Origin of the sequence: Sphingomonas gellani (genome assembly GCF_900110035.1) — a bacterium.
Taxonomy (GTDB): domain Bacteria; phylum Pseudomonadota; class Alphaproteobacteria; order Sphingomonadales; family Sphingomonadaceae; genus Sphingomonas; species Sphingomonas gellani.
In genome coordinates this window covers 392,323-441,712 of the sequence record NZ_FOCF01000003.1, presented here as the reverse complement: position 1 = coordinate 441,712, position 49,390 = coordinate 392,323, and the positions used below count along the sequence as shown (strand labels likewise).

General features: G+C 69.0%; 30 protein-coding genes and 1 pseudogene. 19 read left to right on the top strand and 12 right to left on the bottom strand.

All coding sequences use genetic code 11. The features are described from left to right. Positions 1–20 precede the first annotated feature (20 nt). The 8 genes from BMX37_RS08830 to BMX37_RS08795 all read left to right on the top strand — a co-directional run bounded on the left by BMX37_RS08830 (position 21) and on the right by BMX37_RS08795 (position 12,282). Positions 21–992, top strand: coding sequence for a glycosylasparaginase (locus BMX37_RS08830; RefSeq protein WP_093665345.1), 972 nt, complete (start codon positions 21–23; stop codon positions 990–992). A 1-nt stretch (position 993) separates the two neighbouring features. Further along, the gene (locus BMX37_RS08825; protein WP_244501468.1) at positions 994–1,785 is read left to right on the top strand and encodes a copper homeostasis protein CutC; all 792 of its coding nucleotides are present in this window, start codon (positions 994–996) and stop codon (positions 1,783–1,785) included. A gap of 232 nt (positions 1,786–2,017) precedes the next feature. Beyond that, entirely contained in the window at positions 2,018–3,190 is a 1,173-nt protein-coding gene (gene nagA / locus BMX37_RS08820) for an N-acetylglucosamine-6-phosphate deacetylase (RefSeq protein ID WP_093665343.1), read from the top strand. 38 nt (positions 3,191–3,228) lie between these two features. Further along, on the top strand, positions 3,229–5,736 hold the full coding sequence (gene ptsP / locus BMX37_RS08815; RefSeq protein WP_093665342.1) for a phosphoenolpyruvate--protein phosphotransferase: 2,508 nt from the start codon (positions 3,229–3,231) through the stop codon (positions 5,734–5,736). Then, complete coding sequence (gene nagE, locus BMX37_RS08810) at positions 5,733–7,469, top strand: N-acetylglucosamine-specific PTS transporter subunit IIBC (RefSeq protein ID WP_093665341.1); 1,737 nt, start codon at positions 5,733–5,735, stop codon at positions 7,467–7,469. The genes ptsP and nagE overlap by 4 nt, the downstream gene beginning before the upstream one ends. An 85-nt stretch (positions 7,470–7,554) precedes the next feature. Continuing rightward, positions 7,555–10,158, top strand: a complete 2,604-nt coding sequence (locus BMX37_RS08805; protein WP_093665340.1) for a beta-mannosidase — start codon at positions 7,555–7,557, stop codon at positions 10,156–10,158. A gap of 113 nt (positions 10,159–10,271) precedes the next feature. Beyond that, a complete protein-coding gene (locus BMX37_RS08800) occupies positions 10,272–10,946 on the top strand; it encodes a response regulator transcription factor (RefSeq protein WP_093665339.1) in 675 nt (224 codons plus the stop codon). Position 10,947: 1 nt separating this feature from the next. Beyond that, positions 10,948–12,282, top strand: coding sequence for a sensor histidine kinase (locus BMX37_RS08795; protein WP_093665338.1), 1,335 nt, complete (start codon positions 10,948–10,950; stop codon positions 12,280–12,282). Between the two features lie 39 nt (positions 12,283–12,321). On the opposite strand, the gene BMX37_RS08790 is transcribed toward BMX37_RS08795, so the two are convergent. From BMX37_RS08790 to BMX37_RS08780, 3 genes are all read right to left on the bottom strand, one after another. Beyond that, positions 12,322–14,847: a TonB-dependent receptor gene (locus tag BMX37_RS08790; RefSeq protein WP_093665337.1), complete on the bottom strand. Its 2,526-nt coding sequence runs from the start codon at positions 14,845–14,847 to the stop codon at positions 12,322–12,324. Between the two features lie 154 nt (positions 14,848–15,001). Further along, positions 15,002–17,104, bottom strand: a complete 2,103-nt coding sequence (pbpC, locus tag BMX37_RS08785; RefSeq protein ID WP_170841879.1) for a penicillin-binding protein 1C — start codon at positions 17,102–17,104, stop codon at positions 15,002–15,004. Next, positions 17,101–22,833, bottom strand: coding sequence for an alpha-2-macroglobulin family protein (locus BMX37_RS08780; protein ID WP_093665335.1), 5,733 nt, complete (start codon positions 22,831–22,833; stop codon positions 17,101–17,103). Before BMX37_RS08780 ends, pbpC begins: the two co-directional genes overlap by 4 nt. 200 nt (positions 22,834–23,033) lie before the next feature. On the opposite strand from BMX37_RS08780, the gene BMX37_RS08775 reads away from it, so the two are divergent. The 6 genes and pseudogenes from BMX37_RS08775 to BMX37_RS08750 all read left to right on the top strand — a co-directional run bounded on the left by BMX37_RS08775 (position 23,034) and on the right by BMX37_RS08750 (position 30,532). Beyond that, positions 23,034–24,365, top strand: a complete 1,332-nt coding sequence (locus BMX37_RS08775) for a sugar MFS transporter (RefSeq protein ID WP_425288447.1) — start codon at positions 23,034–23,036, stop codon at positions 24,363–24,365. A gap of 32 nt (positions 24,366–24,397) precedes the next feature. Further along, positions 24,398–25,981 carry an aldehyde dehydrogenase (NADP(+)) gene (locus BMX37_RS08770; protein ID WP_093665334.1) on the top strand — a complete coding sequence of 528 codons (1,584 nt, stop codon included), beginning with the start codon at positions 24,398–24,400 and terminating at the stop codon, positions 25,979–25,981. A gap of 11 nt (positions 25,982–25,992) precedes the next feature. Then, positions 25,993–26,970 carry an AraD1 family protein gene (araD1, locus tag BMX37_RS08765; RefSeq protein WP_093665333.1) on the top strand — a complete coding sequence of 326 codons (978 nt, stop codon included), beginning with the start codon at positions 25,993–25,995 and terminating at the stop codon, positions 26,968–26,970. Between the two features lie 343 nt (positions 26,971–27,313). After that, a complete protein-coding gene (locus tag BMX37_RS08760; protein ID WP_093665332.1) occupies positions 27,314–28,351 on the top strand; it encodes an arabinan endo-1,5-alpha-L-arabinosidase in 1,038 nt (345 codons plus the stop codon). A gap of 11 nt (positions 28,352–28,362) precedes the next feature. Further along, positions 28,363–29,391: pseudogene (locus tag BMX37_RS08755) on the top strand (glycoside hydrolase family 43 protein); the annotation flags it as partial. A gap of 103 nt (positions 29,392–29,494) precedes the next feature. Beyond that, on the top strand, positions 29,495–30,532 hold the full coding sequence (locus tag BMX37_RS08750; protein ID WP_093665330.1) for a glycoside hydrolase family 43 protein: 1,038 nt from the start codon (positions 29,495–29,497) through the stop codon (positions 30,530–30,532). 45 nt (positions 30,533–30,577) lie between these two features. Here BMX37_RS08750 and BMX37_RS08745 read toward each other — a convergent pair whose 3' ends face one another. Together BMX37_RS08745 and BMX37_RS08740 are read right to left on the bottom strand one after the other, a co-directional pair. Next, positions 30,578–31,756 (bottom strand): glycoside hydrolase 5 family protein, encoded by a 1,179-nt coding sequence (locus BMX37_RS08745; RefSeq protein WP_093665329.1) that lies wholly within the window; start codon positions 31,754–31,756, stop codon positions 30,578–30,580. 17 nt (positions 31,757–31,773) lie between these two features. Next, entirely contained in the window at positions 31,774–32,910 is a 1,137-nt protein-coding gene (locus BMX37_RS08740; RefSeq protein WP_093665403.1) for an aldose epimerase family protein, read from the bottom strand. Positions 32,911–33,225: 315 nt separating this feature from the next. Between BMX37_RS08740 and BMX37_RS08735 the strand changes: the two genes are divergently transcribed. Together BMX37_RS08735 and BMX37_RS08730 are read left to right on the top strand one after the other, a co-directional pair. Then, complete coding sequence (locus BMX37_RS08735) at positions 33,226–36,117, top strand: TonB-dependent receptor (RefSeq protein WP_170841901.1); 2,892 nt, start codon at positions 33,226–33,228, stop codon at positions 36,115–36,117. A 118-nt stretch (positions 36,118–36,235) separates the two neighbouring features. Beyond that, the gene (locus BMX37_RS08730) at positions 36,236–37,279 is read left to right on the top strand and encodes a family 43 glycosylhydrolase (protein ID WP_093665327.1); all 1,044 of its coding nucleotides are present in this window, start codon (positions 36,236–36,238) and stop codon (positions 37,277–37,279) included. 63 nt (positions 37,280–37,342) lie between these two features. Here the strand turns inward: BMX37_RS08730 and BMX37_RS08725 are convergent, their stop codons facing one another. From BMX37_RS08725 to BMX37_RS08695, 7 genes are all read right to left on the bottom strand, one after another. Then, positions 37,343–38,026, bottom strand: a complete 684-nt coding sequence (locus tag BMX37_RS08725) for a response regulator transcription factor (RefSeq protein ID WP_093665326.1) — start codon at positions 38,024–38,026, stop codon at positions 37,343–37,345. Positions 38,027–38,028: 2 nt separating this feature from the next. Continuing rightward, on the bottom strand, positions 38,029–40,716 hold the full coding sequence (locus BMX37_RS08720; RefSeq protein ID WP_093665325.1) for a sensor histidine kinase: 2,688 nt from the start codon (positions 40,714–40,716) through the stop codon (positions 38,029–38,031). Then, positions 40,716–41,330 (bottom strand): potassium-transporting ATPase subunit KdpC, encoded by a 615-nt coding sequence (gene kdpC, locus BMX37_RS08715; RefSeq protein ID WP_093665324.1) that lies wholly within the window; start codon positions 41,328–41,330, stop codon positions 40,716–40,718. Before kdpC ends, BMX37_RS08720 begins: the two co-directional genes overlap by 1 nt. A 13-nt stretch (positions 41,331–41,343) precedes the next feature. Then, positions 41,344–43,374: a potassium-transporting ATPase subunit KdpB gene (gene kdpB / locus BMX37_RS08710; protein ID WP_093665323.1), complete on the bottom strand. Its 2,031-nt coding sequence runs from the start codon at positions 43,372–43,374 to the stop codon at positions 41,344–41,346. A 13-nt stretch (positions 43,375–43,387) separates the two neighbouring features. Continuing rightward, on the bottom strand, positions 43,388–45,091 hold the full coding sequence (gene kdpA, locus BMX37_RS08705; RefSeq protein ID WP_093665322.1) for a potassium-transporting ATPase subunit KdpA: 1,704 nt from the start codon (positions 45,089–45,091) through the stop codon (positions 43,388–43,390). Between the two features lie 13 nt (positions 45,092–45,104). Next, the gene (gene kdpF, locus BMX37_RS08700) at positions 45,105–45,194 is read right to left on the bottom strand and encodes a K(+)-transporting ATPase subunit F (protein ID WP_022685962.1); all 90 of its coding nucleotides are present in this window, start codon (positions 45,192–45,194) and stop codon (positions 45,105–45,107) included. Between the two features lie 110 nt (positions 45,195–45,304). Continuing rightward, the gene (locus tag BMX37_RS08695) at positions 45,305–46,189 is read right to left on the bottom strand and encodes a TorF family putative porin (RefSeq protein ID WP_093665321.1); all 885 of its coding nucleotides are present in this window, start codon (positions 46,187–46,189) and stop codon (positions 45,305–45,307) included. 210 nt (positions 46,190–46,399) lie between these two features. On the opposite strand from BMX37_RS08695, the gene BMX37_RS08690 reads away from it, so the two are divergent. From BMX37_RS08690 to BMX37_RS08680, 3 genes are all read left to right on the top strand, one after another. Next, positions 46,400–47,017, top strand: coding sequence for an OB-fold-containig protein (locus BMX37_RS08690; RefSeq protein ID WP_093665320.1), 618 nt, complete (start codon positions 46,400–46,402; stop codon positions 47,015–47,017). Positions 47,018–47,055: 38 nt separating this feature from the next. Further along, positions 47,056–48,810 (top strand): flotillin family protein, encoded by a 1,755-nt coding sequence (locus BMX37_RS08685; RefSeq protein WP_244501467.1) that lies wholly within the window; start codon positions 47,056–47,058, stop codon positions 48,808–48,810. 204 nt (positions 48,811–49,014) lie between these two features. Continuing rightward, the gene (locus BMX37_RS08680; protein ID WP_093665319.1) at positions 49,015–49,344 is read left to right on the top strand and encodes a hypothetical protein; all 330 of its coding nucleotides are present in this window, start codon (positions 49,015–49,017) and stop codon (positions 49,342–49,344) included. The last annotated feature ends 46 nt before the right edge of the window (positions 49,345–49,390 follow it).

Sequence of the window (49,390 nt, the reverse complement as noted above, 5' to 3'; positions counted from 1 at the left end):
GACGTTCTCTGCTCTCCGCCATGGGCCTGTTGGCCGCGACGCCTGCCGCCGCGTTGCAACGGCGCAAGCGCGCTGCGGGGCCTGGCGCGACGGTCCTGTCGACTTGGGATTTCGGCGCGGCGGCCAATGCGGCGGCGTTTGCGCGGCTGAGCGCGGGCGGTTCCCTGCTCGACGCGGTGGAGGCCGGCGGCATGGTGCCGGAGGCGGATCCCGCCAATCACTCGGTCGGCTATTCCGGCTATCCCGACCGCGACGGGCATGTGACGCTCGACGCGGTCATCATGGACGATACCGGTCAGGTGGGCGCAGTCGCGGCGCTGGAAGACACGGTGCATGCGGTCTCCGTCGCGCGGCGGGTGATGGAAAAGACGCCGCACACCATGCTGGTGGGAGACGGCGCGACCCGCTTCGCCCGCGACCAGGGCTTTCCACAGCGCGCGCTGCTCACCCCGGAGGCGGAAAAGGCGTGGCGCGACTGGCTGCGCACCGCGAACTACCGGCCGGAGGCGAATGTCGAGAACCGCGTGTCGCGAACGCCTGGCGGCGCGCTGGACCATGACACGATCGGCATCCTGGCGCGCGACGCGGCCGGGCGGCTCGCGGGCGCCTGCACGACCTCCGGCATGGCGTTCAAGATGCGCGGCCGGGTCGGCGATTCGCCACAGGTCGGCTGCGGCCTGTTCGTGGAGCGCGGTGTGGGTGCCGCGACCTCCACCGGCCTGGGCGAAGAGGTGACGCGCGTGGCCGGCACCGCACGCGTGGTCGCCTCCATGCGCGCCGGCCTGTCCCCGCAGGCCGCCTGCGAAGAGGTGGTGCGGCACATCGCCTCCCTGCGCGGCGACGCGATCCGGGGGGTTCAGGTCGGCTTCCTGGCGCTTGGCCCGCAAGGGGAAGTGGGCGCGTTCTGCCTGTTGCCGGGCTTCACCTATGCTGCGACAGACGCCGCCGGCCGCACGGTCGTCCACAAGGCCGGATCGCTGTTCCGGGCCTGAGGTGACACCGACGCCAGCAAAGCCCCCGCGCCGCCTGTTGGAGGTGTGCGTCGATTCGGTCGCGGGGCTCGTCGCGGCCACGCAGGGCGGCGCCGACCGGATCGAGCTGTGCGCCGCGCTGGGCATCGGCGGCCTGACCCCGCCGGAGTCGCTGATCCGCGCCGCCGCGGCGGGGACCCTGCCCGTCCACCTGCTCTGCCGCCCCCGCGAAGGGGACTTCATCGCCTCCACCGCCGAACGGGCGCTGGTCGCCGACGACATCCGCCTCGCGGCCGAGGCGGGTCTGGCCGGCGTGGTGATCGGCGCGAGCGAAGCCGACCGGCGGCTCGATATCGCCACCTTGTCGGCCTGGATCGCGCACGCCCGCGCATTGGGCGCTGGGAGGGGACGGCCGCTGTCGCTGACGCTGCACCGCGCCTTTGACCTGGTGCCCGATCTGTCGGAGGCGCTGGAGCAGGCAGCTGCGCTGGGTTTCGACCGCATCCTGACCTCGGGCGGGGTACCGCGCGCGACGGAGGGACTCGCGAATCTGGCCACCCTGCACCGGCGCGCTGCCGGCCGCATCGTCATCCTGGCCGGCAGCGGCGTCGATGCCGCGACGCTGCCAGCGATCCTGAGCACCGGCGTGCGAGAGGTCCACGCGTCCTGTCGCACCGCCGTCACCATCGACGCGCATGATGCGGAGCGGCGCTTCGGCTTTGTCGGCGCGACACGTGCGGTCACGGATCGCGCGAAAGTGGCCACGCTTGTCACGGGATTGCGCATCGCGCAAACCGATGATACCAATCTATGACGAATAACTTTCGCGGAATGGCAAAAAGCAACGTGCCCGCCTTACCATTTGTTCGATCATCCAACCCGGCGGAGCAGGGTAATGCCGCGCAACGCCCCATCGCACCATGGGCTTACACCAGCGGACATGACCAAATGCGGGCAAAGCCGACCATTGCCGGCGTTTCGATTCCTACACTCCCCTCCCCCGTACCCGATGCGCCGCACTGCTCCGACGCCTTCATGAAAGCCGTATGACCATTCACGCGTTCGCCAACGGGCACATCGTTACTCCCGGCGGCGTCCTGCCGGCCGCATCATTGGATGTGGAGGGCGGGATCATCGTCGCGCTGGACCCGCAGATCCGTGGCGACGCTATCGACCTCGATGGCGGCTGGATCATGCCCGGCTTCGTCGATGTGCAGGTCAATGGCGGCGGCGGCGTGCTGTTCAACGATGCGCCGGACGTGGACGGAATAGCGGCGATCGGTGCCGCGCATCGCCGTTACGGCACCACCGCCTTTCTGCCGACGCTGATCAGCGAGACGCCCGCCATCATCGGCCGCGCGCTGGACGCGGTGGATGATGCCATTGCGGCCGGGGTACCGGGCGTCGTCGGCATCCATGTCGAGGGGCCGTGCATCAACCCGGCGCGCAAGGGCATCCACGATCCCCGCCGCTTTCGCCCGCTCGACGATGCGCTGTTGGACCTGCTTACCAGGCCCCGACGCGGCAAGGTGATGGTGACGCTGGCGCCGGAGATCGTGCCGTCGGACCGCATCGCCGCGCTGGTCGCGGCCGGCGTGATCGTCAGCCTGGGCCATAGCGACGCGACCCTGGACGAGGCGCAGGCCGGGTTCGCCGCGGGCGCGAGCGGGGTGACGCACCTGTTCAACGCCATGTCGCCGCTGCTGCACCGCGCACCGGGACTGGTCGGCGCTGCGCTGGACAATCAGGCCGTATGGTGCGGCATCATCGCCGACGGGTTCCATGTCGATCCCGCGGTACTGCGCGTGGCGCTCCGCAGCCGTCCGCACGATCGCCTCATGCTGATATCCGACGCGATGCCGTCGGTCGGTGCGGCGGAAAAGGACTTCCTGCTGGGCGACGTGCCGATCCATGTCGAGGGTGGCCGCTGCCTGGGGCCGGACGGCACGCTGGCGGGATGCGACATCGACATGGCGGCGGCGCTGCGCGGCGCGGTGTCGATGATGCAGTTGTCGCCACAGGACGCGTCCACCATGGCATCGGCCAACCCAGCCGCGCTTCTGGGTCTGTTGGCGGAGCGTGGTGCACTGGCGGCCAGCTTGAGGGCGGACTGGGTGCAGCTGTCCGCCGACCTGCAACCGGTCGCAACGACCGTCGGCGGGGACCGCGCCGAGCCAGAGCCGTTCTTCGCGCCGGCGCCAGCGGCCCACGTCGCCTGACGTCCCGCGCCGTGCCCGCCCATCCGCAGGATCATCGCATGGCCACCATCACCCTCGCTGCCCCGCTGGACGGGTGGATCACACCGCTGTCGGACGTACCCGACCCGGTGTTCGCGGAACGGATGCTGGGCGACGGCATCGCCGTCGATCCTGTCGGCGACCTGTTGTGCGCCCCCTGCGCGGGCACGGTGCTGAGCGTCCAATCCACCGGACACGCCCTGACCATGACGGCGGAAGGCGGGGCGCAGTTGCTGATCCATCTCGGGCTGGACACGGTGGCGCTGGGCGGGCGCGGCTTCACGGTGCTGGTGCGCGGCGGCGACACGGTGGCGGCGGGCACGCCGTTGATCCGTTTCGACCTGGACCTGCTGGTACGGGAGGCGCGGGCGATGGTGACGCCGATCCTGCTGGTCGGTGACGGCTGGCAGGTCCGCGACCGGGCCGCGCCGGGGCCGATCGCCTCCGGCGCGCCGTTGATGACCCTGGCGCGCGTCGATCCCGCCGCACCGCCACCCAGCGGGACGGACGGCGCGCTGTTCGAACGGACGCTGGTCGTCGCCCTGCCCCACGGCATCCATGCCCGCCCCGCCGCGCGGATAGCCACCCTGGCGCGGCAGCAGCCGGCCGCGGTGACGATCGCCCGGAACGGGGAGCATGCGGATGCGGTCAGCCCGACCGGCCTCATGGCGCTGACCATCGGCCGGGGGGACACGGTGACGCTGTCCGCTCGCGGGGCCGGTGCCGAGCAGTCGGTCGGCGCGCTGATCGCCCTGATCGAGAGCGGCATGAACGAAGCGGAGGCCGCAGCCGCGCAGCCGCCGGTCGTGCAGGCGCCATCGGCAGCGGACAGGCCAGCGGGGGCGCTGACCGGGGTCACGGCGGTACCCGGTCTGGCAGTCGGCATCGCCCATCGGCTGCGCACCGCCGATCTCGACGTGCCGGAACACGGCGTCGGCATCGCGCAGGAGGAGGCGGCGTTCGAGGCGGCGCGGCAGGCGCTGTCCGGCGATCTGACGCTGCGGGAACGCGCGGCGACCGGACCCGCGCGCGCGATCATGGAGGCGCACCGCGCGCTGCTCGACGACCCTGCGCTGCTCGATGCGGTCCGCGCCGGCATCGTGCGCGGCGAGAGTGCCGGCCATGCCCTGCGCGGCGCGATCCGCCCACTGGCCGGCCGGCTGCGCGCCGGCGGCGATGCCCGGCTGGCCGAGCGTGCCGACGACATGCTGGATCTGGAACGGCAGCTGATCGCACGGCTATTCGGCAACACGACCGTCCCATCCAGCTATCCGCCCGGCACCATCCTGCTGGCCGACGACCTGCTGCCGTCCGACCTGATGGCGATCGATGCGAAGGCGCTCGCCGGGCTGGTGGTGGAACGTGGCGGGCCGACGTCACATGTCGCCGTGCTGGCCGCGTCCCTCGGCCTGCCGACGCTGGTCGCAGTGGGGGCGGCGCTGGGTGGCGTGGATGAGGGCAGCCGCGTCGTGCTGGATGCCGGCGCCGGATGGGTACTGGCCGACCCAGACGCGGACCTGCTCGACACCGCGCGCGGACGGGTGGCGGACGAGGCACGGCGGGGGGCGGACATGCTGGCCCGCGCGGGAGAGCGCTGCGTCACCGCGGACGGCACGCGTATCGAGGTGTTCGCCAATCTGGGCTCCGCCGACGATGCGGCGCCTGCGGTGGCGCGCGGCGCGGAAGGATGCGGCCTGCTGCGCACCGAATTCCTGTTCCTCGACCGCGACACGATGCCGACCGTCGCGGAACAGGCGGCGGAGTATCAACGCATCGCCGAGGGGTTGGAGGGGCGACCGCTGATCGTCCGCCTGCTCGATATCGGCGGCGACAAGCCGGCATCGTACCTGCCGATCCTTGCCGAGGAGAACCCGGCGCTGGGCCTGCGCGGCATCCGGGTGAGCCTGGCGTATCCGGCGGTGCTGGAGGACCAGATCCGCGCGATCCTGTCGGTACGCCCGATCGGTCAGTGCCGCATCATGCTGCCGATGGTCGCGGGGCTGGACGAGGTCCGCGCCGTGCGCGCGGTGCTCGACCGGCTGCGCGCGGAATTGTCGATCACCGACCCCGTCGCGCTGGGCATCATGGTCGAAACGCCCGCCGCCGCGGTCACCGCCGACCTGTTCGCGGCTGAGGTCGACTTCCTGTCGATCGGCACCAACGACCTGACCCAATATGTGCTGGCCATGGATCGCGGCAATCCGGCCGTGGCGGGGGGCGTCGATGGCCTGCATCCGGCGGTGTTGCGCCTGATCGGCACGACCTGCGACGGTGGGGCGCGACAGGGGCGCTGGACCGGCGTGTGCGGCGGGCTGGCATCCGATCCGCTGGCGGTGCCGATCCTGATCGGCCTGGGCGTCACCGAATTGTCCGCCGCGCCCGCGGTGGTGCCGGAGATCAAGGCACTGGTGTCCACCCTGTCGATGGCCGCCTGTCGCGATCACGCGACGGCGGCGCTGCGTTGCGATTCCGCCGCCGGCGTCAGAACCCTGGCGCGACGCTTCGCCAAGGAAGGAGCTAAGGCATGAAGGCGATCCTTGGCGCGTTGCAGCCGCTTGGCCGGGCACTGATGCTGCCCATCGCGGTGCTGCCCATCGCGGGCCTGCTGCTGCGGCTGGGCCAGCCGGACCTGCTCAACATCGCCTTTGTCAGCGCGGCGGGGGAAGCGATCTTTTCGCACTTGGGCCTGTTGTTCGCGGTCGGGGTCGCGACCGGTTTCGCCCGCGACGGCAACGGCGCGGCGGCGATGGGGGGCATGGTCTGCTACCTGGTGTCCGGCAACGGCGCACAGGCGCTGATCGACGCGCCGGCATCCGCGCTGAGCGGCGTTCCGGATACGCTGTCCGCGACCGTATCGGCGGCGTGGAAGGCGGCGGCGATCGCGAAGCTGGACGTGCCCGTCGGTATCCTGTCGGGCCTGGCCGGCGGGCTGCTCTACAATCGGTTCAGCGCGGTCAAGCTGCCCGACTACCTCGCCTTTTTCGGCGGACGGCGCAGCGTGCCGATCCTGGCGGGGTTCACCGGCCTGCTGTTCGCGCTGGTGCTGGGCGAGAGCTATGGCGCGATCAGCGGCGGCATGGACGCGCTGTCCGGCGGCGTGGTCGCCGCGGGCGGCTGGGGCTTGTTCGCGTTCGGGCTGCTCAACCGGCTGCTGCTGGTGACCGGGCTCCACCACATCCTGAACAACGTCGCCTATTTCGTGGTCGGCGACTATCATGGAAAGACGGGCGACCTGACCCGTTTCTTCGCGGGCGATCCCAGCGCGGGCGGCTTCATGAGCGGGTTCTTCCCCGTCATGATGTTCGGCCTGCCCGCCGCATGCCTGGCCATGTACCACGAAACCGCGCCGGACCGACGCAAGGCGGTCGGCGGACTGCTGCTCAGCCTCGCGCTGACCTCGTTCCTGACCGGCGTGACGGAACCGATCGAGTTCAGCTTCATGTTCCTGGCGCCAGCGCTGTACGCGATCCACGCGGTGCTGACCGGCTTGGCGGAGGCGGTGATGAACGCGCTGGGCGTGCGGCTCGGCTACGGCTTTTCCGCCGGATTGTTCGACTATGTCCTGAACTTCGGCAAGGCGACGCGGCCGCTGTTGCTGCTGCCGGTGGGGCTGGTCTGGTTCGCGCTGTACTATGGCCTGTTCCGCTTCTTCATCCGCCGCTTCGACCTGCCGACACCGGGGCGTGAAGCGGTGCCGGCGGCCGAGGTTCCGGCGCAGGGATCGGACGCCGGGGGCCGCGGCGGCGCCTTTGCGCGCGCGCTGGGCGGATCGGCGAACCTGCAATCGGTCGACGCGTGCACGACCCGGCTGCGGCTGGTGGTGCGCGATCAGGCGGCGGTGGACGAGGCGGCGCTGAAGGCGCTGGGCGCGCGCGGGCTGATCCGCCCGTCCGACACCGCGTTGCAGGTGGTGCTGGGACCGATGGCCGACATGGTGGCCGACGAGATCCGCGCGGTGGTGGCAGCCGGCGGCGATGTCGCCCAACCGCTCGCGCAGGCGGCGGCAGCGGAGCCGGAATTGCCGCTGGAGCTGACACCTTCGCTGACGGCCGCGCTCGGCGGGATGGACAATGTCCTGGCCGGGTCGCGCCACCACGGTCGCTTGCGGGTGCATCTGAAAAACGCGGACTGGGCGGATGAGGGAGCGTTGAGCGACCTCGGCATCCGCGCGCTCGCGCATCCCGCCAATGGCGTGCTGCACCTGCTGGCGGACGACACCACGCTGGCGACATTGGCTGGCCGCGCGGCGCTGCCCGCCTGACCGGCGGCGGGACACGCCGGTGCACGGTTCACCCGGCGTGCGATCCGTTTTACACCATGCGACCGGGACGGCCGGGGGAGAGGCGATGATGCGGAAATTGGTGACCATCTGGTCCATGGCGATGCCGGCGTTGATGGCGGGCAGTGCTATGGCCGCGCCGCGCACGGTCACCCCGCTGGACGACGGGTGGCAGGCGCGGATCGCGCCGACCGACGCGGGCGCGCTGGCCGAACACCGGCGCGAGGGGCGCTGGTTCACCGCGCGCGTGCCGGGCAGCGTGCAACAGGACCTGATCGCTGCGCACCGGGTCGCCGACCCCTTCGTGCGCACCAACGAGGCGGCGATCCAATGGGTCGGGCGCACCGACTGGCAGTACCGCCGCACGTTGCGGGTCACGCCGGCAATGCTGGCGCGCGATCATCTGGACCTGGTGTTCGACGGGCTCGACACCTTTGCCACCGTCGCGATCAACGGCCGCGAGGTGCTGAAGGCCGACAATGCGCACCGCCGCTGGCGGGTGGCGGCCAAGCCGTTCCTGCATGGCGGCGAGAACAGCGTCACCATCACCTTCGCCGCGCCGATCCGCACCCTTCAGCCCGCCGTGCTGGCGGAGGCGCACTCGCTGCCCGGCGAATATGACTCCGCGTTCGGCGACGAGCCCAAGGGGCGGCAAACGTCCCCCTATATCCGCAAGCCCAAATATCATTACGGATGGGACTGGGGACCGCGCATCCTGAATGTCGGCCCGTGGCGCCCGATCCGGCTGGAGGCGTGGGACGACGCGCGGATCGACACGTTCCGGATCGATCAGGACGCGTTGAGCGATGCGGAGGCGCGGCTGTCCGCCCGGTTCGAGGTCGTGGCGGACCATGCCGGACCCGCGACGCTGCGCGTGGCGGTGACCGGCCCGGACGGCAGGCGGGTGGAAGCCGAAGGGCGCGCGACCCTCGTCCCCGGCCTGAACCACGTCACCGTGCCGTTGACGGTGCCGAACCCGCAGCGTTGGCAGCCGGTCGGGTACGGCGGGCAAGCCTTGTACCGGGCCAGCGCCACGCTGGACCGGAACGGCGCGACGACCGACACGGCGGAACGGCGCATCGGCCTGCGCCAGGTGGAGCTGATCCGCGGGAATGGGGCGTTCGGGTTCCGCGTCAACGGCGTGCCGATCTTTGCCAAGGGCGCGAACCTGATCCCGTTCGACAGCTTTCCCGCGCGGGTGACGCCGGGCGACATGCGCCGGGTGCTGCAGGGCGCGCGCGACGCCAACATGAACACCCTGCGCGTATGGGGCGGCGGCTATTATCTCGACGACGGCTTTTACGACATGGCCGACGAGATGGGCCTGATGATCTGGCAGGACTTCATGTTCGGTGGATCGGTACCCCCTGCCCAGGCCGCCTTTCGGGAGAATGTGCGGATCGAGGCGGAGGAGCAGGTCCAGCGCCTGAACAACCATCCCTCCATCGTCGGCTGGACCGGGGGCAACGAGGTCCTGTCGGGCTGGCAGGACTGGGGCGACCGCCAGGCGTTCAAGAAGGCGATCGGCGCCGACGAACAGGAACGGATCGCGACCGGCATGGCGGTGCTGTTCGGCCAGGTGCTGCGCGACGCGGTGCTGACCCGGTCGCCGGGCACCCCCTATTGGGCGGGATCGCCCTCGAATGACTATGACGGGCCGGCCGACAGGGACGCCGCGGGCGACCGCCATTTCTGGGAAGTCTGGTCGGGGTCGAAACCGGTCGAGACCTATCTCGACAGCTGCCCGCGCTTCATGTCCGAATACGGGTTCCAGGGCGCACCGGGGCTGGCGACCATCCGCGACTTCGCCGGTCCGGGTCCGTTGTCGCCCGACAGCCCGGTGATGAAGGCGCACCAGAAGTTCCTGGCGGGCGAGGGCAATGAGCGCCTGTTGTTCTACATGCGCGCGCGGCTGGGCGAGCCGAAGGATTTCGGCGACTTCGTGTACCTGAGCCAGGTGAATCAGGCACAGGCGATCCGGATGGCCGCGTTGCATCACCGGGCCTGTCGCCCGGTCACGATGGGGTCGCTGTTCTGGCAGATCAACGATGTGTGGCCGGCGATCTCCTGGGCCAGCATCGACCATGACGGGCGGTGGAAGCTGCTCCAGTACGAGGCCCGCCGCTTCTTCGCGCCCCAGGCGATCGTCGCCGAACATCGCGGCGGCGCGACGCGGGTCGTGCTGGTATCGGATGCGACGCAGCCGGTGCCGGCGCGCTGGTCGATCCGCTCGTTCGCGATGGACGGCACGGCGTTGAAGCAGGAGGGGGGCAGCGTCACGCTGGCGCCGCTGTCCGCCACGCCAGCGGCGACACTGACAGACGACGCCCTGTTCGCCGGCTCCGACCCCGCCGCCAGCTATGCCGTGGCGGAGCTGGTCGTCGGCGATACGGTCGCCAGCCGGACGATCGTCGAACGCGGTGTGCCCAAGGACATGCGCTATCCCGACCCGGGCCTGAGCGCGACATGGGCGGGCAATCGGGTAACGGTGACGGCCGCGCGCCTGGCGCGCGCGGTGATGCTCGATTTCGGCGCAACGGCCGCCGATCCGTCGGACAATGGCTTCGACCTGCTGCCGGGCGAAAGCCGCACGGTGACGGTCACCGCCCAGGCGTCCCCCGCCGCATTGGCCCGCGCGCTGACCTTGCGTTCGCTGGGATCGCCGCGATGATCTGAGCGGGCGGCGGCAAAGCGACGACCGGGCGCGCGTCCGGGCTTGCAGCCGCCCGCACCGCCCGGCATCGGTGCGATCACACCGGTTGCCGCGCGAGGACGCTGTTTGCCATGGACCTGCTTCTTGTCGAGGATGACGAGCCGACCGCCCAAACACTGGCGGAGGAACTGCGCGCCCTGGATCACCGCGTGGTGGTCGCGGAGGATGGCGCAGCCGCGCTGGTGGCAGTGGAGCGCGACAGTTTCGACGCGGTGATCCTGGACCGCATGCTGCCGCGCATGGATGGCGCAACGGTGGTCCGCCGGCTGCGCGAGCGTGGCCGGAGCCTGCCGGTGCTGATGCTGTCGGCGCTGGGCCGGTGGGACCAAAAGGTCGACGGGCTCGACGCCGGCGCCGACGATTATGTGACCAAGCCGACCCCGGCGGCGGAGATCGATGCCCGGCTGAAGGCGCTGATCCGCGCACGCGGCTGGACCAGCACGGAGGCGGAGACGATCCGTGCCGGCGACATCGTGATCAGCCCGACCCAGCACCGCGCCTGGCGCGACGGCGTGGCGCTGGACCTCGCGCGGCTGGAATTCCGGCTGTTGCTCGAACTGGCGCGGCAGGCGGGCGGATACCTGACGCGCGCGATGCTGATCGAGCGGGTCTGGGGCTATGACTTCGAACCGACGGCCAACATCGTCGACGCGCAGGTGCTCAGCCTGCGTCGCAAGCTGACCGGCAACGGGGGCGACGATCCGATCGTCACCAAACGGGGTGTCGGATACATGCTGCAGGCGTGACATGCAGTCGCTACGCACGCTGACGGTCGCGTTCCTGGCGTTGTTCGCGCTGGCTACCGGGCTGACCGGCTATGCGACCTACACCACCGCGCGGCGCACCATAGCGATGCTGGTCGACCGGCGCATCGCCGCTGTCGCGGACACGGTGCTGGAGGATGTCGCGCCCGGCGACCGCGCCACGATCCTGGCCCGTATCGACACCCTGTCGCGGCGTCGTGACACCGGCGACATCGGGTTCGAGCTGATCGATCCGCGCGGCACGTGGCTGGGCGGAAACGTCGCACTGCCGCGGCGCCCGCCGGTCGGCCTGTCCACCCTGCACGGCACCGACCGCATCGCCGGCTTGTCAACAGGGCGCGCGCTGGTGCGGGACGCGGGCCACGGCCTGAGGCTGGCGGTGATCGCGGAAACCGAGCCGGTCGAGGGATACGGACCGGTGCGTTTGCGCAACGCAGTGATCGGCTTCGGCGCGATCGCGCTGGTGGTGCTGGGCGGAACGGTGATGTTCGGCCTGCTGATCCGGCGGCGCATCGGCGACATGCGCTCGACGGCGGAGGCGATCGTCGACGGCGACCTTTCGCGCCGCGTGCCGGTTCCCGCGGGCGGCGGCGCATTCGCGGCGCAGGCGGTGGCGTTCAACCATATGCTTGACCGCATCGTCGCGCTGATGACCAGCCTGCGCCATGTCAGCGCCGATGTCGCGCACGACATGCGCACGCCGCTGGCCCGGTTGCGTGCGAAGCTGGAGCGGCTGGCGAACGACGCGACGAGCACCGAACAGGCGGCGGCGCTGGAGGATGCGATCGCGCAATGCGACGCACTGCTGGCGATGTTCGGCGCCGTGCTGCGCATCACGGAGGTGGAAAGCGGCAGCCGCCACGCCGCCTTCGCCACGATCGACATCGTCTCCCTGGCCGCCGATGTGGTCGACAGCCTGTCGCCGCTGGCGACCAAGGCAGGCCAGTACATCGCCATGGATGCGCCGCCGGCTCTGACGGTGACGGGCGATGCCGGATTGCTCGGCCAGGCGCTGATGAACCTGGCGGAAAACGCGCTCAACCACACGCCGGCGGGCGCTCGCGTACGAGTGTCGATCCATGCTACGGGCGAGCGCGCGACGGTGTGCGTCGAGGATGACGGGCTCGGAATCGCACCGGCCGACCGGGCACTGGCACTGCGCCGGTTCGGGCGACTGGATGCCAGCCGGCACCGGCCCGGCCATGGGCTGGGATTGCCGCTGGCCGATGCGATCGCACGGCTGCACGGCGGCGCGCTGGTGCTGGACGATGCGCGGCCGGGCCTGCGCGCATGCTTCACCCTGCCGGTCGCAAATTAGGCGAGGTCAATCCGGGCGATCGACCCCGCCCATGACCGATCACATCCGGATCGACCCTTCCACGCCGAATGTGCGCGGTGCGTTGAAGTTGCCGTAATCGCCCAGGATGTTGTTTATGCTGCTCGCGCCGCTGGTGGTCAGCGCGCCCAGGCTGTTGGACGGATCGCGGCGATAGACGTGCGCCTCGTTGAACAGGTTGCGTGCCCACAGGCTGATCGTCAGCATGCGTCCATCGTTCAGGTCGATATCGGCCAGGGCGACACGCCCGTTGACGATGAACGAGCTGTCGTTCTTGGTCGCATATTGGTCGAACGTCTGCGTCGCCTGCGCATAATTGCCGTCCAGGTGGAAGCGCAGCGAGGCGCCCGCGACCGGCAGGCTGTAGTCGATTGATCCGCTCGCCGCGTTGCGCGGGGTATAGACGATGAAGACGTTCTGCTGGACGTTGGTGAACGGGTTCAGAACGGGCGGAATGCGCGTGTAGGTGTATGCGTACGACCCGGTCAGCGTCAGGCCCTGTACCGGATTGACGGTCAGGTCCGCTTCCACGCCCCTGATCCGCGTCGTGCCCGGCGCGTTGATCGTCTCCAGCGTGTTGCGCGTCGTGCCGTTGCCGAGCGGCGCGACGTTGGAGAAGTCGACCTGGCTGTTCTTGCGGTCCATGATGTAGCCGGCCAGGTTCAGCCGGACGCGGTGATCCAGGAACTCGGTCTTCGCACCCACCTCGTAGGAATTCACCGTTTCCGGCCCGAACGAGCGATAGCTGATCGACCGCGAGCTGGCACCGCCGGCGCGGTAGCCGGAGGCGTATTTGGCGTACAGGTGCACGTCGGCGCTGGCGTCGAACGCGACGGTCGCCATCGGGTCGAACCGGTCGTTCTTTTCGGAGAAGGTGCACAGCGGCGCCGGGTTCTGGGCCACCGGGCAGCGCGACGGCGCGTTGTTGACGATGAACAGCGTGCCGCTCTTGTCGTCATGCGTATAGCGCCCGCCCGCCGTCAGGTGCAGCGCGTCGAACCCGTCGGGCGTGAAGGTCAGCTGGCCGTAGGCCGCGTAGCTTTTCGACTTGGCACGGCTGGCGCGGTCGATGGAGCGGAAGCCGGGCTGCGAGCCGAAGCCGTTGGAGCCGCGCAGCGGATCGACGATGGTATAGGCCGTCCCGTTCGCGTTCCACTGGTTGGACGAGGGCGTCGCCGCATCGTCGTTCGCGGTTTCGGTGAAATAATACAGGCCGGCCGCGTAATCGATCTGCGGCAGGCTGCCGACCGCCTGGAATTCCTGGCTGAACTGATGCTGGTACAGGTCGGCGAGGCTGTAGCGGCTGAACAGGCCGTTCGGCGCATAAACGGGGACGCGGTGGGCGCCGCCGGAATTGTCCCACTGGGTGGAGCTGACGGTGCGGTATGCGGTGATCGAGCGCAGCTCGATCCAGTCGGCCGGATTGTACGTCAGGTGCAGCGAGGTACCGTGCGTCTTGTCGATGCTGGGGTTCTGCGGCACGCCGATGTCGGCGGTCTTCATGCGGTCGTCGCCATTGACCTGCACGATTCCGGGCAGCGGCTTCACCGTGCCGGTGAAGCTGGTCGGGCTGGTGCCCGGCAGGACGCAGCCCGCGGACGCGGACGCGGCACCCGCAACACAGCCGTTCGGGTTGTAGTTCAACAGCTGGCTGTAGAAGGGCGAGTTGGCGTCATAGCCGAAGTCGAAGGCGTAATCGGCCTTGAAGTCGTCACGCGGTGCCCAGCGCACGGCCACGCGGCCGCCGCGCCGGTCGAAGTAATTCCACCCCTTTTGCCCGGCCAGCGGGTTCTTGGTGGTCGGATCCTGATATTGCACGACGCCGTCGAACTTCAGGCTGATGTTGTTCACTTCGGGCAGGTCGATGTGCAGGTCGGCGTTGTAGCCGCCATAGTTCGCCACGCCGGCGGTCGCGCGCAGGTCGAACTTGCCCGACGGCGCCTTGGTGACGATGCTCAGCGCGCCGCCTTCGGTGTTGCGGCCGAACAGCGTGCCCTGCGGCCCCTTCAGCACCTCGATCCGGTCGACGTCGAACAAGGCGGCGTTCAGGCCGTGCTGGCGGCCCAGATAGACGCCGTCGATATAGATGCCGACGCCCTGTTCGCGGGCCGGCTGGTTCGCGTCCAGCGGCACGATGCCGCGGATGCCGACGGTCAGCGCGGTCTGGCGCGCCTCGAACGTCGCGACGCGCAGCGAGGGCACCGCGCCGTCGGCCAGGTCGAGCAGGCTCTGAACGTGACGCTCGCGGATGGTTTCCGCGCCCAGCACGTTGATCGCGATCGGCGTCTTTTGCAGGTTAGTTTCGCGACGGGTCGCGGTCACGACCACGTCGTTCAACCCGCTTTCCGCCTGCGCCTGCTGATCGGCCGTGGGATCCTTGGGATCGCTCGCAGCGGCGGGGTCGGCGGTCGTCGCGGCGGCATTGACGGCGGGCGCGTTTGCAGCGGCGGGCGATCCATTCGCGGGAGCGGCGGCGGCAACCCCCGGCGCGATCAGCACGGCCGCGCCGGCAAGCAGCCGCAGTCTGGCGCGCGAAAGTCGAAGCATGGTGTGTGTTCCCCTTAACGGACCTCTTGGTCGCAAGGGCGGCGCTACGGATGTTCGGCGGCGGAGCGGTGACTCTTTGGTGACGGCATGCGCAACCGCGTCTTCATTCTGTCATCATTTTCATGGGGCGAGGCACCGGTGACAGGGCCGTCGGTCACCGGATCGTGAAGCGTGCCTGATCCACCAAGCGGCCGGCGACATCCACCAGGCGCAATCGGTGCACGCCGGGCGCCGGCATCACCTGTGGCCGGGCCGTTGCAGGCCCCAGGTCGCGGTCGTCGAGCAGCAGGCGATACGCCTCGACGCTGCCGGTGACCGCGACGGCGAAGCGCTGGCGATCCGGCGGGATATCCGGGTCGATGGCATAGACGGTGCCGGCGACCGGGTTGACGATGCGGGGACGGCGCGACTCGCCGGGGGCGGCGGCGATCAGCGCCTGGCCGGTGCCGCGCAGGAAATATTCGCGGCGCGGTTGTTCCAGATGGTCGGCAAAGGCGATGCGCCGCACCTCCACGCCCAGCGGGGGCGGCGGGGCATGGCCGCCACCGCGTGCCGCCAGCGCCAGCATCAGGTCGCGCCACACGGGCGCCGCGCCGCTGGTGCCGGACACCGCCCGCATCGGATCGCCCTCCAGATTGCCGACCCATACCGCCACGGTGAAACGGTCGGAGAAGCCGACGCACCAATTGTCTCGCATCGCCTTGGACGTGCCGGTCTTCACCGCCGCCCAGAACGGCAGGCGCAGCGCGGAGTCGAGGCCGAAGGTCGCGGCGCGCGCATTGGGGTCCGCCAGCATGTCGGCCACGATCCACGCGGCGGCCGGCGTCGTCACCGCACGGGGCGGCGCAACTTGCGCATCCGGAGTCAGGCGCACGGGCGACCAGCGCCCGCCGTTCGCCAGACTGCGATACGCGTCCGCCTGTTCGAGCAGCGTCACCTCCGCCGATCCCAATGCCAGGGAGAAGCCGTAATATTGCCCGTCCTCGACCAGCCCGCGATAGCCGGTGTCCCACAACCGGTCGCGGAACGGGTCCACCCCCACCAGCAGCAGCGTGCGCACCGCCGGCACGTTCAACGACCCGGCCAGGGCCGTGCGCGCGGACACCGGCCCCTTGAACCCGTGGTCGTAATTCTGCGGCACGTACAGGCCCGACGCCGTGTCGAGTTGCACCGGCGAATCGTCCAGGATCGACGCCGCGGTCAGGTAGCCGCGCTCGATCGCCTGGGCATACAGGAACGGCTTCAGCGTCGATCCCGCCTGTCGATAGCTGTTCGCCCCGTCCACGGCCGGAGCCGTCGACGCGCCGCCGATCCCGCCGACATAGGCGAGCACGTCACCGCTGGCATTGTCGACCACCACCACGGCGCCATCGCGCGCTCGGCTGCCGCCCAGCCCCTGCAACTGGCGGCGCAGCGCCGCGATCGCCATGCGCTGAATGCCGGCGTCCAACGTCGTGGTGACGCGCATCCCGGCACGCGTCAGCAACCGGTCCGACAGATGCGGAGCCAAGCCGGGGTCCAGCGCCAGACTGCGCGCAGGCCCCAGCATCGACGCGGCCTGTGCCTGGAACGCGGCACAGCTCGCCGCATGGGCGATGCGGCAGGCGCGCGAGGCCAGCCGTGCCGCGCTCGCCTGCGGATCGGGCAACAGCGCCGCGAGCAGCACGGCGTCGTCATGCGCCAGCGCCGCCGGCGTCTTGCCGAAGAACGCCATCGCCGCCGCGCCGATCCCCTGCGCCTCGCCACGAAAGGGCGCGAGGTTCAGATACGCCTCCAGGATCTGGTCCTTGCTCCACCGCGCCTCCAGCGCACGCGCGGCACGCAGCTGGCGCGCCTTGTCCAGCCAGCCGCGTGCACCCGGCCGCGCGAGGTCGGGCGACAGGAAGCCGGCCACCTGCATGGAAAGCGTGCTGGCCCCGCGCGTGCGCTGTCCCGACAGCCTGCGTTCGATCGATCCGGCCAGCGCCAGCCAATCGACACCACCGTGATCGGCGAAACGGTGATCCTCCGCCGCGACCACCGTGCGGGGCACGACCGGCGCAATCCGGTCCAGCGACACCCAGCCCAGCCGACGGGTCGCGAAATCGACCCGCGTGCTGTCGATGAGCACCCCGTGGCGATCGTACAGCCACGCCTCCGACGGGCGGAAAGCGCTGCGCGCCTGCGCATAGCCGGGCAGCGCGGGCGGATAGGTCAGATAATCGATCGCCACCAGCAGCAGGACGATCCCTGCCACCGCGGCCAGGCGCAGCCTCACCGCACGCCCACCACGACCGGCTGGTTGGGCACGGCGGCGCGGATGCTGGGCGAATACATCGCCTCCACCCGGCTGGGCGGCAGGCCGAAGCGGCCGGCGCCGTTCAGGCGCAGCGTGTACGACACGACGAAGCGGCCCCGCGGCACCCAGGCGAAATAGCCGCGCCACGCATCGCGGCCACGCTCCACATAAGAGGGCTGCACACCCTCCCCATCGCCCCCGGCCTGGAGCATCGCCGATTGTCCGCCCAGATCGCCGACGATCGTCGCGCCGGCGGGGACCGGATCGCTGACCACGACCCAGTTCCGCTCCGCACTGGCGTCCACGGCGATCGTCACGCGCACCACGTCGCCGCGCGTCAGCCGGCCGGGGTTGCGCGCCTGCACCACCGACACCTGTCGCGTCATGCGATATCCCGCCGCCAGCGGCCTGCTCAGCGGTACGGCGGCGGATACCGACACGCTGGCCCATGGCCCCGCACCGCCCGCCTGCGACAGGTTCAGCGGCGCAGGGCTCGCGGCCAGCGGAAAGGACAGGGTGCGCGCCTCACCCGCCAACGGCCAGCCCCGCGCCACCTGACGCCCGCCATAGGACAGGGTCGTCGTGCCGGTCACCGCCTCCGCCGGATACAGGGTCGCGAACCGGCGCGCGGCCAGCGTGCCCCAGGCATTGGCAGTGGTCGTGTCCCAATGCCCGCGCATCTGGCGAAGCGACGCGCCGACCATCATGCGCGGGCCATCCTCCTGCCAGCCGGGGCGGCCCAGCGTGGCCAGCGTCGCCTTGATCGCCGCCTCGTCGCCCGACGACATCAGCCACCACGCCGCCGACGACTGGTCCGACAGGTCGAGACGCGTCCCTTCATAGACCAGCCGGGTCCTCAGCACGCGCTCTCCCTCCGCGCGCAGTGCGGCGCCGTTGGCCAGGCCGGGTATGCGGTCGATCGCGGCCAGATAATCGGCCAGCGTTCCGCTCGGCATGTCCGCCGGCGGCATGCCGATCTGTCCCAGCATCGCCGGGGTCGCCGCGCCGGCACGGGCCAGCGCCGCCAGCGCCGCGACCCGCTGCAACCGCACGTCGCCATATTCTTCGCGGCGCAACCTGCCGTCGAGGACGGCCTTCATCGCCTCGACCATCCGGGTCCGGGCAGCATCCGGGATCGCCAGCCCCGCCTCTCCCGTGATCGACAGGACATAAGCGGTCAGCGCCTCCGACCCGTTCAGCGAGTCACCGGGGAAATAGCGCAACAGCCCGTCCGGCGCCTGATAGGTCGGGATCTCCCCCGCCAGCCGCGTCCAGCCCGCCGCGTCGCCCAGCACGATGATGCGCGACAGGCGCTGCTCGAAACAATTGTAGGGGTATGCGCTCATATACTCGCGCACGCCCTTCAGCGGCGGCGCCAGGCTGTCGTCCAGGCGGATGTCGACGCTGCCCCGTCCCGCGATCGCACCGGCGGGCGGGGTGATCGGGATCATCGTGCCGGCATTGACCCGCGCCAGCGTCGCCGCCCAGACCTCCACCGGGATCGCCGGCACCACGTCCTGGGTCACCGTCACCTGATCGGTCGCGCGGCCGTCCGTGGACCGTGCCCGCACCTGCCAGCGCAGGGTGTCGACACCGGCGGGGGCGGTGAGGTTCCAGGCCAGCGGCGCCGCGCCCCCGGCCGGGATCGTCACGGTCAGCGGCCGGCCGGTCGCGACGCGGGGGAACACGTCGACGTTCGCGGTGACGGTCATCGGCCGGTCCGACCCGTTGCGCAGCGTGAAGCCAGCAGCATAGACGTCGCCGGTACGCACCAGCGGCGGCAAACCGGCATAGATCGACAGGTCCTGCGCGGTGCGGATGTCCGCGCTACCCGTGCCGAACAGTTGCGCACCATCGGTCGCGATCGCCACCAGCTTGAACGCGGACAAGGCGTCCGACAACGGCACCGCCACGCGCGCCTGTCCCTGCGCATCCAGCGCCACACGCCCGCGCCACAACAACACCGGCTGGAAATTCTCTCGGTTCAGGCCCGACGCGTCACCGCCGCCGCCGCCCGCCTCCACCGCCTTGCGCCCGTAATGCCGCTTGCCGACGACCTGCATCTGCGCGGTCGAGGTCAAGACCGACAGGGCTCGTTCTCCCATCTCCGCGGTCAGCACATCCCAGCTGTCGTTGGGTGCCAGTTGCAGCAGCGCTTGGTCCACCGCGACGAACGCCACGTCGGCGGTACGCGCGGGCCGGCCCTGCGGCGTGCGGACGCGCACGGAGACTTGGGCGGTGTCACGTGGCGCATAGCGTTCGCGATCCGCCTTCACATCCACCTGCAGCCGGTGCGCCTCCCACCCGACCTTCACCTTGGCGATGCCGATGCGATAGGCGGGCTTGGCCAGATCGACCAGCGCGGTCGGCTCGGGCGCCTCGTCCGGGGTGCTCGACAGGCCCAATGTGCGGGCGATGCCGTGCAGCCAGCTCCAGAAGCCACTGGTGGTGCGTCCGCGCACCGCCATCACCGACACGAAGACATCGGGCGCATAGGCGCCGTCCATCGGCACCGACACCACCGGGTCGCGGCCCGACAGATGCGTGACGAAGCTGGACAGAATGCCCTCCCGCTCCACGGTCACCAGCGCGGTGGCCTCGCGGAACGGCATCCGCACCTGGAAACGGGCAGTGTCGCCCGACTTGTACGCCTGTTGCTCGGGCACCAGGTCCATGCGGTCGCCATTGTCGCCGCCGAACCACCAGTCGTCATCGCCCGCCAGCCACACGCTGCGCGTCGCGCGCGATACATGGCCGTCGCCATCGACGGTCGTGGCCACGGCATAGACCTCCCCCGACACGCCCGGATCGACCTGGCACTGGGCCAGGCCCTGCGCGTCGGTGGCGGCGGTGCAATCCGCGTCGATCTTCGTCGTGCGCATCTGGTTGTCGTAGGCGTAGAAACCGCCGATCAGCCGCCGCCGTGCGGTCAGCACCTCGCGGCTGTACAGCGCCAGCGACACCTTTTGCCCCTTGATCGGCTTGCCCGCCGTGTCCAGCGCGACGAACCGCATGCGCAGGTCGTGCTGCTTCATCAGCCAGCCATCGGTCCTGATGCCCAGCTGCACCGCGGAGGCAAAGATCGGGATCGTCCGCGACGCGGTCAGCACCTCGCCGTTCGCATCCTGATAATCCATCTCCACCTGCATGTCGGCATTGCCGTCCAGCCCCTGCGGCACGGTGATGGTCTGGCGCGCGGTGCCGTCGCCGTTGAGGCGCGCGGGCAGGGTCTGGGTCGGTGGCAGCTCGGTCTTGTCCTCCTCGCCGTCGCCGTCCAGCGGCTTCACCCCCTCGCTGACCGCGCGTCCGCCAAAGGTGTAGCCGTCATACCCCTCCGGCGTCGCGCCGTGCGCGAACCAGCCGACGCGCAGGTCCACGGGCAGGTTGGACGCGCCTCCGCCCGACAGATAGCCGACGAACAGGTCGAGCGGCAGCGTCGCGGGACGGATCGCCGCCCCCTTCGGCCCGGTCACCGTCGCGCGCATCGTGGGCAGCTTGTATTCGTCCACCTTGAACGACTGCCCCACCTCGAACGAGCGCCCTTCCGCGACGATCGACAGGTCGTAATCACCCATTGGGGCACCCTGCGGTGCGGTCCAGGCCGTCTCACCCAGCCCGTTGGCGTCGATCGACAGCGGCAGCTCGAACACCGTGTCCGACCCGCGATGCGACAGCCTCAGCGTGCCGGACACGCCGGGCGCCAGCGCGAAGCCGTTGCCGATCGGCTGCCGCAAGATGTGCTTCATGTGGATCGTCTCGCCCTGGCGGACCAGCGCGCGGTCGAACACGGTGTGCACCGTCTCCCCCCGCGCCGAATAACCATAAGGCAGGTCGAAGTCGTAGGGGCGGATCCCCTCCCCCCAATCGGTCAGGGTGAAGCTGAAATCGTCGCCGCGCCGGGCGGACACCATCAGCGGGTGCGATCCGCCATCGCTCTCGCATCCGCCATAGGTTTCCGGTTCGGGCAAGCCGGCGGGCACGTTCAGCCCGCCGCTGCGATCCGTGACCCCGCGCGCCAGCAGCCTGCCCGAACAGCTGTCGGTCACGCGAACCTCCGCATTGGCGGCGGGTTTTCCGTCCGACAGCTGCGTCACCCAGACCAGGCTGCGCTCCCGCCCCCATTTGAAATGGACGGCCATGTCGGTGACCAGCGCGGCCGTCGCGACATAGCGCGACACGTCCCGGCCGAGCAGCGCGCGGCCCAGCACCGGGCTGGCCAGTTCGACGACGTAGAAACCGGGCTTGGCCAGCGGAATGCCGACCACCTCGAAATCCTTGCCCTTGCCCGGCAGCGCGACGTTCAGCGCGGACCCGGCACCGGCGGCAAGGACCGGCGCCTCGCCGGTATGGTTGATGCGGATCGTGTCCTTGCCGCGCTCGATCTCCTCGACCTTTGTCTCGCCGGCGCTGGCCACGGTGCGCAGCCACTTCGCGACCTCCCCATCGCCGCCATCGACGCGCATGGTCTGGCCGTTCACGCCCAACTGCCGGCCCTGCAAGGCGGGCTCCACGTTGCGGACCGTGACGGGCAGCACGCCGCCCTGCTTCGCTTCCAGGATGCCGAACCCGGCGGCGAACTTGACCAAAGGCGGTGCCACGTCGAAGCGGATATCGAGGGGGAAGCGCTCCGCGTTGGCAAGTGGGCGGCCGCTTTCGTCCTTGATCCCCGCGGGCAGCACCAGCCGTGCCGCCGTGCCGACCGGCAGCGGGCTCTTGAACAGGATGTCCGCGATCGTCGCCCGCTTCTTGTCGTCGTCGTCGAACTTGGGGGCGATCGACGTCCCGTCCTCCGTCTCGATGCGGATCGCGGCCGCCTGGCTCATCGGCACGGGCGCGGTGAAGCGGACATAGGCCGCCTCCACCGGGCTGCACCCCGCCTGTGGGTTGACGCGCGAACATTCGAAACGCGCGGTGAAGGGCTTGCGCACGGTGTAGTCGAAACGCTGGTCGGCGCCCGCCACCTTGCCGCCCGCCCCGGCGATCCCCGCGCCCCAGACCAGCGCCATGTCGCGGCCCGGCGGCAGCGGGCGGCGGCATTTCAGCGCGGTCACGCCCGCCAGCATGCGACGCCGGTCGCCTTCGGCGGCGGAAATGGTGGTCGGCAACCCCGCCGTTTCCAGGAAGTTGCTGACCTCCCAGCGTTTATCGCCCATCTCACCGAGCAGTTTCGCCGGCAGGTCGGGTGCCAGCACGTCCACCGCGATCCGCTCTCCGATCCCGTCCACCGCGCAATAGGCGTTCGCCGCGATCGAGGCGGGCGTCGCCGGCATGTTCGACGCGACAAGGAAGACCTGATCCTCCTCCACCTCGCCACCGCCGGGCATTACGGCGCGCGCGACCGGGCCGCCGGCGTCGACCTTGAAACTCTGCTGCCCGCCCAGCGCATAGCCGCTGACGCTCTTCAGCCCCTCGCGGGTCTTCATCTCGCACGCGGTGCCGCCGGGCAGCGGCGTCGCGAATTCCCAGACATAGGTCTGCTGGTCGACCCAGCGTCCCTCGCCGGCGACCGGGCATTCGACGCTGAGCGGTCCTTGCGCGCGCGGATCGCCCAGCGCGACCATCGGCTGGCTGAACCGGATCGTGAAGCGTTCGATCGCGCCCCCGCCGATGCCGGGCGATGCGAACAGGACCTGAGGGCTGTTGTCGCCCGAAGCGGCCAGCGGCGCCATCGCCAGTGCCACCAGCGCCAGTCGAACCAGAAGCTTCATGCACGGACCCCCTTGGCCCCGAAGGCTAGCCCCGTGCCCGAACAAGTCCAGAGGGTGCCTCGATGATCCCGGTGGCGGCAATGCGCCGCACCCGCCTTTCACAAAAGGCGCGGGCGGTGGGCGCGCGGCGTTGACGCCCCGCCAGCTTCGGCTAAGTCTTACAAATCGGAACAGAACGACATTCAAAGGGGAGGACCGGCATGCCGGCAGTACCGACCGCGGCCGACATGACGCCCGCGCCACGGCCGCAAGGGGGAACAGGATACCGATCGGCGCTGCAACTGCTCGCCAGCCTGTTTTTCATGTGGGGCTTCATCACCGTCATCAACGGCACGCTGCTGCCCCACCTGCGCAGCGTGTTCGAGCTGAGCTATTTCCAGGCCGCGCTGATCGAGAGCGTCTGGTTCATCGCGTATTTCTTCGCCTCCATCCCCTCGGCCAAGCTGATCGAGCGGATCGGCTATCAACGGTCGCTCGTCACCGGCCTGCTGATCATGGCGGCGGGCGCGCTGGGCATGACGCTGGCCGCCAGCATACCGTCGTACGGCGTCACGCTGGCCATGCTGTTCGTGATCGCCAGCGGTATCACGCTGCTCCAGGTCGCGGCCAATCCCTATGTAGCGGTCGTCGGCCCGCCGGAGACCGCCTCGTCGCGGCTCAACCTGGTACAGGCGATGAACTCGGCCGGCACGATGCTCGCCCCCCTGTTCGGCGCCTATCTGATCCTTGGCCGGTCGAAGGGCGGCACGGCCGGCAACGACGTGGTGCTGACCCCGGCGGAGCGGCTGGCGGACGCGCATTCGGTGGTGCTGCCCTATCTGCTGGTCGCGGGCGTGCTGGTCGTGCTGGCGGTGGTGATCGCGCGTTTTCCGCTGCCCGCCATGGGCCAGGCGACCAGCCGCGTCGCCAAGGAGGAACGCCGCAACCATTCGCTGTGGCGGCACCGCAACCTGGTGTTCGGCATCCCCGCGATCTTCATCTACCTGATCGCGGAGATCGGCGTCGGCAATCTGTTCGTGAACTTCATCAGCCGCCCCGACATCGGCAACATGACCACGGAGGCCGCCGGCCGCTATCTGACCCTGTTGTGGGGCGGCATGATGGTCGGCCGCTTCGTCGGGTCCGCGCTGATGCAGCGGGTGCGTGCGGAAACCGTGCTGGCCGCGTTCTCGATCGGTGCGTTCGTGGTCATGACGATCACCGTGTTCGCGCACGGCCCGGTCGCGATGTGGTCGCTGATCCTGGTCGGCCTGTTCCACTCGATCATGTTCCCGACAATCTTCACACTGGGCATCCGCGGCCTGGGTCCGTTGACCGAAGAAGGCTCGGGGCTGCTCATCATGGCGATCGCGGGCGGTGCCCTGGTCGCGGTGCAGGGCAAGCTGGCCGACGCGTACGGCCTGCAGACGTCGTTCCTGCTGACCGCGGCGTGCGAACTCTACGTCTTGTTCTACGCGCTGTGGGGGGCCAAACCGGTCGTGACAGGCGGTGAGCCGGTGACACCGGAACGGACCACCGACGTTTTCTCCTGACGCACAGCGCATATTTTCCAAGGACCATCATCATGTCATCGATCACCGGCGCGATCCTCGTGGGCGCGGAAGAGCGCCAAGGCAGCGGCAACGGCTTCGAGGCGGTCGACCCGTCATCGGGCAAGGCGCTGAGCCCGCGTTTCGCAGAGGCGGACGCGCACGACGTGGCCGATGCCTGCGCGCTCGCCGCCGCGGCCTTTCCCGCATTCCGCGACCTGCCGCCGGAGGATCGCGCGGCGTTCCTGGAGCGGATCGCGGATGCGATCGCGGCGACCGGCGAAGAGCTGATCGATCGCGCGATGAGCGAGACGGGCCTGCCGCGTGCGCGGCTGGAAGGTGAGCGCGGCCGCACCGTGGGTCAGCTGCGCCTGTTCGCCATCGTGGTGCGTGAAGGCGGCTGGATGGACGTGACCATCGACCCCGCGATGCCGGACCGCCAGCCCCTGCCCCGCCCCGACCTGCGCCGCGTCAACATGGGCGTCGGCCCGGTCGCGGTATTCGGCGCGTCCAACTTCCCCTTGGCCTTTTCCGTCGCGGGCGGTGACACCGCGTCCGCGCTGGCCGCCGGTTGCCCGGTGGTGGTGAAGGGGCATCCGGCGCATCCCGGCACGGGCGAGATCGTCGCGCGCATCATCCGCCAGGCGGTGGCGGACAGCGGGTTGCCGGCGGGCGTCTTCTCCTACCTGCCCGGCACGACGAACGCGCTGGGCGGCGCGCTGGTGGCCGATCCGCGCATCAAGTCGGTCGGGTTCACCGGATCGCGCGGCGGCGGGCTGGCGCTGGTCAAGATCGCCAATGCCCGGCCGGAGCCGATCCCCGTCTTCGCTGAAATGTCTAGCATCAACCCCGTGATCCTGTTCCCCGCCGCCGCGCAGGCACGTGGCGCAGCACTGGGAACCGCCTTTGTCGCGTCGCTGACGCAGGGGGCGGGGCAGTTCTGCACCAATCCCGGACTGGTCATCGCGCTGGCGAACAGCGACCTCGCCGCGTTCGAGGGTGCGGCGGTCGAAGCGCTGGCGAAGGCGCCGAACCAGCACATGCTGACTCCCGGCATCCACAACGCCTTCCAGACCGGCGTCACCGCGCTGGAGGGACATGCGGCGGTCGAAACGCTGGCCAAGGGTCCGGTGGGCGACGGCATCAACCAGGCCAGCGGGGCCATCTTCACCGCCGACGCCGATGCCTTCGCGGCGGACGCGGCGCTCAGCCATGAGGTGTTCGGTTCGTCCTCCATCATCGTGCGCGCGCCGGACATTGACGCGGTCGCATCGCTGGTAAGCGGGCTGGAGGGCCAGCTGACCGCTACCTTGTTGTTCGACGAGGAGGACGAGCCGCTGGTCGCTCCGCTGATCCCGTTACTCGCCGAAAAGGCGGGGCGCATCCTGGCGAACGGCTGGCCGACCGGCGTCGAGGTCAGCCATGCCATGGTGCATGGCGGCCCGTTCCCCGCGACCAGCGACACGCGCACGACCTCGGTCGGCACACTCGCCATCCAGCGGTTCCTGCGCCCGGTCTGCTACCAGAACCTGCCCGACCGGCTGCTGCCGACGGCGCTGCGCAACGACAATCCGTGCAAGGTCGCCCGTCGCGTCGACGGCACCATGCAGCTCGCCTGAGGACCGATCGCATGACCTCCTACCAATCCCTGGTCCAATTCCGCGCGGTCGACGGCACGCGCGGGGTGGCGGTGCTGCGCGACGGACAGGCGACCGTGATCGCGGGCGCCACGTCGACCCTGGCGCTCGCCCAGCGCGCGCTGGCGGAGGGCACCACGCTGGCCGCGCTCGCGGGTCAAGGTGGCGACACGGTGGACCTGACGGCCGTCGAACTGCTCGCGCCGATCGATCATGAGGACCCGGCGCACCTGCTGCTCACCGGCACCGGCCTGACCCATCTCGGCTCCGCCGAAGGGCGCGACAAGATGCACCGCGCGATGAGCGACGCCGCCCAGCAGACCGATTCCATGAAGATGTTCCTGATGGGCGTGGAGGGCGGCAAGCCGGAGAGCGGCGCCGGCGTCCAGCCGGAATGGTTCTACAAGGGCGACGGCGCATCGCTGGTCGCGCCGGGCGCCCCGATCCCCTCCCCCGCCTTCGCCCTGGACGCCGGTGAGGAGCCGGAGATCGCGGGCATCTACCTGATCGACCAGGACGGTGCGCCGGTGCGCCTGGGCTACGCGCTGGCCAACGAGTTCTCGGACCATGTGACGGAGCGGGGCAATTACCTGTGGCTCGCCCATTCCAAGCTGCGGCCCGCCGCGCTCGGCCCCGAACTGCTGCTCGGTGACCTGCCGCCCCATGTCGAGGGGACCAGCCGCATCGTGCGCGACGGCGAGACGATCTGGGAAAAGCCGTTCGTGTCGGGAGAGGCGAACATGTCGCATAGCGTCGCCAACCTGGAACATCATCACTTCAAATATGCCGCGTTCCGCCGGCCGGGCGACGTCCACGTCCACTTCTTCGGCACCGCCACCCTGTCGTTCAGCGACGATGTGCGCACGCAGCAAGGGGATGTGTTCGAGATTGCGGCGGCCCCGTTCACGCTGCCGGTGAGCAATCCGATCGGTGCCGAGCAGGCGACCGACGTGACCGTGCGGACGCTTTGATCCGACACGCTCATGGGGCTTGAGGCGGGTCTGCGACAGCGCGTCGGAACGCCGGATGGCGGCAGGTGCTGGCCTGCCCCCGTCCGGCTCGAGGTCCTCAGGTCCGCGGAGGCTTGCGCCGTCTCTGTGTCGTCCCCCGGCTCGGATGAGGTGGGGGGACGTGAGAAGGCATCAGTTCCACCAGGATGCCGGTTGGCCGGCCATGCGCCTTTTCCATCCGGGTCGCGGCGTACGCCGCCGCGCACGCACCCGACACTGGCATTCTCCCTTGGCATACACTCTTGCGGAACCTCGTCGTGACCACCTGCCGACCACCCCGCGCCGCCATGTCGGCGAGGCCGCGATGAAGCGAGTAGCCCTCCTGATCGCGATGGCGCTGTCGGTGGCGGCCGGCCCGCCGCCGCCCCAGCAGGAACCGACGCCAGCATCGCTGAACGCGCGGCTGACCGGCGACATCCGCCCGGTCCACGACCCCGTCATCATCCGCGAAGGCGGCACGTACCACGTCTTCTCGACCGGCATCGGCACGGGCGGTCAGGCCATCCTGTCGGCGCGCGTCTCCAACGATCTGGTGCATTGGCAGAGGGGCACCGCACCCTTTGAGCGGCTGCCGGACTGGGCCACCCGCCTCATCCCAGGCGCCACCAACATGTGGGCGCCGGACATCAGTTTCGTGGCCGGCCGATACCGGCTTTATTATGCCGTCTCCACCTTCGGCTCGAACCGATCGGCGGTCGGGCTGGCGACCAGCCCGACGCTTGATCCGGCGGCACCGGGCTATGGCTGGCGCGACGAGGGGCTGGTGGTCACCTCCGCGCCCGGCGACGACTATAACGCGATCGATCCCGCCTTCTTCGCCGATGCACAGGGTCGCCACTGGCTGGCGCTCGGCAGCTTCTGGACGGGGCTGAAGCTGTTCGCGCTCGATCCGGCAACGGGAAAGCTGCTGCATCCGGGCGAAAAGCCGCGCGCGCTCGCATCGCGGCCGGTGCCGGCCGGCGCGCCTTCCATCGTGGAGGCGCCATTCCTCTTCGCGCATGGCGGCTGGTACTGGCTGCTCGCGTCCTATGATTATTGCTGCAAGGGCGTGAACAGCACCTATTACACCGTGATCGGCCGGTCGAAGAGCATCGAGGGGCCGTATCGGGGACGGGACGGCAGCTCCATGCTGGCGGGCGGCGGCACGATCCTGCTGCGCGCCGACCTGCAGGAGAAGCAGCGGTTTCGCGGTCCGGGTCATCCCGGCCATGTCCGCGACACCGACGGCACCGATTACGTCGTCTATCACGCCTATGACCGGGACACCAACGGCGCCCCGACGCTGCGCATCGTGCCGCTGCGTTGGGGAACGGACGGCTGGCCGACCGCCGAGGGGCAATAAGGGAGGAAGCCATGGGCGATCCATCACGCCGTCTGTTTCTGGCCGGGGCCGCCGCGCTGGGCGTGTCGCCGGCCATCGCGCGGCGTGTGCCCGCGCCCCGCATCATCAACCCGCTGGTGCGTCAACGCGCCGATGCGCAGGTGTTCCGGCACAGCGACGGCTGGTACTACATGACCGGCTCCGTCCCCGAGTACGACCGGCTGGTGCTGCGCCGCTCGCGCACGCTGGCCGGCCTGTCGAGCGCCACGGAAAAGGTGTTGTGGCGCCACCTGCCGAGTGGGCCGATGTCGGGGTTCATCTGGGCGCCCGAGCTGCACCTGATCGACGGGCGCTGGATCATGTACTTCGCGGCGGGCCCAAGCGGTGGTGGCGAGGATGTGTTCCGCATCCGCACCTATGCGATCCGGTGCGACGGGCCGGACCCGATGACGGGGCCGTGGTCGGTGCTCGGCCAGCTGCAGACGCCGTGGGACAGCTTCACGCTTGATTCGACCAGCTTCGTTCACCGCGGCACCCGCTATCTCAGCTGGGCGCAGCGGGAACCGGGAATCGACACCAACTCGAACCTGTACCTGGCGCCGCTCGCCACGCCGCTGACGCTGGCCGCCAAGCCGGCGCGCCTGTCGGTGCCGACGCTGGAATGGGAAACGCGCGGGTTCAAGGTGAACGAGGCGCCCGCGCTGCTCGCCCGGCATGGCCGGCTGTTCCTGACCTATTCGGCCAGCGCCACCGATGCGCGGTACTGCCTGGGCATGCTCACCGCGCGGGCGGATGCCGACATCATGGACCCGGCGGCGTGGAGCAAGTCGCCGGTGCCGGTCATGACGACCTCGCGCGAGCACAAGATCTTCGGGCCCGGCCACAACAGCTTCACCACGGATGAACAGGGCCGCGACATGCTGGTCTTTCACGCCCGCGACTATGAACAGATCCAGGGCGACCCGCTGTTCGATCCCAACCGCCACACGCGCGTTCAGCCGATCCGCTACACGCCCGCCGGGGTGCCGGTGTTCAACCCGCCCGTCGCCAACGGTCCGCTCGCCTGACGGCACGGCGGATCAGCCTGCCGCGATAGGCGGCACGGGTGTGCGGGATGCCAGCGCTCCCGACCCGCCCACCGCATCCCACCGAAAGGCATCGTTCATGCGAAACACCCTCGCGCTCATGTCGCTCACGGCCGCCTTTGTCGCCGCACCGATCTCGAACGCCGCCCATGCGCCGCAGAAGCACGACAGCGCGCGACCGACGCTCACCAATCCGATCCTGCCGTCCGGCCCCGACCCGTTCATCCTGACGCATGACGGCTGGTTCTATTTCACCGCGACGCGCGGCGACCGCCTCGCCATCCGCCGTACCCGCGACCTGGGCAAACTGGCCGAGGCCGAGGAGGTGGTGGTCTGGCGACCGGCGGCGACGGGGGATCACGCCATCTCCATCTGGGCGCCGGAACTGCACCGCTTCGACGGCAAGTGGTTCATGTACTTCACGGCCGCCGCCGCCGGGCATGACGACGACGCCCATCGCGGCGTGTTCGTGCTGGAGAATGACGCCGCCGACCCGTTGACCGGGCGCTGGGTGGACCGGGGCCGGGTCGACACGGCACTGCCGGGGATCGACGGCACGGTGTTCGAGGCGCGGGGGCGGCGGTGGTTCGCCTATTCGGCCTATGACGGTCCCGACAGCGTGCTGATGATCGCGCCGCTCGCCAACCCCTGGACGCTTGCCACACCCGCCGTCACCATCGCCCGTCCCGATCAGCCATGGGAGCGACAGGGTGGCCGCCAGATCCTGGAAGGGCCGGAGTTCCTGGCGGGGCCGAAGGGCGACCTGTTCCTCGCCTATTCGGCCAGCGCGTGCTGGTCGGACGATTATGCGCTGGGCCTGTTGCGGCTGAGGCCGGGCGCGGACTCGATGATCCCGGCGAACTGGACCAAGGCGCCGCGGCCTGTGCTGGCAAAGGTGCCGGGGAACGACGTCTACGCGCCCGGCCACAACGCGTTCTTCACCGCCAACGGGGGTCGTGAAACCTGGATCGCCTATCACGCCAATCAGGGTGCGGGGGTGGGTTGCGGGGCAAAGCGCTCCCCCCGCGTGCAGCGGATGCGCTGGGCAAGCGACGGAACGCCTATCTTTCCGGTCCCGGCGCGAGCGGGCCAGCGAGTGGAGGCACCTCTACCCTGAAACAGGAACGTCCCCGTTTGCGCGACGGCAAACGGGGGACGCGGGTCAGCGGCGGCGGGATCGCCTTGCCGGCTCCGGCATCGTCGCCGTCGCCGTCGCCGTTGCGGGCACCACGCCCTTCGGCGCGGCGGCCAGCCGGCGGATCAGGTCGGTTTCCGATGCCCGGTACGGCGTGCCGTCGTTGCGAAACACCTCATGGAACCAGATGGTCGGCTCGCTCAGCACATAGGGCTTCTGCCAGCTGTCCCAGGGCAGGCGCGTCTGGGTCCGGCCATCGACAAAGCCCCAGTTCATCATGCCGACATCGTAGCGCTTCCCGATCGGCAGCGACCCGTCGAACGTCGAACCGTTGCCGCGCGCCATATATTCGGTGCAGATCACCGGCCGATTATAGGGCAGCAGCTGACGGATGCGCCGCTCAAAGGTCTCCGGCCAGTTGTAATCGTGGAACGTCACCACGTCCGACTGGGCCAGCTGCAGCTTTTCCATCGGCGACGACTTCCCACCCGGCGTCCAGTCGTCGCCCAGCCAAACGCCCGATGTCAGCGGCTGACCGGGATCGGCATCGCGTGCCCAGTCGAACACCTGCGCCAGCATTGCGCGGACCAGCGGCTCCTTGCCTTCCTGTCCCTTGTACTGGTCGGCGCCGTTGTCCGGCTCGTTCCACAGGTCCCATCCCAGGATGCGATCGTCATCCTTGAACGCCCCGATCACGCCCTGCACATAAGCCTTGTACTTCGGCCAGCCGGCACGGTCGCGCAGGCCCGCCATGCCGGGCGACTGCACCCAACCGGAATTGTGGACGCCCGGGATTGGTGGATGCTGCGGCCCCAGCTTCGGGTTCGGGTCCCAGCAGCTGTCGAACAACACGAACAGCGGCTTGATGCCATGGCGCTGCGCGATGGTCAGGAACTCGGCGATGCGACGCTTGAACCCCTCCGGGTCCTGCGTCCACAATTGGTCGTGCAGGAACACGCGCATGGTGTTCATGCCTATGCCCTGCGCCAGGCCCAGTTCGTAATCGATCCGCTTGGGGTCCCATGTCTCCGCCTGCCACATCTCCAGCTGGTTGATGGCGGTGGCGGGCGCATAGTTGGAGCCGACCAGCCAGGGCTGGCGCGCATACCAGGCATTGGCCTGCGCCTCGGTCCAGCGCGCGCGTGCGTCGGCGCTCCCCGCCGTGAGCGCGATGAACGCCGCGGCGGTTGCGAAAATCAGCTTCATTCTTTCCTCCCGGTTCGTCAGCGCTTCTCGACGAAGAGCCTGTAGGTCATCGTGTTGCGATAGGTCTGGCCCGGTGCCAGCCGCACCGATGGAAAGCTGGGCTGGTTCGGCGCATCGGGGAACAGCTGCGGCTCCATCACGATGGCGTCACCCATGCGATAGATCTGCCCCTTCTTCCCCTTAATGGTGCCATCGAAGAAGTTGCCCGAGTAGAATTGCAGACCCGGCTGGTTCGACCACAGCTCGAACCCGCGACCCGACACCGGCTCCACGACGCGGGCCATCAGGTGCTGGTCGGACGTGACGCGATCGCCGATCACCCAGTTATGATCGTACCCACGGCCATACAGGATCTGCGGATCGCGCGCATCGCGCACCCGGTCGCCGATCACCGTGGGATTGCGGAAATCGAACACGGTGCCCGCCACGCTGGCATGCTGTCCCAACGGGATCGAGGTCGCGTCGGTGGGGGTGTAACGCTCCGCCGGGATGGTCAGCACATGGCCCATCGCACCGCACGGGTTCCCGACGCCGGCCAGGTTCCAATATGCGTGGTTCGACAGGTTCACGACCGTCGGCCGGTCCGTGGTCGCCCGGTAATCAATGATCAGCCGGTTCTGCTCATCCAGCGAATAGGTCGCATAGGTAGTCAGCGTACCGGGATAGCCCATGTCGCCATCCGGGCTGACATAGCGCAGGGTGACGGAGGCGGTCGGCCCGCTCTTCACCTGCGTCACTTCCCACAACACCTTGTCGAACCCCTTGGTGCCGCCGTGCAACGAGTTGGGGCCATTGTTGACCGGGGTCGAATAGGTCTTGCCGTCCAGGGTGAAGCGCCCCTTCGCGATGCGGTTCGCGACACGGCCCACGGTGGCGCCGAAGAATTCCGGCTTGGTCAGATATCCGTCGATCGAGTCGTAGCCGATCTGCACATCGTCGCTCTTGCCGTCGCGGTCGGGCATGGTCAGCGCCTGCAACGACGCACCCAGCGCGATGATCGTGGTCGACACGCCCTTGCCGTTGCTCAGCGTCACGGCGGCGACAGGGCGGCCGTCCGGCATCGCGCCAAAGGTGGAGCGCTTCGCATCGGCGGCCAGCGCCGGGCTGGCGACGACCGATGACAGCAGGCAGGCCGCGATCAGGTTCCGCATCATTCTCTCTCCTCGTCGCCCGCGGGTGCGGGCCTGTTCTTGTGTCCGGACGGCAACCCGCGCCGCTCGCCCCTTGATCTCATCGCCGCGCCACGGGCCCGGCAGCGCTACCATGCCCGCCAGCGCGACCATTGCAACGCCCCCTTGCGACCGGACCGGAAAGTCCCCTCGCGTCGCGTCGTACCCTTGATCCTACAATCGCCGTAAATCCACAATCATTTATATCATACAAATCACTTGCCGTGCTCCGCGGCCAGACGTATCAGCACGTCAGGCTGACCGATGAGATCAGCGGAAATTTCGTTTGGGGAGAGGGAAATGAGCTGGAAATCGCTGCTGTGCGTGTCGGTTTCGTCGATCGTGGGACTGGCCGGCATTGTGCCGATGACCGCAAGCGCGCAGACGGCACCAGCTACCGCACCTGATCCCGCCACCGCGCAGGAAGCGCCGAAGCCGGACGCCCCCAGCGATCAGAGCGCGAACCCCGCGGCGGTTGACGCCTCTTCCCAGGACAGCACCCCGACCGACAGCGGCGACGTCGTCGTCACCGGCCTGCGCCGCAGCCTGGCCTCGGCACAGAATATCAAGCGGCTGTCCGACGGGATCGTCGACGCCGTCGTTGCCGAGGATATCGGCAAGCTGCCCGACACCTTCGCCTCCTCGGCCTTGCAGCGCGTGGCCGGCGTCAACGTGACGCGCGGCGGCGGCGAGTCGGCGGGCGTCACGGTGCGCGGCCTGCCCGACCTGACCACCACTTATAACGGGCGCCAGATCTTCACCGCAGAGGGTCGCTACGTCCAGATCCAGGACTTCCCCGCCGGCACCGTGCAGGCGCTGGAGGTGTACAAGTCGGGCCTCGCCAACCAGATCGAGGGCGGCATCGCGGGCGAAGTCAACGTGCGCGGACGCCGCCCGTTCGACTTCCAGGGCTTCGAGCTATCGGGTTCGCTGAACGGCGTGCTGTCGCAACAGTCCGAAAAGATCGTGCCCAACGGCAACCTGCTCATCAGCGACCGCTGGAACACCGGCATCGGCGAAATGGGCCTGCTGGTGAACGCCAGCTATGTCGGCATCAACTTCCTCGATTCATCCCGCGAACAGTCGGTGGTGATCGCCAGCACCAACGTTCAGAATAGCGACGGCACCGTTTCGAACCGCGCGCCGGGTCAGCCGGCCGGGCTGCGCTTCCCCGACGCGCAGGGCAATTTCCTCGGCTATGGCGCCCGCTATCGCCCGTCCGCGAACGCGGCATTCCAGTGGAAGCCGACGCCGGAGCTGGAGATCTACGCGGACGGTCTGTACCAGGGCTTCCGGTCAAAGGATTACAATCGCTGGATGTTCATGCCGATCTTCGGCGACATCACGCTGACCAACGTCACGACCTTCCCCGGCAGCAACCAGATTTCCAGCGCGACGGTCAGCGGTTCGGTGCGTCCGGATGGCTATACCGGCTCGTTCAACGGCAAGACCGACACCTATCAGGGCGGCGGCGGCGTGAACTGGAAGAAGGACCGCCTGGAGATATCGGCGGACGTCGCCTACACGAACAGCAAATACACCGCCAATCTGGTCAACGTCGACTATGCGGCCGCGAGTTCTCCGGTGCGCAACGTCAATTTCGACGCGTCCAAGAATGGCGGCCCGAGCCAGGAATTCGTCAACTTCAGCCTGGGTGATCCCGCCAACTTCATCGCGCGCGGATTGTACCAGGAACTGCTGGAGGTCAGCGGCAAGGATTGGCAGGCACGCACCGACCTGTCCTACGATCTCGATATGGGCTTTCTGAAGCGGTTGCAGGTCGGCCTGCGCTACAACGACCGCGACGCGGCCCGCGATTTCGGAAACCTGTACAACAACTTCTTCTCACGCCGACCGGATGTGACCTTCGAGTCGCTCGGCATCCCGCTGAGCTCCTTGCCGGGCTCTGACGTCCGCGTGACCCTGCCCGGCTTCACGTTCGACGACGCACAGCCGAACATCGCCTATGCGGCGATGACCCGCGACAGCATCCGCGACAACCTTCCGGCGCTGCGGTCCTTCTTCAAGGTGCCGGCCGGCACGGTTCCGTTCGATCAGTCTCAGCGATTTCGTGCAAACGAGAAGTCCTACGCCGTCTATGGTCAGCTGAAATATGGCTTCGACCTTGGGAACATCACGGTTGATGGGCTCGCAGGTTTGCGTGCAGTCAAGACCAAGACCGTCATCAACGGCGTCTCGCGCCAGCAGATCGGCACCGATGCGGCCGAGAACCCCATCTACACCTTCTCGCCGGACAAGGCTGGCAACGAGTATACGGACTATCTGCCCAACGCTAGCGCGCGGGTGGCATTCACCGACAAGCTGCAGATGCGGCTCGCCTATACCAAGACGCGGACGCGGCCGAACTTCATCGACCTTCGCCCGAACCTCACGGTCGGCACGCCGCCAACGTTTACTGAGGGCAACCCTTGCCTGGATCCCACCAGCACGACCTACAATAGCCGTAACTGCGCCCGCGGCGGCTCACAGGGAAACCCGAACCTGAAGCCGCTGACGTCGAACAACTACGACCTCAGCATGGAGTATTATTTCTCGAAAACGGGCTTCTTCTCCGCTGCCGTGTTCCGTCACGACGTGAAGGGTTTCCTGTCGACGGTGAACACCGTGTACCGCGATCCGACCTATGGCCTGGTCGCCATCGATCGGCCGGTCAATCTCGGCAACACGCGCCTGCAAGGTGCCGAGATGCAGTTCACCAGTTTCCTCGATTTCGACGGATTGCCGGAATGGGTGAAGGGCTTCGGCGTCCAGGCGAACGGCACCTTCATCGATGCCAAGGGCGACCTTCAGGACAATTTCGCGCAGTCGTACAACAACGAGCAACAGCGCTTTCCCGGCGTGTCCAGGTGGTCGTACAACCTGGTGGGCCTGTACGAGAGGCCGCAATTCTCGGGACGTCTGGCCTATAACTACCGGTCGAAGTTCGTGTCCTATTACTCGTTCGAGACGTTCGACCCGATCGCGCACCCGACCATGGAACAGGGGCGTGGCCAGCTGGACGGATCGCTGTCGGTGACGCCGGTGCCGAACATCACGCTGGCGTTCGACGTGGCGAACATCCTGGGCAATCCGATCAAGCGCGACCGTGCGTACAACACCGGCGACGTCTATCGCCGCCAGGTGTTCTATATCGAGCGCAGCTACTCGCTCGGCGTGCGGTTCCGCTTCTGACCCTCGGGCAGGGCGGCGTCAGGCTCCGGGCAATCGGCGCCGCCCTTCATCCCGACAGTGCCGGGCCGATGCGTGGCATCGGTCCGGTGTTCTCTCCCGCCAGCCAGCAGGTACCGGCATGAAGCGCCATCTGATCACATTCTGTGCGGCGATCGCTGCCGCGACCGGCATCGGCCTCGGCAGCGGCGTGCTGGCCCGCAATCCGCAGTTCCAGGGCGCCGATCCCCATGCGATGTTCGTCAATGGCGAGTTGTGGGTTTTTCCGACCGGCGGCCCGGGCGGCAGCTGGGCGGCGGATCGTTTCGGCGCGTTCTCGTCCCGCGACCTGAAGACCTGGAAAAGCCGGGGTGAACTGATCCGTCGCGACCAGATCGGCTGGATCAAGGATGATGGCGCACCCGAGCATTTCCTGTGGGCGCCCGGCGTCGCGACCCGCAACGGCAAGTGGTTCCTTTATTATTCCGTCGGGCCGCAGAACCCGACGCCCAGCCGCATCGGCGTGGCCGTCGCCGACCGGCCGGAGGGCCCGTATCGCGACAGCGGCGTTCCGCTGGTGACCGGCGGCAACGGGTTCGAGGCGATCGACCCGATGGTGTTTGTCGATCCGTCGAGCGGCAAGGCGTATCTGTACGCCGGCGGCAGCGCGGGCGCGACGTTGCGCGTCTGGGAACTGAAGCCCGACATGATCCACATCGCCCGCGAGGTGAAGGTGGCGACTCCGCCCCAGTTCACCGAGGGGTCGTTCATGCACAAGCGGGGCAAGCTCTACTATCTGTCGTACAGCCACGGCGTGTTCAACGGACCGAGCTATTCGGTGCATTACGCCACCGCGCCATCGCCGACGGGTCCCTGGACCTATCGCGGGGCGATCCTGACGGGCGACGCGCATCATCAGGGGCCGGGCCATCACAGCTTCGTGCAGACGCCGTCGGGCCAATGGCTGATCGTCTATCACCGCTGGGAACGCGGCCCCGGCGCCGGCCCGTACCAGGGGGAGCGGCAGATCGCGATCGACCGGATCCGCTACACCGCCGACGGCCGCATCCTTCCGATCCACATGAGCGACGGGAACGCCTCTCCCACCCTGCCGGTGCGCAGCCACCAATCGTCCGGATCAGGCCGCAGCGGCGGAAGTCCCCACGCCCAATCACCGGGGGCGTGACGGCACGGCCACTGCGGCAACACGCATCGTCAGAAGGCAGCGTCGACTGAGCGGCAGCCCCGCTCAGGCGTCAGGGCGCAGCCGGTAACCCACCCCCAGTTCGTTGGCGATGACGCTGCCCACCGGACCCGGATGTTCCAGCTTCTGGCGCAGGTTGCGGATGACGATCCGCAGATATTCGATGCGCGCCTCCTCCCCGCCCCAGCATGCGGCCAGGATGCGGTCGTGGGTGACGACCCGGCCGACATGCCGCGCCAGCATCGCCAGAACGTCATGTTCCTTGCGGGTCAGGTGCAGTTCCTCATTGCCGCGAAACACGGTGCGCCGGTCGAGATCGATGCGCAGGTCCCCGCGCTGCACCAGTTTCGGTGCGGTTCCTCCACCGCCCTTGTGCCTCAGCGCGACGCGGAGCCGGGCGAGCAGTTCGTCGGTGTCGAACGGCTTGGTGACGAAATCGTCGGCGCCCAGATCCAGCGCGGCGACCTTCTCGTCCACGGCGTCGCGCGCGGACACGACCAGAACGACCGCATCACCGTCCTTCCGCAACAGCGGAACGAGCCCCAGCCCATCGCGGTCGGGCAGCCCCAGATCGAGCAGCACGCCGTCCGGATGCTCGGCCGCATATTGGCGCAGGGCACCCTTGCCGTCCGCTGCCTCCACCACCGCATAGCCGGCCTGGACCAGCGTGTTGCGCAGCAGGCGGCGGATGGCGGCATCGTCATCGACCACAAGAATCTTGGCGGACATGGTCAGGAAACGCTTTCGATCGACGGGTCGCGGACGATAAGGGCGGCGGGAAAGACCAGGGTAAAGGCGGCACCGGTGGCGTCCGCGCGATTGGCCGCCTCCACGGTCATGCCCATCGCCTCCGCGAATGCCTTGACGATGGCAAGCCCCAGGCCGGTGCCGCCGACGGCGCGGTCGGAGCCCTCCAGCCGCCGAAACGTCTCGAACACCTCCGCCTCGCGTCCGGGCGGCAGGCCCGGCCCCCGATCGAGCACCGCCAGACGCAGCTCCCCCGGACGGTGGCGTCCCTCGATGACGATGTCGCTGCCCGGATCGCCATAGCGTCCGGCATTGTCGAACAGGTTCAGCAGGCAATGATGCAGCAGCTGGGGATCGGCGCGGACCAGCGGCAGATTGGGCGGCACGTCCAGCCGCACCGCATGTCCCTCCAGAGCGCGCCGGGCATCGTGCGCCGCGGCGGCCACCGCATCGCTCAGATCGGTCGCCTCCATGTTGAGCCGCAGAGCGCCCGCCTCCACACGCGCCATGTCGAGCAGGTTGGCGACGAAGCGGTTGAGCCGCGCCGCCTCCCCCTCGATCGTCGCGATCAGCTCGGGCGTCGCGCCACCGTGCAGCTGCGCGGCGGCTGCGATCACCGCGGTCAGCGGGGTGCGCAGGTCGTGGCTGACCGAGGAAAGCAGCGCGGCACGCAGCCGGTCGCGGGTCAGCACGGCATCCACGTCGCGCATCTCCGCCTGCAGCCGCAGCCGTTCGAGCACCAGCGCCGACTGGTCCACCAGGCTGCTGAGCAGGGACAGCTGATCCGCCCGCACCGGATCGCCCCCCGCCTCGCTCGCCACGCCCAGCACGCCCAGCACCCGATCACCCGCCTTGACCGGCTGGAACAGCCATTCCGACGCGGCCAGCGTGCCCGACCCCTTGCCCGCCGGATTGCCGGTGTCGAACGCCCAGCTGGCCGCCGCATTGTCCATCGCGTCCAGCCGATAGGCGGGATCGCTCGCGGCCAGGATCTCCAGGTCGGCGCCCGCCTTCGCGCCCAGAAGCACGACCTGCACGCCCAGCAGCCGCCGGACATCGTCGCAGATCATGCGGGCCGCGCCGTCCAGGTCGTTGACCGCCGCGATCTGGCGCAGGAACCCTGCCAGTGTCGCGTTGGTCCGCGCGCTCGCGGCGGCCAGGTCGGCCTGCGCCCGCACGCGCGCGGTCAGCTGGCTGGTCGCCACCGCGATGCCGAGCAGCACGACCACCGAGACCAGGTTTTCCGGATTGCTGATCGTCAGCGTGCCGACCGGAGGCAGGAAGAAGAAGTTGTAGGCGAGGCTGGACGCGATACCCGCATACAGGCCGGTGCGCAGCCCGAACAGGCTGGCCGCCGCCATCACCGGCAACAGGTACAGCAGCGCGACATTGCCCAGGTCCAGGATGTGGAACAGCGCGCTGGCGATGGCGGTCACGCCCGCGACCATGGCCGTCGTCGCGGCATAGCCAGCGGGGGTACCCCACCGCGCGGGCCGGCGGCGGACGCGCTGTTCGCGGCGGTCGCTGACCGGCATCGGCAGGACGTGCACCGTCACGTCGGGCGTGTCGCGGATCAGGCGGTCGACGACCGACCCGTGGCGAAGCTCGAACCAGCGCGACCGCGCGGACTTGCCCAGCACCAGCTGCGTCGCGCGCGCATCCGCCAGGAACGACTGCACCCCCTCCACCACATTCTGCGCCGGGACACTGGCGACCGCGCCGCCCAGTTGCGTCGCCAGGGTCATCGCCGCCGCCACCCGGCCATGCTGTGCGTCGGTGAAGTGCGCGGCGCGCGGCGTCTCGATGAACACCGCCGTCCACGGTCGGCGCAGGCCGTCGGCGACCCGCTTGGCGGCGCGAACCAGCACGTCGGCGCCGGGCAGTTCGTTGATCGCCACGACGATCCGGTCGCTGCCCGCCCAGGTGCCGCCAAGGCCAAGCGCGCGCACGTCGTCGAGCATGCGCGCGTCCACCGCCTGCGCGGCGCGACGCAGCGCCAGTTCGCGCAGCGCCGACAGGTTCGATTTGGAGAAGAAGTGCGACAGCGCACGCGTCGCCTCCTGCGGCAAATAGACCTTGCCCGCCTTCAGCCGCTCGATCAGCTCGTCGGGCGGGATGTCGACGACCTCGATCTCCGCGCTTTCCAGCACGCTGTCGGGCACCGTTTCGCGGACGCGGACGCGGGTGAAGCTGGCGACCACGTCGTTCAGGCTTTCGACGTGCTGGATGTTGACGGTGGAATACACGTCGATGCCCGCCGCCAGCAGCTCCTCGACATCGCCGTAGCGTTTCGGGTGGCGGCTGCCGGGCGCGTTGGTGTGGGCGAGTTCGTCGACCAGGACCAGACGCGGCGCGCGCGCCAGAATGGCGTCCACGTCCATCTCGTGCAGCGTACGGCCTTCATAGACGACATCGCGGCGCGGCACGATCTCAAGCCCGCGGGTCAGCGCGTCGGTTTCCCGGCGACCATGCGTTTCGACCACGCCCACAACCACGTCCACGCCGTCGCGCCGCCGCGCCGCGCCCTCCGACAGCATCTCATAGGTCTTGCCGACACCCGGCGCCGCGCCGAGAAAGATCTTCAGCCGCCCGCGCCCCTCCTGCGTCGCCGCGCGCAGCAGGGCGTCCGGATCGGGCCGCGCACCGTCCGATCCGGGGCCGACAACCGCCATCAGCGCGACGGCAGGTCGGCGCGACCGACGCCTGGCAAGGCTACGCGGGGCAAGGCGTCGAGCGCGCGGTTGAGCGCCAGTACATTGACGTGTGGGTCGCCGAACACCGACGCCTCGGTCCGCTCCGCGATCAGCGCGCGGAGTTGCGCGAGCGGCAGTCCGCGAACGCGGGCAACGCGTGGCGCCTGCGCCAGCGCGGAGGCGGGCGACAGGTCGGGGTCCAGGCCCGACCCGCTCGCGCTCACCAGGTCGGCGGGCAGCGCACCCGTGACACCCTCCGCGCGCCGCTTCGCCACGTCCGCACGAACGCGATCGGCCAGTGCCCGCGCGGTCGGCGCGAGGTTCGACCCGGACGAGGCCAGGCCGTCATATCCCTTGCCCGCCGCAGAGGGTCGCGTCTGGAAATAGCGCCCGGTCGTGAACGCCTGCCCGACCATTTCCGACCCGATCACCCGCCCGCCCGCATCGCGGATCAGGCTGCCGTTGGCGCGATCCGGAAACAGTGCCTGGCCGATGCCGGTCATCGCCAACGGATAGCCCAGCCCGAGAAGCGCGGCGAACAGGATCGTCATGACGATCGCGGGACGCAGCGCGGAGGTGAAATCCTTGCCCATGATGTGTGATCCTTTACGCGAGGGCGAGGCCACCGACCACAAGGTCGATGATCTTGATGCCGATGAACGGGGCGACCAGGCCCCCCAGGCCGTAGATGGCGAGATTGCGCGCGAGCAGTGGTCCGGCCGCCATCGGTCGGTACGTGACGCCCTTCAGCGCCAGCGGCACCAGCAGCGGGATGATCAGCGCATTGAAGATGATCGCGCTCAGGATCGCGGACCGCGGCGTCGCCAGGCCCATGACGTTCAGCACGCCCAGCCCCGGATACAGTGCGACGAACATGGCGGGGATGATCGCGAAATATTTGGCGACATCGTTGGCGACGGAGAAGGTGGTCAGCGCGCCGCGCGTCATCAACAACTGCTTGCCCAGGCCCACCACCTCGATCAGCTTGGTCGGGTCGCTGTCCAGGTCGACCATGTTGCCCGCCTCGCGCGCGGCCTGGGTGCCGGTGTTCATCGCCACGCCCACATCCGCCTGGGCCAGCGCGGGTGCGTCGTTGGTGCCGTCGCCGCACATCGCCACCAGCTTGCCGCCGGTCTGCTCCTTGCGGATCAGCGCCAGCTTGTCCTCCGGCGTCGCCTGGGCGAGGAAGTCGTCCACGCCCGCCTCGGCCGCGATGGCGGCGGCGGTCAGCGGGTTGTCGCCGGTGATCATGACGGTGCGAATGCCCATCTGGCGCAATTCGCCGAACCGTTCGCGGATGCCGGCCTTCACCACATCCTTCAGGAAGATGGCGCCGAGCAGCCGCCCGTCGCGCGCCACCGCCAGCGGCGTACCGCCGGCGCGCGCGATCTCGTCGGTGATGCGCCGAAGTTCGGTCGCCGCAGCCGTTTCCCCCATGCCGGCATCGGCGCGCAGGATCGAATCCACGGCTCCCTTCTGGATCAGCAGGTCGCCGGCCTTCACCCCCGAAATGCGCGTCTGCGCGGTGAAGGGAATGACCTCCGCCCCGGCCGGCAGCGCCGTCGTGGTGACCCCGAACCGCTCCCGCGCCAGCGACACGATCGATCGCCCCTCCGGCGTCTCGTCGGCCAGGCTGGCGAGCAAAGCGGCCTCCGCCAGCTCGGCCTCGTTCGTGCCGCCGACTGCGCGGAACTCGCTCGCCTGGCGATCGCCGATCGTGATCGTGCCCGTCTTGTCGAGCAACAGCACGTCGATGTCGCCCGCCGCCTCCACCGCGCGACCCGACTTGGCCAGCACGTTGAACCGGACCAGCCGGTCCATGCCAGCGATGCCGATCGCCGACAGCAGCGCCGCGATCGTCGTCGGGATCAGTGTGATGAGCAGCGCCGCCAGGATCGCGACCGGGATCCTGCCCCCGGCGTAACTGGCGAAGGCCGGGATCGTCGCGACCGCGATCAGGAAGATCACCGTCAGCCCGACCAGCAGCAGCGTCAGCGCGACCTCGTTCGGTGTCTTCTGCCGCTCCGCACCCTCGACCAGCGCGATCATGCGGTCGAGGAAACCCTGGCCCGGATTGACCGTCACGCGGACGCGGATTTCGTCGGAGATGACGCGCGTGCCGGCGGTGACGGCGGAGCGGTCGCCCCCCGCCTCCCGGATCACGGGCGCGCTTTCGCCGGTGATCGCGGCCTCGTTGACGGAGGCGACACCGGCGATCACCTCGCCATCCGACGGGATCAGGTCGCCCGTGGTGACCAGCACCACATCCCCGACACGCAGGGCACTGGCGGGTACCTGTTCGACCCGGTCGCCCTTCATCCGGCGCGCGGTCAGTTCGGCCTTTGTCGCGCGCAGGCTGGCCGCCTGGGCCTTGCCCCGCCCCTCCGCCAGCGCCTCCGCAAAGGTGCCGAACAGGACCGTCAGCCACAGCCAGACAATCAGTTGCGCCTTGAACCCCAGGGTCAGCCCATCGCCGCCCACGTTGATCAGGACGGTCAGCAACAGCGCCACGACCGCGGTGACGAACATTACCGGATTGCGGACCAGCGCGCGGGGGTGGAGCTTGCGAAAGGCCTCTGCGATCGCCGGGACGATCAGTTCGGCGGTGAACAGCGATGCGGTTGCGGTGCGTGCCATGGTCGGCGCCCCTTCAGAACAATTGCCCGCGGATCATGCCCAGATGATCGGCGATGGGACCGAGCGCGAGGCTCGGCAGGAATGTGAGACCGCCCAGGATCAGGATGATCCCGACCAGCAGGCCGACCCAAAGGCCGCCGGTGGTGGGGAACGACCCGGCGCTCTCCGGCGTGTGCTTCTTGGCGGCCAGGCTGCCCGCGATGGCCAGCATCGGCACGATGATGAAGAAGCGGCCGCCCCACATCGCGATGCCCAGCAGGCCGTTGTAGAACGGCGTGTTGGCGCTCAGCCCGGCAAAGGCGGACCCGTTGTTCCCGACCGCGCTGGTGAAGGCGTACAGGACCTCCGAAAAGCCGTGCGGCCCCTTGGCAAGCGGGCCGGCCAGTCCCGGTTCCAGCACCGACGCCAGCGCGGTCAGGCCGAGGATCAGCAGCGGCAGCACGGCGATGGCCAGCACCGCCAGTTTCACCTCCCGCGCCTCGATCTTCTTGCCGACATATTCGGGCGTGCGGCCGACCATCAGGCCCGCGACGAACACCGCCAGGATGGCGAACAGCAGGAAACCATAGATCCCTGCGCCGACGCCGCCGACCACGACCTCGCCCAGCTGGATGTTGAACAACGGGATCATGCCGCCCAGCGCCGTGAAGCTGTCGTGCATCGCGTTGACCGCGCCGCACGACGCGGCGGTCGTGACCACGGAGAACAGCGCCGACGCCGCGATGCCGAAACGGACCTCCTTCCCCTCCATGTTGCCGCCCGCGACACCGATCTGGTGCAGCACCGGATTGCCCGACGCCTCCGCCCAATAGGTCACGGTCGTGCCGGCCAGGAACAGGATGGTCATGGCGGCCAGGATCGCCCAGCCCTGGCGAGTGTTGCCGACCGCCTTGCCGAAGCACCAGGTCAAGCCGAAGCCGATGACGAAGATCGACAGCATCTCCACCATGTTGGTCAGCGCGGTCGGGTTCTCGAACGGATGCGCGCTGTTGGCGTTGAAGAAGCCGCCGCCATTGGTGCCGAGCATCTTGATCGCTTCCTGGCTGGCGATCGGGCCGAGCAGGATCGATTGCCGCGCCCCCTCCAGCGTGCGCACGTCGACCACGCCGGCCAGCGTCTGCGGTACGCCCGACGCGATCAGGAACAGCGTGTAGGCGACGCAGATCGGCAGCAGCAGGTACAGCGTCACGCGCGTCACATCGGCCCAGAAATTGCCGATCGCCCGTGCCTCGCGCCGGGCGAAGCCGCGGAACAGGGCAAAGGCGAGCGCGATCCCCGTCGCGGCCGAGAGGAAGTTGTGGATCGTCAACCCCAGCATCTGGCTGAGGTTCGACATCGTGCTCTCGCCGGCATAGCTCTGCCAGTTGGTGTTGGTGGTGAAGCTGATCGCGGTGTTGAACGCCAGATGCGGCGACAGGCCGGGCAGGCCCTGCGGATTACCCGGCAGCACGCCCTGCAAGCGCAGCACCGCATAGGTGAAGGCCATCAGCACGACGTTGAACAGCAGCATGTGCAGCGCGTAGCGGCGCCAGCCCTGTTCGGCGGCGGGATCGATGCCGGCGACGCGGTAGAACCCGCGCTCGACCGGTCCGAGCACGACGTGCAGCGGCGTCCTCCGCCCCTCGTACAGCGCGTGCAGCCACAGGCCGACCGGCTTGGCGAGCGCCAGCAGGATGCCGGTAAAGGCGAGGATCAGGAACCAGCCCTGAAGTGTCATGGATCCGCCTCCTTCAGAAGCGTTCGGGGCGGATCAGCACCGCCACCAGATAGATGAGAAGGCCGAGCGCGGTGAGCGCCGCCAGCCAGAGGTCGAGCGTCATGGGTCTGCTCCTCAGGCGTTGTCGCACAGGCGGATAAAGGCGAGCGTCAGCGCCGCCAGCCCCGCCATGATCGCGATCCACAGCATGTCCTGCATGGGTGTTCTCCGATGTCAGAAGGCGGCGGTCAGGGAGGCCAGGACCTCGCCGCCCGCGATGGTGCCGGTGCCGTCCTGCCCCTTGCTGAAGCTGGGGCGGAGATAGGCCGCCCGCCGGTACGAGATGTCCGTGTCGACATAGGACAGGTTGAAGGTCAGGTTCCGGTAGGTGACGTCCGCGCCCAGCGACCAATCCCAATAGGACCCGGTGGGCGACACTGCGGTCGCGTTCGGGCCCAGCCCATCCTGGCCCCAGCTGTGGCCGACATGACCCTTTGCCGTGACCGGCGTGCCGGCGATCGCCAGCGCGCTGTCGCCCCAGATATACGTGTTGTCGTCCTTGTCGCCGGGATGGTCGTACAGGCCGGCGGCGGCATCCGCGCCGCTGTTGTACCATTTGCCAATCGCCTGCTGCCGGGGCGCGTAGGCGACGCCTGCGGTCAGCGTGGCGGGCCCGGCCGTGCCGGTCAGCTTGACGTACGGCTCCGCGAAATCGGTCTTGTCCGCGCCGCCCGGATAGACATACCAGGTCAGCCCGACGTCCAGCGTGGCATTGTCGGCCAGCTTCGCCCGGTATCCGCCGATCAGGTCCAGTTCCATGTTGGCGCCCCCGAACGTGCCCCATCCGGCCAGGTTCGATGCCCAGGTGCCGACGTAGAGGCCGCTTTCGTGGGACACGGTGATCCCGCCCTGCACCGCCATCTGCCGATCCGACTGCGACACGCCACGGAAACGATAGTCGGACACGACCGCGACCGACCCGCTGACCGTCAGCGCGGCTGGCAGCGCGGCCGGCGGCGCGGTTTCTCCCGACGCGACCGTGTCATCCTGCACCGACTGCGCCTCGGTCGCGGCCGGCAGCCAGAACAACGCGGCCGCGACCGCATGGTGGACCTTCATCACTGCACCCCATTCGTGCGGCGACCGTCCCGCGACGACGCCTTCAGGGGAGCGCGATTAGGCGCATGCCACGTAGCAATTCGAGATCGATTCCCGCCAATCGCATATAGCGCGCGTATAGCTGGCGTTTTTTTCTCAACGTGCCGTGGCCGACCCACCGGCGCGGTCCGCGCGGTGACAGGACGGCGGCCGCGTGATAGGTCGTTGGCCGTGTTGGAGCAGTTCCTGACCGTCCCGTATCTGCCGTTCACGATCGCCTGTGTGGTGATGATCGGCATCGGCCTGATCGAGGCGATCGGGCTGGGTCTGGGGCATCTGGACCTGGACGGCGATGTCGGCGGCGACATGCATGGCGGGGTGCTGGACTGGTTGGGACTAGGCGGCGAATTGCCGATCCTGATATGGCTGACCTCCCTGCTCGGCTGCTTCACCGTGGCGGGCGTGGCCATCCAGCAGGTGGCCGAGGGCTGGCGCGCAGCGCCGCTGGCATGGCCGCTCGCAACCGCCGGCGCGTTGTTGGTCGGTGGTCTGCTCAACACCTTTGCCGCGCGCATGCTGGCCCGCATAATCCCGGGTTTCGAAACCAGCGTGATCTCCAGCGACGATCTGCTGCGCCAGCGCGCCACGGTGCTGGAGGGTACGGCCCGCCGCGGCGCCCCCGCACGCGCCAAGGTCGTCGACCGTCACGGGCAGGCCCATGTCATTATGGTCGAGCCCCATGACGATCGCGATGCGATCGCGTCCGGCTCCACCGTGCTGATCGTACGTCGGGACGGCGCGCGCTTCTTCGCGCTGGCGGATGACGATACGTTTCTTCGATCGATCTGATACAAGGGGTGCGTGGCTGACTGGGGGAGATGGTCGACGTGCCTGCATCGCTTCTGAACGTGCTGATCTATGCGGGCATCGTCCTGCTCGCCTTTGTGGTCATCGGCATCATCCTGACCCGCCTGTACCGCCGCGCGACCAAGGACGTGGCGCTGATCCGTACCGGGTTCGGCGGCGAAAAGGTCGTGCTGAACGGCGGCATCATGGTCATACCGGTCCTGCACGAACTGATGCAGGTGCGCCTGACCACCGTGAAGCTGGAGGTGTCGCGCCTGAACAAGGACGCGCTCATCACGCTGGACAAACTGCGCGTCGACGTGGTCGGCCTGTTCCACATCAAGGTGAAGCCCGACGCCGAATCGATCGCCGCCGCCGCGCAGACGCTGGGCGATTCGGTGAACAGCGCCGACGCGGTGAAGTCCCTGCTGGACGGCAAGCTGGTGTCCGCGCTGCGCTCGGTCGCGGCGACGATGACCATGGAACATCTGCACGCCAACCGCGCCGACTTCATCCAGAAGGTACAGGAAGCACTGATGACCGATCTGGACATGAACGGCTTTCACCTGGAGTCGGTCAGCATCACCCATTTCGACCAGACCGCGTTCGAGCATTTCAACGAGAACAACGCCTTCGACGCGGAGGGGCTGACCGTGCTCACCCGCACGATCGAGGAGCGAAAGAAGATCAGGAACGACATCGTCGCGACCAACCGCGTCGCGATCGAGCAACGCAATCTGGAGGCGAACAACCAAAGCCTGGAGATCGCGCAGGCGGCGGAACAGGCGCGGCTGGTGCAGGAACAGACGCTGTCCGCGCGCCGCGCCGAACAGGCGACCGCTATCGCCACTGCCGAGGCGGAGCAGACGCGCCTGGCGGAGATCGCGCGCATCACCGCGACCCAGGCGCAGACGGTTGCCCAGACGGAGGCGGACAAGGTGGTCCGGACCGCCACCATCGCGCGCGACGGCGCCATCCAGACCGCGACCATCGAGCGCGACCGGACCATCGAGATCGCCCGCATCACCACCGCCGTACAGACCGCGCAGAAGTCCGAGGAGGAATCAACCGCGACCGCCGCCGCCAACGAGGCGCGCGCACTCGCCGTTCGTGCGGAGGAAAGCGTTGCCACCGCCAAGGCCACCGAGATCGCCAACCGCAACAAGAACGTCGCCGTGATCGCCGCCACGCAGCGCGCGCAGGAGGAGGCGGTGCAGATCACCGTCGCCGCCACCGCCGAAAAGGAGGCCGCCGAGGCACGCGCCAGCGCGCTGCGCACAGAGGCGACCGCAGCGGCGGATGCCGAAAAAGTGCGCGCGGAGGGTCGTGAGGCGGCATTCAGGGTGGATGCAGCCGGACAGGCTTCGCTGAACGAGGCGACCAACATCCTCAGCGACGCGCAGACCGCGCTGCTGATCCGCAGGGCGATGCTGGACGCGCTGCCGGCGATCATCGCAGCGGCGGCCAAGCCGATGGAGAATATCGACAAGATCAGCATCCTCGACGCACGCGGCCTGCATGGCGACGGCCCGGCCGACGGCACCACTGCTGGCGGTCAGCCGAATCTGGCGGACGCTGCGGTCGCTGCCGCCATGCGTTACCGCGTGGGTGGGCCGTTGATCGACGGATTGATGGCGGAACTGGGCATGACCGGCGGAACGCTGGACGGGATGCTGGCGGGCAGCGGCACCCCGGCCAAGGCCGAGCCGTCCCGCTCCGCCAGTTCGACGACGTGGACCACCCGGATCAAGCCCGCGAACGGGAGCGGCGATCAGGGTAGCGGCGCGGCGACCTGATCGCCGCTCCGTCGCCAGGGCGTCCGCGCGGCGTTGCGGGAAATGCCTTTGTCGGGCGATCGTCACGCCTTCAAGAATTATGCACGGACGATCGACCTGCCATCTCGAAAGTAATGGTTCGGCGGATATCAGTCCCCCACCGCATCGACGCACAGGGATCACGCAAGGGTTACGCTTCGGTCCGGGCGTGCTACACGGGTGCCGATGCGCAAGCTGCTTCCATTCCTTGCCTGCCTGATGCTGGTCCTGACCGGCTGGTCGGCCATGGCGCATGCCGCGGAGGAAGCGGGCGGGCGGTTGGCTGGCGTGGAGCTTGTCGTTCACGCTCCGGGCGACGGGGACGAGGTGCCAGCGGACGGGGACAATGGCCTGCCCCATCATCACAGCATCTGTCACGGCCATGACCTGGGCGTACCACCGCTTGCGCTGGCCGAGGCCTGCCGACCCGTCACGGCTGGCCTGCCCGGCGGTCGTCCGACGCGCATGCTGACGGCGACCGAAGAGAGTGTCGCGCAAAGGCCTCCGCGCGCCTGACCCGTCGCCGGTCGGCTGTGCAGCCGGCCCGGAATGCTCGGTCGGG

What these genes read in the sequence shown, in the direction of transcription:
- BMX37_RS08830 (WP_093665345.1), top strand. Translation starts at nt 21, where the DNA reads ATGGGCCTGTTGGCCGCGACGCCTGCCGCCGCGTTGCAACGGCGCAAG.
- nagA (WP_093665343.1), top strand. Translation starts at nt 2,018, where the DNA reads ATGACCATTCACGCGTTCGCCAACGGGCACATCGTTACTCCCGGCGGC.
- ptsP (WP_093665342.1), top strand. Translation starts at nt 3,229, where the DNA reads ATGGCCACCATCACCCTCGCTGCCCCGCTGGACGGGTGGATCACACCG.
- nagE (WP_093665341.1), top strand. Translation starts at nt 5,733, where the DNA reads ATGAAGGCGATCCTTGGCGCGTTGCAGCCGCTTGGCCGGGCACTGATG.
- BMX37_RS08805 (WP_093665340.1), top strand. Translation starts at nt 7,555, where the DNA reads ATGATGCGGAAATTGGTGACCATCTGGTCCATGGCGATGCCGGCGTTG.
- BMX37_RS08800 (WP_093665339.1), top strand. Translation starts at nt 10,272, where the DNA reads ATGGACCTGCTTCTTGTCGAGGATGACGAGCCGACCGCCCAAACACTG.
- BMX37_RS08795 (WP_093665338.1), top strand. Translation starts at nt 10,948, where the DNA reads ATGCAGTCGCTACGCACGCTGACGGTCGCGTTCCTGGCGTTGTTCGCG.
- BMX37_RS08790 (WP_093665337.1), bottom strand. Translation starts at nt 14,847, where the DNA reads ATGCTTCGACTTTCGCGCGCCAGACTGCGGCTGCTTGCCGGCGCGGCC.
- BMX37_RS08780 (WP_093665335.1), bottom strand. Translation starts at nt 22,833, where the DNA reads ATGAAGCTTCTGGTTCGACTGGCGCTGGTGGCACTGGCGATGGCGCCG.
- BMX37_RS08775 (WP_425288447.1), top strand. Translation starts at nt 23,034, where the DNA reads ATGCCGGCAGTACCGACCGCGGCCGACATGACGCCCGCGCCACGGCCG.
- BMX37_RS08770 (WP_093665334.1), top strand. Translation starts at nt 24,398, where the DNA reads ATGTCATCGATCACCGGCGCGATCCTCGTGGGCGCGGAAGAGCGCCAA.
- araD1 (WP_093665333.1), top strand. Translation starts at nt 25,993, where the DNA reads ATGACCTCCTACCAATCCCTGGTCCAATTCCGCGCGGTCGACGGCACG.
- BMX37_RS08760 (WP_093665332.1), top strand. Translation starts at nt 27,314, where the DNA reads ATGAAGCGAGTAGCCCTCCTGATCGCGATGGCGCTGTCGGTGGCGGCC.
- BMX37_RS08750 (WP_093665330.1), top strand. Translation starts at nt 29,495, where the DNA reads ATGCGAAACACCCTCGCGCTCATGTCGCTCACGGCCGCCTTTGTCGCC.
- BMX37_RS08745 (WP_093665329.1), bottom strand. Translation starts at nt 31,756, where the DNA reads ATGAAGCTGATTTTCGCAACCGCCGCGGCGTTCATCGCGCTCACGGCG.
- BMX37_RS08740 (WP_093665403.1), bottom strand. Translation starts at nt 32,910, where the DNA reads ATGATGCGGAACCTGATCGCGGCCTGCCTGCTGTCATCGGTCGTCGCC.
- BMX37_RS08735 (WP_170841901.1), top strand. Translation starts at nt 33,226, where the DNA reads ATGAGCTGGAAATCGCTGCTGTGCGTGTCGGTTTCGTCGATCGTGGGA.
- BMX37_RS08730 (WP_093665327.1), top strand. Translation starts at nt 36,236, where the DNA reads ATGAAGCGCCATCTGATCACATTCTGTGCGGCGATCGCTGCCGCGACC.
- BMX37_RS08725 (WP_093665326.1), bottom strand. Translation starts at nt 38,026, where the DNA reads ATGTCCGCCAAGATTCTTGTGGTCGATGACGATGCCGCCATCCGCCGC.
- BMX37_RS08720 (WP_093665325.1), bottom strand. Translation starts at nt 40,716, where the DNA reads ATGGCGGTTGTCGGCCCCGGATCGGACGGTGCGCGGCCCGATCCGGAC.
- kdpC (WP_093665324.1), bottom strand. Translation starts at nt 41,330, where the DNA reads ATGGGCAAGGATTTCACCTCCGCGCTGCGTCCCGCGATCGTCATGACG.
- kdpB (WP_093665323.1), bottom strand. Translation starts at nt 43,374, where the DNA reads ATGGCACGCACCGCAACCGCATCGCTGTTCACCGCCGAACTGATCGTC.
- kdpA (WP_093665322.1), bottom strand. Translation starts at nt 45,091, where the DNA reads ATGACACTTCAGGGCTGGTTCCTGATCCTCGCCTTTACCGGCATCCTG.
- kdpF (WP_022685962.1), bottom strand. Translation starts at nt 45,194, where the DNA reads ATGACGCTCGACCTCTGGCTGGCGGCGCTCACCGCGCTCGGCCTTCTC.
- BMX37_RS08695 (WP_093665321.1), bottom strand. Translation starts at nt 46,189, where the DNA reads ATGAAGGTCCACCATGCGGTCGCGGCCGCGTTGTTCTGGCTGCCGGCC.
- BMX37_RS08680 (WP_093665319.1), top strand. Translation starts at nt 49,015, where the DNA reads ATGCGCAAGCTGCTTCCATTCCTTGCCTGCCTGATGCTGGTCCTGACC.